This is a genomic window from Pantoea sp. Cy-639, from assembly GCF_011752525.1.
Lineage (GTDB): Bacteria > Pseudomonadota > Gammaproteobacteria > Pseudomonadales > Pseudomonadaceae > Aquipseudomonas.
Window position 1 is genome coordinate 1 of the sequence record NZ_VWXI01000024.1, and the last position, 48,478, is coordinate 48,478.

Genomic DNA, 48,478 nt, shown 5'->3' on the forward strand with positions numbered 1-48,478 from the left:
AAGCATTCGAGGCGATTGCCTGGTACCACTGCGACCACCTCGGCACGCCGATGGAACTCACCGATGAGCAAGGCAACATCGCTTGGGCCGGCCAGTACAAGGCGTGGGGCGAAGTCCGCGAGGAGCGCTCGGCATGGGCCAAACAGCAGGGCCTGAACAACCCGATTCGCTTCCAGGGTCAATACTACGATCACGAGACGGGGCTGCACTACAACCGCTATCGTTACTATGATCCAAGCGTCGGGCGGTTCGTGTCACATGATCCAATCGGTTTGCTTGGCGGGCTGAACCTACATCAATTTGCACCCAACCCTACTAGATGGGTTGACCCTCTTGGGCTGAAGAAGAAATCATGTCAAACCAAGAAGAACTCAACAGAACCAGCACTGCCGCCTAAAGTGATTGCATCTGAGAACGGAATGCGGCTTGAGCATTATGTGAGAAGTGGTGACCACGCTCCTGCTCACTTCCATTTGCGCGGCGGGGGCGGTGTAAATATTCAAGTTGGGCAAAATGGGAAGCCCATTAACCGCGACATTCAACTAACGGCTGCCCAGCAAGGATTTATTGATAGAAACAAACCTATTCTGAGGCGTAGCGTAGATAAAATTCAGCGCTGGAACAGGTACCAAAATTCACCTAATGACTGCTCGTGCTGCGACTAATCTGAACGCAAAGAAATCAAGGAACACATCATGAAAGAAGTTTGGGTTTTTAACGGGACAGAAGGGCGATTCCCATCTGCAGTGTTTTTGGAACTAGGTGATGCAGAGGAGTGGATAAAAAACAATGGCCTGAGCGGTGTGCTCACCAAATATCCTGTTGGTATTTCCGTGTACGACTGGGCAGTAGAAAACGGTCACTTTCGTATAAAAAATGAGAAAGAAAAATCTTCTACTTTCATACAGAAGTTTTCGTCCGCAGCTCAAGAGCACTTCCATTTCGAAAACGGTAGTTCAGAGTAACTACTAGGGAAACTCCGAGCAAGTTGCTCAGCCATCCGCGATAAACTAGGCGCTGACTCACCTGAGTCAGGTTTTCAGCTGTCAATGGCGTCGAAACCGGGCTTCAGCTCGGTTTCCCCTCGCTACAGACGCACCTCTCCTGCAGTGGTAAGTAATTGCCTACAGCGGGAGAGGTGCGCCCGTGAGGGCAGAAAACCAAGACTATGCCTTGGTTTTCCAATAATCAGCGGCTGAAAATCGGGGTTTCGGCATCTCCAAGCAGTCCATTTCCGGCTGGTGGGTAACTTGTCCGGAGAATCCTTAGGGAGCAGCACTCTCCTCTCGCCACCCGCCCCCCAGCGCCGCGATCAGCTGCACGCTGGCCAGCAACCGCCCCTGCAGCAAGGTCAGCACGCTGCGTTCGTTGCTCAGCGCAGTGGTCTGCACATTGACCACATCCAGGTAGCCGATCAACCCGGCCTTGTACTGGTTCTCGGTCAGGCGCAGCGATTCGCGCGCCGCCTCCAGCGCCTCCTGGCGCACCACCGCTTCATCGCCATACACCTTGAGCTGCGCCAGGTAGTTCTCCACCTCCTTGAAGCCGTCCAGCACGGTCTGCCGGTACTGCGCCACGGTCTGGTCGTACACCGCCACGGTCCGGTCCACCTCGGCGCTGCGCTTGCCGGCGTCGAACAGGTTCAGGGCCAGCTGCGGCCCCACCGACCAGTAGCGGTTGGGCAGCTCGATCCAGTTGCTGAAACTGCTGCTGGAATAGCCACCGCTCATGTTCAGCGTCAGGTCAGGAAAGTACGCCGCACGGGCCACGCCGATATTGGCGTTGGCGGCCATCACCTTGCGCTCGGCCGCGGCGATGTCGGGGCGGCGCTCCAGCAGTTGCGAAGGCAGCGCCATGGGCACCTGCGGCAACGCCGGGATGGCCTGGCTCTCGGCCAGGGAAAACGTTGCGGGGGCCTTGCCCATCAGCACGGCGATGGCGTTCTCGTACTGCGCCCGCTGCCAGGCCAGGTCGATCAGGTCGGCCTGGGTGCTCTTGAGCTGGGTGCGTGCCTGGGCCACTGCGTCAGGGCCGGAGACGCCGGCGCGGTACTGGTTCTCGTTCATCTTCAGCGAGCGCTCATAGGCCGCCACGGTGGCCTCGAGCAGGCGCTTCTGGGCATCGACCACGCGCAATTGCAGGTAGTTCTGCACCAGCTCCGACTGCTGGCTCAGACGGATCGCCGCCATGTCGGCGAGGCTGGCCTGGGTGCTGGCCTCATTGGCGTTCAGCGTCTCGCGCAGCTTGCCCCACAGGTCGATCTCCCAGCTCACGCCGAGCTGGGCGTTGTAGGTGTCACGGATGCCGCTGCTGTTGCTCGCCAGGCTCGAGCTGGAACTGCCGGTACCCTGCGCCGAGCGCTGCTTGCTGGTGGTCAGGTCCAGGCTCGGGAACAACGAGCCGCGGCTGCTGCGCACCAGGGCCTGGGCCTGGCGGTACTGGGCTTCGTATTGCGCGACGGTCTGGTTGCCGCGGTTGAGCTCCTCGACCAGGCTGTCGAGCTGCGCGTCGCCGTAGATTTCCCACCAGGCACCACGGGCGATGGCGTCCGCCGGCTGGGCCTGGGTCCAGCCCTCGGCCTGCTTGAACTGCGCCGGAGTGCTCAACTCCGGACGGTGATAGTCCGGGCTCAGGGTACAGGCGCTGAGCATCGCCACGCACAATCCGGCGCTGGCCAGGCGAGAGCCGCGCCCCCGGGTCAGCAACTGCAGGGCGCGGTGGAGTCGGGTCTGGGCAAAGTTCATAGCGGGGTATCCAGGGCAGCGTCGGTGCGCACGCCGCGCCAGCGGTTGAAGCGGTGGCGCAGGCGGTCGAGGTACAGGTAGACCACCGGAGTGGTGTACAGCGTGAGGATCTGGCTGAAGACCAGGCCACCGATGATGGTCAGGCCCAGCGGCTGGCGCATTTCCGCGCCCTCGGCGCGGCTGAGCAGCAGCGGCAGCGCGCCGAGGATCGCGGCCAGGGTGGTCATCAGGATCGGCCGCAGGCGCAGCAGGCAGGCGCGGCGGATCGATTCCTCGGGCGAGAGGCCCTCGTTGCGCTCCAGTTGCAGGGCCAGGTCGATCATCAGGATGGCGTTCTTCTTCACCACGCCGATCAGCAGGAACAACCCGAGCAGCGAGATCAGGCTGAACTGGCCGCCGGTCAGGTACAGCGCCAGCAAGGCGCCGACGCCGGCCGAGGGCAGCGTGGAAAGGATGGTCAGCGGATGGATGTAGCTCTCGTAGAGGATGCCCAGCACCAGGTACACCAGCACCAGGGCACCGAGGATCATCAACGGCTGGCCCTGGGTGGTCTTGCTGAAGGCATCGGCGGTACCGCCCAGGCGGGCGATCACCGATTCCGGCAGGCCCAGCTTGGCCACCGCGCGCTCCAGCGCGGCCATGGCCTGGTCGGGGCTGTAGCCCTCGGCGACATCGAAGGCGATGTCCTCGGAGGCAAACTGCCCTTCGTGGCTGACCCGGTCCTTGGCCAGGCTGTTCTCGTAGCGGGCGAAACTCGACAGCGGCACCCGCGCGCCATCGGCGGTGATCACCTGCACCTGTTCGAGGGTGCTGGGGTCCCAGGCGTACTTGGGGTTGATCTCCAGCACCACCTGGTACTGGTTGAGGCTGTCGTAGATGGTCGAGATCTGGCGCTGGCTGTAGGCGTTGTTGAGCACCGCGGTGACCATGTTCATGTCGATCCCCAGGCGCTTGGCCTGGTCACGATCGACCACCAGGGTCACCTGCTGGGTGCCGCCGCCGTCGCGAGCGTCGATGGCAGTCAGCTCAGGCAGCTTGCGCAGCTCGGCGGCGACCTTCGGGAACCATTCGCGCAGGGCCGCCAGGTCGCCGCTCTGCAAGGTGTACAGGTATTGCGAGGTAGTCTGGTCGCGGCCGCCGCCGCCCAACTGCAGGTCCTGGTCGGCCATCAGGTACAGGCGTCCGCCCGGTACCTTGGGCAGTTCCTTGCGCAGGCGATCGATGACCTTCTGCGCATCCTCCCGGCGCTCGCCGATCGGTTTCAGGCGCACCAGCACGAAGGCGTTGTTGGTGCCGCTGTTGCCACCGATGAAACCGGCCACGCTCTCCACCGCCGGGTCCGCCAGCAGGGCCCGGCGGTAGGTTTCCATCTTCGGCTGCATGACGCCGAACGACAGGCCATCGTCGCCGCGAATGAAGCCCTGCAGCTGGCCCGTGTCCTGCTGCGGCATCAGGGTCTTGGGCACCACCACGTACAGGACGACATTGAGCACGATGGTGGCCAGCAGGCTGAGCAGGGTCAGGCGCCGATGACGCAAGGCCCAGCCCAGGCTGCGGTCATAGCCGGCGACCATGCGCTGGTGCACGCGGTCGCTCCAGCGTTGCAGCCGGGTCTGCTGCTGCGGCCCGTGAACCTTCAGCCAGCGCGAGCAGAGCATCGGCGTGAGCGTCAGCGATACCACCAGCGAGACCAGGATCGCCGCCGCCAGGGTGATCGAGAACTCCTTGAACAGGCTGCGCACGATTCCGCCCATGAACAGGATCGAGACGAACACCGCCACCAGCGAGACGTTCATCGACAACAGGGTGAAACCGACCTCCTGCGCCCCCTTGTAGGCGGCCCGCAGCGGATTCTCGCCGTTCTCGATATGCCGCGAGATGTTCTCCAGCACCACGATGGCGTCGTCCACCACCAGGCCGGTGGCCAGGATCAGCGCCATCAGCGACAGGTTGTTCAGCGAGAACCCGCACAGGTACATGACCGCGAAGGTGCCCACCAGCGATACCGGTACGGCCAGGCTGGGGATCAGCGAGGCGCGCAGGTTGCCGAGGAACAGGTAGACCACCAGGATCACCAGCACCACGGCGATCAACAGGGTGTGCTCGGCCTCCTTGAGGGTGGCCTTGATCACTGGCGAGCGGTCCATCGCCACATTGAGCTGGACGCTGGCCGGCAGTAGCGACTGCAGGGCCGGCAGTTCGGCCTTGATCTGCTCGACGGTCTGGATGATGTTGGCGCCGGACTGGCGGTTGACCACCAGCAGCACCGCGCTCTGGTCATTGAAGAAGCCACTGTTGTAGCGGTTCTCCACGCCGTCGCTGACCTTGGCCACGTCCGACAGGCGCAGGATCGCGCCGTTCTGCTGGCGGATCACGATGGGCCTGTAGTCGGCGGCTTTCTCCAGCTGGTCGTTGGCGCGCACCTGCCAGTTGCGTTCGGCGTCCTCGACGAAGCCCATGGGCCGGCGCTGGTTGGCGTTGGCCACCGCGCTACGCACATCGTCCAGGGCCAGGCCGTACTGGTTGAGCAATTGCGGCTCCAGTTCGATGCGCACGGCCGGCAGCGAGCTGCCGCCGATCTGCACTTCCCCTACCCCGCTGACCTGGGACAGGCTCTGCGACAGGATGGTGTCGGCCAGGTCGTACAACTGGCCCTTGGACAGCACGTCGGAGGTCAGCGACAGCACCATGATCGGCGCCTGGGATGGGTTGATCTTCTTGTAGGTAGGCATGCTGCGCATGCCGCTGGGCAGCAGGTTGCGGGTGGCGTTGATCGCCGCCTGCACCTCGCGCGCGGCGCCGTCGATGTCGCGCCCCAGGTCGAAGCCGATGATCACCCGGGTCGAGCCCTGGTTGGAGCTGCTGGTCAGGGTGGTCACCCCGGCGATCGCCCCCAGCTTGCGCTCCAGTGGCGTGGCCACGGTGGAGGCCATGACCTCGGGGCTGGCCCCCGGCAGGTTGGCCGAGACCACGATCACCGGGAAATCCATCTGCGGCAGTGGCGAGACCGGCAACAGGCCGAAGCTCACCCCGCCCAGCAACATGATCGCCAGGCTCAGCAGCATGGTCGCCACTGGCCGGCGGATGAACGGTCCGGACAGGTTCATGCGTCGGCCTGCCGGGCTTCAGCCGCCGGCCGCCAGCGTCGCGCCAGGCGGTCGAAGTACAGGTAGATCACCGGCGTGGTGAACAGCGTCAGCACCTGGCTGACCAGCAGTCCGCCGACCATCACCAGGCCCAGCGGCTGACGCAGCTCGGCACCGGATCCGGTGGCCAGCATCAGCGGCACGGCACCGAACAGCGCCGCCAGGGTGGTCATCAGGATCGGCCGGAAACGCAGCAGCGCCGCCTGGTAGATCGCGTCGCGCGGGCTCATGCCCTGGTGGCGCTCGGCCTCGAGGGCGAAGTCGATCATCATGATCGCGTTCTTCTTGACGATGCCGATCAGCAGGATGATGCCGATGATCGCGATCATGCCCAAGTCGTTGCCGCTGAGCAGCAGCGCCAGCAAGGCCCCCACCGCCGCCGAGGGCAGCGTCGAGAGGATGGTCACCGGGTGGATGTAGCTCTCGTACAGCACGCCCAGCACGATGTACATGGTCACCACCGCGGCAAGGATCAGCAGCAAGGTGCTCGACAACGAGGCCTGGAACGCCTCGGCGGCGCCCTGGAAGCGGGTCTGCACGCCGATCGGCATGCCGATGTCCTGCTGCACCTGCTCGATCACCTTCACCGCCTCGCCCAGCGAGGCGCCGTGGCCCAGGTTGAACGACAGGGTCACCGCCGGGAACTGGCCCAGGTGCGAGATGGCCAGCTGAGCCTGGCGCTGCTCGATGCGCGCCAGCGCCGACAGGCGCACCTGGCCGCCGTCGGCGGCCTTGACGTGGATCGACTCGAGCCCCTGCGGACCGAGGCTGGCGGCAGCCTGGGCCTGCAGCACCACGCGGTACTGGCTGGCCTGGGTGTAGATGGTCGAGATCTGCCGCTGGCCAAAGGCGTCGTACAGCGCGTTGGTGATCTGCGAGACGTTGATGCCCAGGCGGCTGGCCATGTCGCGGTCGATCACCAGGTACACCTGCAGGCCCTTGTCCTGCAGGTCACTGGCCACATCCTGCAGCTCGGGACGCTGTTGCAGGGCATGGACCAGCTTGCCGGTCCATTCGCCGAGCATGTCGGCGTCGGGCGAACTGAGGCTGAACTGGTACTGGGTGCGACTGACCCGGTCCTCGATGCTCAGGTCCTGCACCGGCTGCATGAACAGACGGATTCCCACCAGGCGGTCGAGCTGCGGCTGCAGGCGCTCGATCACCTGCGCGGCGGTGACGTCGCGCTCGCCGTGGGGCTTGAGGTTGATCAGCAGGCGGCCGCTGTTGAGGGTGGCGTTGTCGCCATCCACGCCGATGTAGGACGACAGGCTCTGTACCGCCGGGTCCTGCAGGATGACCTCGGCCAGGGACTGCTGGCGCGTGCTCATGGCCGCGAACGAGGTGGCCTGCGGCGCTTCGGAGATGCCCTGGATCACGCCGGTGTCCTGCACCGGGAAGAAGCCCTTGGGCACGACCAGGTAGAGCAGCACGGTGAGCCCCAGGGTGGCCACGGCCACCAGCAGGGTCAGCGGCTGGTGCTTGAGCACCCAGGTCAGGGCGCTGCCGTAGTGACGGATCAGCCAGTCGATCCAGGCGCCGCTGGCGCGGTAGAAACGCCCCTGCTCCGCTTCCTCCGGCTCGCGCTTGAGCAGCCGCGCGCACATCATCGGCGTCAGCGTCAGCGACACCACCAGCGAAATCAGGATGGCCACCGCCAGGGTGATGGCGAACTCGCGGAACAGGCGACCGACCACATCGGCCATGAACAGCAGCGGGATCAGCACCGCGATCAGCGAGAAGGTCAGCGAGATCAGGGTGAAGCCGATCTGCCGGGCGCCCTTGAGCGCCGCCTGCAACGGCGTCTCGCCCTCCTCGATGTGTCGGGAGATGTTCTCCAGCATGACGATGGCGTCGTCGACCACGAAGCCGGTGGCGATGGTCAGGGCCATCAGCGTGAGGTTGTTGACCGAGAAGCCGGCCAGGTACATCACGCCGAAGGTACCGATCAGCGACAGCGGCACGGCGATCGACGGGATGATCGTGGCGCTGAAACGGCGCAGGAAGACGAAGGTGACCATCACCACCAGGGCGATGGCGAACAACAGCTCGTGCTGCACATCGCGCACCGCGGCACGGATGGTCTGGGTACGGTCGGTGAGCACGCTGACATCCAGGCCGGCCGGCAGGTTGTCGGTGATCGACGGCAGCAACTCCTTGATCCGGTCGACCACGTCGATGACGTTGGCCCCAGGCTGGCGCTGGATGTTCAGCAGCACCGCTTCGCTCTGGTTGGCCCAGGCGGCCAGGCGCTCGTTCTCGGCGCCGTCGACGATCTCGGCGACATCGCTCAGGCGCAACGGCGCGCCATTGTTGTACTTGAGGATGAGGTTGGCGTATTCGTCGGGCGAGCGCAGCTGGTCGTTGGCGTCGAGCATCGACACCCGGGTGGGGCCATCGAAGTTGCCCTTGGGCTGGTTGACGTTGGAGGCGCCGATCAAGGTGCGCACGTCATCCAGGTTCAGGCCGTTGGCAGCCAGGGCATCGACGTTGACCTTGATCCGCACCGCCTGGCGCTGGCCGCCGGCGATGCTGACCATGCCGACGCCGCTGATCTGGGCGATCTTCTGTGCCACCCGGGTGTCGACCAGGTCGTTGAGCTTGGGCAGCGGCAAGGTCTTCGACGAGATGGCCAAGGTCAGCACCGGAGTGTCGGCCGGGTTGACCTTGTTGTACACCGGTGGCGCCGGCAGGTCGCTGGGCAACAGGTTGCTGGCGGCATTGATCGCGGCCTGCACCTGCTGCTCGGCGACATCCATGTTCATGTCCAGACTGAAACGCAAGGTCAGCACCGAGGCACCGCCGGAGCTGGTCGAAGCCATCTGCTCGAGGCCCGGCATCTGGCCGAACTGGCGCTCCAGCGGCGCGGTGACCGCGCTGGTCATCACCTGTGGGCTGGCGCCGGGGTACAGGGTCATGACCCGGATGGTCGGATAGTCGACCTGGGGCAAGGCCGCCACCGGCAGCATCGTGTAGGCGATCAGGCCGGCCAGGACGATGGCCAGCATGCTCAGCGTGGTGGCGACCGGGCGCAGGATGAACAGGCGTGAAAGGTTCATGCGCCCGCCTTGCCGCTCGACTCACCGACCTGCGCCGAGCCCTTGGCGTCCTGCCCCTGCAGGTGCTGGCCCGGGGTGGTGGGCACTTGCGAGCTGTCTTCGACCACATCGACCTTGGTGCCCTCGCGCAGGCGGTCGGTGCCCTCGAGCACCAGGCGGTCGCCGGCGGCCAGGCCGTCGAGGATCACGCTGTGCTCGCCATCGCTGGATCCGACCTTGAGCTTGCGGATGCTGACCGTGCTGTCCTGGTTGACCACATAGGCGAACGTGCCGTCGTTGCCGAACTGGATCGCCGCGGCCGGGGCCAGCACCACCTGCTTGAGGGTGTCGGCGAGCAGGCGCACGTTGACGAACTGGTTGGGGAACAGGCTGCCGTCCTTGTTCTGGAACAGGCCCTTGAACTTGAGGGTGCCGGTGGTGGTGTCGATCTGGTTGTCGAGGCTGCCCAGCACGCCAGTGGCCTGCAGCGCCTGGTCGCCACGGTCCCAGGCCTCGACCGGCAGCGCCACGCCGCTGCGATAGCGTGCCAGCACGATATCGAGCTGGGTTTCCGGGAGGGTGAAGACGACATTGATCGGTTCGGTCTGGGTGATCACCACCAGCGCGGTGGTGTCGTTGGCCGCCACCAGGTTGCCCAGGTCGAGCTGGCGCAGGCCGACGCGGCCGCCGATGGGCGCGCGGATCTGGGTGAACTCGAGGTTAAGGCGGGCGTCGTTGACCTGTGCCTGGTTGGTCTTGACCAGGCCCAGGAACTGCCCCACCTGCGCCTCGGCGGTGTCGAGGGTCTGCTTGGCGATGCTGTCCTCGGCGTAGAGCCCCTTGTAGCGGGCCAGGTCGACCTGGGCGTTCTTCAGCTGCGCCTGGTTCTGCGCCAGGGTGCCTTCGGCCTGTTGCAGGGCGATCCGGTACGGGCGCGGGTCGATTTCGGCGAGCAGGTCACCGGCCTTGACCTGCTGGCCCTCCTTGAAGTTGATCTTGACCAGCTCGCCGGCGACTCGGCTGCGCACATTGACCGTGTTGGTCGCGGTGACGGTGCCCAAGGCCTTGTAGTAAAGCGGGAAGTCGCCGATGCGCACCGGTTCGACCCGCACCGGTACTGGGTCGGCGGAGGCGCCGAAACCCGGGCGCCCGCCCATGCCCATGCCCGCGCCGCGGCCCGGACGGCCACCGATCGCTTCCTTGTGGGTCGATGGCGCAGGCCACTGCCACCAGGCCAGGGCGGCCACCAGCAGCAGGACCAGCAGGCCGATCAGCCAGCGATGAAGAGAACGGGATTTGGAGGCTTGCATGGGTTGAACGAACCTTGTTCAGAGAAAGACGGCGTGCGGAGCGTGAACGATAAGCACTGGTATCGTTTTAGCAAAGGAGCTTTACCAGTGCTTTACCTTCGGCTGACAGGGGTAAAACGATGAACTTTAAATGAAAACGGCCTGGAATGGGTTCCAGGCCGTTTCCAGGTGTGACGCCATCGCCGGCAAGCCGGCGCTGGGCTTCACACAGGTGTTACTTCAGTACCGCCAGCGCCGCGTCGTAGTTCGGCTCGTTGGCGATCTCGGCGACCAGCTCGCTGTGCAGCACCTTGTCGTGCTCGTCCAACACCACCACGGCGCGCGCGGCCAGACCGGCCAGCGGGCCGTCGGCGATGGCTACGCCGTAGTGCTCCAGGAACTCGCGGCCACGCAGGGTGGACAGGTTCTTCACGTTATCCAGGCCTTCGGCGCCGCAGAAGCGCGCCTGGGCGAACGGCAGGTCGGCGGAAATGCACAGCACCACGGTGTTGGCCAGATCATTGGCCTGGGCGTTGAACTTGCGTACCGAAGTGGCGCAGGTCGGGGTGTCGACGCTTGGGAAGATGTTCAGCACCTTGCGCTTGCCGGCAAAGTCCTTGAGCGACTTGTCGGACAGGTCGCCAGCGACCAGGGAAAAGGCAGGAGCCGCGGCGCCGGCCTTCGGCAGTTCGCCCTTGACCTGAACCGGGTCGCCTTTGAGAGTCACTTGAGCCATGGCTGGATCCTTATGCGGGGTTTGAAAAGGACCCAGAGTTAAGCATGAAGCCGCGCGAGTGCCTATGGGTGAAGATGAAATTGTCCTACGTTCAGGCAATTCCTGTAGACAAACGCCCGGGTGACTCACGTCGACCCGGGCGTTTTTCTTACGCGATGGCGGCAGATCAGGCCAGCAGGCCGTACACCACCGAGGTCAGCGCCACCAGGCCGACCACCACCACGAACACGTTGGACAGTGCGCCACTGTACTTGCGCATCGACGGCACGCGACGGATCGCGTACATCGGCATCAGGAACAGCAGCACCGCGATGATCGGCCCGCCGAGGGACTCGATCATGCCGAGGATGCTCGGGTTGAGGGTGGCGACGATCCAGCACACCACCAGCATCAGTGCGGCGACCACGCGGTCCAGGGTCTTGGCGCCCGGGCGCAGGCCAGTCTTGACGATCATGCCCTTGAGGCCTTCGCTGGCGCCGATGTAGTGGCCCAGGAACGACTTGGCGATGGCGATGAAGGCGATCAGCGGCGCGGCGAAGGCGATGGCCGGCTGCTCGAAGTGGTTGGCCAGGTACGACAGGATCGACAGGTTCTGCGCCTTGGCCTCGGCCAACTGGGCGCTGTCCAGGGTGAGCACGCAACTGAACACGAAGAACAGCACCATGGCCACCATCAGCAGGTGGGCGCGGGCGAGGATCTGGCCGCTGCGCTGGTCGGCGTGCTCGCCGTAGCGGCGCTTCTGGTCGACGGCAAAGGCCGAGATGATCGGCGAATGGTTGAACGAGAACACCATCACCGGAATCGCCAGCCACACGGTGTGCAGGAAGGCCGAGCCGGACGGCACCTGGGTGGCGGTGTCGAGGATGCCGCCGGTCCAGTGCGGCACCAGGTACAGCGCCAGCAGCGCCAGAGCGACGATGAACGGATAGACCAGCAAGCTCATGACCTTGACCGTGGCCTGCTCGCCGCAGCGCACGATGCCCAGCAGGCCGAGGATCAGCACGAACGACAGGATCGCCCGTGGCGGCGGAGTCATGTGCAGCTGGTGCTCCATGAAGCTGCTGACCGTGTTGGTCAAGGCCACGCTATAGATGAGCAGGATGGGGAAGATGGCGAAGAAGTACAGCACGGTGATCAGCGCACCGGCGGTGATGCCGAAATGCTCCTCGACCACTTCGGTGATGTCGCCGCCCTTGCTGCCGGAGAGCACGAAACGGGTCAGCCCGCGGTGGGCGAAGTAGGTCATGGGGAAGGCCAGCGCCGCGAGGATCAGCAGCGGCCAGAAGCCGCCGAGGCCGGCGTTGATCGGCAGGAACAGGGTTCCGGCGCCGATGGCCGTGCCGAACAGGCCCAGCATCCAGGTGGTGTCTTGACGCGACCAACTGCCGAGGGTGGCGGGGGTCGATTCTGCAAAGCGCTGTTCAACGCTTGGGGCCTGCTCATTCATCCGGGTGAAGCTCCACTCGCAAGACTGCAACAGGCTGAGAATGGCGAACTAGACGTTTCGCCCAACTCAACCGGGGAAGAGGGGCGCGATTGTGCATGCAAAGGTTGCACTTGGGGAAGCCCCGCCCGAGGGACGGTTGCACTTGTCTGTACAAGAAAAGGTATTTATTGCCGTCAGAATGATCGCGGGGCAAGCCCGCCCCCACGCCAACCCGGTTTCAGGCGTGGGAACGGGCTTGCCCCGCGATCGACTCAAACCGGGCCTGGCAGCCTCAGCCTTTTTGCACCGCCGCGAATGCCTCGGCTACCTGGCGCAGGTTGGCCGGACGCAGCCCGGACATGCACATGCGGCCGCTGTCGATCAGGTACACGCCGAACTCGTCACGCAGACGACGCACCTGCTCGACGCTGAAGCCGGTGTAGCTGAACATGCCGCGCTGACGCAGGAAGAACTGGAAATCCTGGCCCGGCAGCAGCTCGCCGAGCAGGTCGACCAGGCCCTGACGCATCTCGAGGATACGCTTGCGCATCACCTCGACCTCCGCCGCCCACTGGGCATTGAGCGCGGCATCGCCGAGCACGCCGGCCACCAGCTGGGCGCCGAACGCGGGCGGGCTGGAGTAGTTGCGGCGCACGGTAGCCTTGAGCTGGCCGAGCACGCTGACGGCGGTGGCGGCATCATCACAGACCACCGACAGGCCCCCTACTCGCTCGCCGTACAGCGAGAAGATCTTCGAGAACGAGTTGCTGACCAGGCACGGCACGCCGGCACGGGCCATTTCGCGGATGGCGTAGGCATCTTCCACCAGGCCTTCACCGAAGCCCTGGTAGGCGATGTCGAGGAACGGGATCAACTGGCGCGCCTTGACCACCTCGACCACCTGCTGCCACTGCTTCTGGTCGAGGTCGGCGCCGGTGGGGTTGTGGCAGCACGGGTGCAGCAGGACGATGCTGTTGGCCGGTAGGGTCTGCAGGGTGGCGAGCATGCCGGCGAAATCGACGCCGCGGCTGTCCTGGTCGAAGTACGGGTAGCTGTGCACCTTAAAGCCCGCGCCTTCGAAAATCGCCCGGTGGTTATCCCAGGTCGGGTTGCTGACCCAGACTTCGGAGCCCGGGAAATAGCGTTTGAGGAAGTCGGCGCCGACTTTCAGCGCGCCCGAGCCGCCGACGGTCTGTACCGTCGCCACGCGCCCGGCGCTGACGGCCGGGTGGTCGGTGCCGAACAGCAGCGCCTGGATCGCCTGGCGGTAGGCGGCAAGGCCTTCCATCGGCAGGTACAGCGAGGCTTCGTGGGGCTGGCCGGCCAGGCGCTTTTCGATTTCGCCCACCGCCGCCAGTTGCGGCACCACGCCGGCTTCGTCGTAGTACAGGCCGATACTCAGGTTGACCTTCTCGGCGCGCGGGTCGGCCTTGAAGGTTTCCATCAGCGAGAGGATCGGGTCGCCGGCATAGGCATCGACATGTTTGAACACAGCGTGCAGCTCCTTGGTACGAGTGGGTCGCAAAAAAGATGGCCACGAGCATACCCCCTGCAAGCTCGGGTTACATCCCCTGCTCGGCAATCGTCGCGGGCAGCGGTGCAATGAGCCGAAGTCAACGCACTCAAGGGGTGGATGAGGCAGGCATCAGCCTGGTGCTGCAGTCGGGGTTGAGCGGTGTTGGGGGCTGGGCGCTTGACAGAAGTTTTTCGGCGCCTGTCAGACCGAGCGCCGCCCGCGCGGCGCATCGCGGGCTTTCGCCCGCTCCCACATTTGTTTCGGGCCAGTCTCTCCTGTGGCATTGCCTGGCCCGCCTTGTTGGCATGACGCGGTTTCAGCGTGGGCGCTGCTGGCGCTTCGCCTGACTTGAGACATGCACCCAGGCGGACAGCGGTACCTTCACAGGACTGCATCGCCCGAAACAGATGTGGGAGTGGGCGAGAGCCCGCGATGCGCCGCGCGGGCGGCGCTCGATCTCAAGAGCGCTACAACTCTCCCGGCGGACTCATGGCAGCCCTCACGCATCGCGGGCTCTCGCCCACTCCCACATTTGTTTCGGGCCAGTCTCTCCTGTGGCATTGCCTGGCCCGCCTTGTTGGCATGACGCGGTTTCAGCGTGGGCGCTGCTGGCGCTTCGCCTGGCTTGAGACATGCACCCAGGCGTACAGCGCTACCCTCACAGGACTGCATCGCCCGAAACAGATGTGGGAGTGGGCGAAGCCCGCGATGCGCCGCGCGGGCGGCGCTCGATCTCAAGAGCGCTACAACTCTCCCGGCGGACCCATGGCAGCCCTCACGCATCGCGGGCTTTCGCCCGCTCCCACATTTGTTTCGGGCCAGTCTCTCCTGTGGCATTGCCTGGCCCGCCTTGTTGGCATGACGCGGTTTCAGCGCGGGCGCTGCTGGCGCTTCGCCTGACTTGAGGCATGCGCCAAGGCGTACAGCGGTGCCCTTACAGGACTGCATCGCCCGAAACAGATGTGGGAGTGGGCGAAAGCCCGCGATGCGCCGCGCGGGCGGCGCTCGATCTCAAGAGCGCTACAACTCCCCCGGCGAACCCATGGCTGCCCTCATGCATCCCCCAACACCACAGTGGCCATGACCGAGCACCAACTCAACCCGCCAGTTCCCGCAACCCGGCCAGTTCCTGCTCGGTCAGCGCCACCCCGTCACGCCCGGCCACCTCCCGCTCGCGATACCGCCGCTCACCCGGCATCCGGGTCAACCCCACGGCCTGCATCTGCTCCACCAGCTCGCGGCTACGCTCGGCAAACCGCCCGCCCTCGGCCTGGCTCGGGTCAATGACGATGATCAACTGCCCGGTCCACGGCGTCTTCGCCCCCGGATGTCCTGACCAGTCGAACTCCCAGGAAAAATGCCCCCCCGTCAACGCCGCCGCCAACAACTCGACCATCATCGACAACGCTGAGCCCTTGTGCCCACCGAACGGCAGCAAGGCGCCGCCTTCGAGTATCGCCTTGGGATCGGTGGTCGGTTGCCCGGCAGCATCCACGCCCATGCCCTCGGCCAGGCGCTCGCCAGCCCGTGCGGCGATCTGCACGTCGCCATGGGCCATGGCGCTGGTGGCCATGTCGAAGACGATCGGGTCATGCCCGGCGCAGGGCGCGGCAAAGGCGATGGGGTTGGTGCCGAACAGCGGCTTGCGCGCGCCATGGGGCACCACGCAGGTCATGCTGTTGACCACGCTCAGGGCCACCAGGCCTTCGTTGGCAAACGGCTCGACGTCCGGCCACAACGCGGCGAAGTGGTGCGAGTTGTGGATCGCCAGCACGGCGATACCGGCGCTGCGCGCCTTGTCCACCACCAGGGCCCGGGCCGCCGCCAGGGCCGGCTGGGCGAAGCCGCCACGCGCGTCCACCCGTACATGGCCCGCCGCCACATCGGTCACCGCGGGCACCGCCTGGCCATCGACCCAGCCACTGGCCAGGGTCGAGACATAACCCGGGATACGGAACACACCATGGCTATGGGCGCCATCGCGCTGGGCACTGGCGCAGTTGTGGGCCAGCACGGCGGCAACCGCCGCGCTGCAGCCATGGCGCTGGAGGATCGCCTGCAACAACGCCTGCAGTTCGGCAAACGGCACGCGCACGGCAAGGCCGGGGGTAGGTGCGGACATCTGGAGCTCCTTTGTAGGTATTGGATTCGCTTCAGCGCAACGCCCAGACTTTCCCGTGAATGACAGCTATCTGTCAAATATTGACTTGATGACAGAAAACGGCCATTTTCTTCTCCACGCCAGAAATCAGCCGGAGCCGCACATGAGCCAATCGATCAAGCAACGCCTGGAGGCCAGCCTGCACAGCGCAGCCGCTTCCGGCCGCAAGATCGCCAGCTACATGCTCGCCAACCTCCACGAACTGCCGTTCCAGACCTCCGCGAGCATCGCCGCCAAGCTCGATGTCAGCGAATCCAGTGTCGGCCGTTTCTGCCGCGCACTCGGCTACGCCCACCTCAAGGCGCTCAAGCAGGACCTGCAGAGCGACCTCGGCGAAGGCCCTTGGCTGGTCGGCGACCGCCTGCAGGAGTTCCGCCAGGCCAGTGCCCCGTCCGACACCGACGGCTGCCTTGAGAAAGAGATCGCCGCCCTGGTGCGGGTGCACGAGTACAGCCGCGGCGAGGCCTGGCACCGGGTCGCCCGGCGCCTGGCCGACACCCCCCGGGTATTCATCGCCGGCTTCCAGACCGAACGTGGCATCGCCCTGTGCATGAGCCACCTGCTGCAGTACCTGCGCGACGGCGTGCAGCAGGTCGACGGCAGCGCCGGGCACTTCGGCGAGGTGCTGCTGGCACCGCCGCACGACTGCACCCTGGTGGTCTTCGAAGCCCGCCGCTATTCGCGTCATGCCTTGCAGCTGTGCCAGAAGGCGCGCGAGCGGGGCATCGCGGTGACCCTGGTCACCGACACCTTCTGCGACTGGGCCGATGCCAATGCCGACGAGGTGTTCCGCATCCCCACCGAGTTCAACCTGTTCTGGGAATCCACCGCGACGATGCTGTCGTGGGTCCACCTGATGGTCAACGAGGTCTGCAAGAAGCTCGGACCGGATGTTGAAAGACGCCTGGAAGCAACTGCCGCTCTCCATAACGAGTTCGTCGGCTACACCTCGTGGCCGATGGGCAAACAACAACAAGCAAGCGTGTAGGAACAGAGGTGCGAGATGAACAGAACCATGGCTGTGGTGGGTGCGTGCGCCCTGCTGCTGGCGGCTAGCGCCAGCGCCGAGACCCTGCGGTTTGCCACCGAGGGCGCCTATCCGCCCTTCAACTACGTCGATGCCGACAACACGTTGCACGGCTTCGACATCGACATCACCCATGCCCTGTGCGAACAGATGAAGGTCGAGTGCACCCTGGTCGCCCAGGACTGGGAAGGCATCATCCCGGCGCTGATGGCGCGCAAGTACGACGCCGTGGTGGCATCGATGATCGACACCCCCGAGCGCCGCCGCAAGATCGCCTTCACCGACCACTACTACCGCACCCCACTGACCGTGGCGGTGGCCCGCGACAGCAAGATCGACGACGCGCAGACCGACTTCAAGGGCTACACCGTCGGCGCGCAGTCCTCCTCGACCCAGGCGATCTACGCCGAGGATGTCTATGGCAAGGCCGGCGCCGAGGTGAAGCTGTACCCGACCATGGACGAGGCCAACGCCGACCTGGCCGCCGGGCGCCTGGACGGGGTGATCGCCGACAAGTTCCCGCTGCACGAATGGCTGAACAAGAACGGCCAGGACTGCTGCCGGATCCTCGGCGACGTCGAGGGCACCAAGGCCGACGCGGCGATTGCCGTGCGCAAGGACGACGAGGCCCTGCGTACCCGGCTGAACGCGGCGCTGGCGGCGATCGTCGCCAACGGCACGTACCAGAAGATCGCGAGCAAGTACTTCGCCTTCGACATCTACCAGTAATCGTGCCGGAGCGGGCTTGCCCCGCTCCCGTCGGGTCGCATGTATCCCGGGGGTTCCCCATGCTCGATCAACTCTCCCTGCTGTCCTTCGCCAGCGGCGGCTGGGGCCAGGCCCTGCTGGCCGGCGCGCTGGTCACCGTGTCGCTGGCCCTGGCCTGCCTGCCCATCGGCCTGCCGCTGGGGCTGCTGGTGGCCATGGCCGCCCGCTCGCGCAAACGCCTACCACGGGCCTGGGCGACCACCTTTTCCACGGTGTTCCGTGGCCTGCCCGAGTTGCTCACCCTGCTGATCATCTACTACGGCTGCCAGATCGCCGCGCAGAAGCTGCTCGCCGCGCTCGGCTACCCAGGCGAGGTGCTGATCAACACCTTCCTCGCCGCCATGCTGGCCTTCAGCCTGGTGTTCGCCGCGTTCTCCAGCGAAATCTGGCTGATGGCCTTCAAGACCCTGCCCAAGGGCCAGGTCGAGGCCTGCGCGGCCCTGGGCCTTGGGCCGCGCACGGCATTCTTCAAGGTGTTGCTGCCGCAACTGGCCCGTATCGCCCTGCCCGGCCTGTCGAACAACTGGCTGAGCCTGCTCAAGGACACCTCGCTGGTGTCGACCATCTCGCTGATCGACCTGATGCGCCAGACCAACCTGGCGGTCAGCGTGACCAAGGAACCGATGTTCTTCTACGGCGTCGCGTGCCTGGCCTACCTGCTGTTCTCGGCGCTTTCGGGCAGGGTCTTCGCCCTGCTCGAGCGGCGCAGCAACCGCCACCTGCAAGGAGCCCGCCCATGACGCTCGAGCAACTGCTGGCCTACGTGCTCGACCCTGACCTGCTGGAGCGCTACGGCGCGCGGTTCGTCGACGGCCTGCTGGTGACCGCCAAGCTGGTGGCGATCTCCTTCACCCTCGGCGCGCTGCTGGGCATGCTCCTGGCCCTGGCGCGGATGTCGCGCAGCCGCGTGCTGCAACGCCTGGCCGCCGGCTACGTGTATTTCTTCCGCGGCTCGCCGCTGCTGGCCCAACTGTTCCTGTTGTACTACGGGCTCGGCTCGCTCAAGGACCTGTGGCAGGACCTGGGGCTGTGGTGGTTCTTCCGCGAGGCCTGGTACTGCGCCCTGCTCGCCTTCACCCTGAACACCGCCGCCTACCAGGCGGAGATCTTCCGCGCCAGCCTGCTGGCCATCGCCCCCGGCCAGTACGAAGCCGCCCATGCCCTCAACCTCAAGCGCTCGACCACCTTCTTCAAGGTGATCCTGCCGCAGTCGCTGCTGGTGGCCATCGGCCCGCTGGGCAACGAGTTGATCATGATGATCAAGGCCAGCGCCATCGCCTCGCTGGTGACGATCTACGACCTGATGGGGGTGACCAAGCTGGCCTTCTCGCGCAGCTTCGACTTCCAGATCTACCTGTGGGCGGCAGTGCTCTACCTGCTGATCGTCGAGCTCGTGCGGCGCACCCTGAAACACCTGGAAGCCCGCCTGGGCCGCCACCTGAACTGATCGAAGGAACCGCTCCATGGATTGCCAGACCATCGTCCTGGGCGCCGGCATCGTCGGCGTCAGTACCGCATTGCACCTGCAGGCCCGCGGCCGCCAGGTGATCCTGATCGATCGCGACGAGCCGGGCAGCGGCACCAGCCACGGCAACGCCGGGCTGATCGAACGCTCCAGCGTGATCCCCTATGCCTTCCCGCGCCAGTTCGGCGCCCTGCTGCGCTACGGCCTGAACCGCCAGCCCGATGTGCGCTACAGCCTGCTGCACCTGCCCAAGGCCGCCCCGTGGCTGCTGCGCTACTGGCAGCAATCCGCGCCCGGGCGCCTGGCCAAGGCGGCGGCCGACATGCTGCCGCTGGTGCAGCGCAGCGTCGAGGAGCACGACGCGCTGATCGAGGCCGCCGGCCTGCAGGACCTGATACAGGCCAAGGGCTGGATCGAGGTGTACCGCGACAGCGTCCTGTTCGAACAGGCCAGGCAAGATGTACTGGCCCTGGCCCGCTACGGCCTGCACTACGAAATCCTCGATCGCGGCCAGTTGCAGGCCCGCGAGCAGCAGCTGGACGGCGGCGTGGTCGGTGGCATCCACTGGCTCGACCCGAAAACCGTGAAGGACCCGGGCGGCCTGACCCGTGGCTACGCCGCGCTGTTCGTCCGACGCGGCGGGCAGTTCCTCCACGGCGATGCCCGCAGCTTGCGTCAGGTCGACGGCCGCTGGCAGGTCGACAGCCAGCGCGGGGCGGTGACCGGCAACGAAGTGGTGGCCTGCCTCGGCCCACAGTCGGGCGAACTGTTCGAAGCGCTGGGCTACCGCTTCCCCCTGGGCATCAAGCGCGGCTACCACATGCACTACGCCACCCGCGACGGCGCCCGGCTGAGCCACTCGGTGTGCGACACCCAGGGCGGCTACGTACTGGCGCCGATGGCCCTCGGCGTGCGCCTGACCACTGGGATCGAGTTCGCCGCCAGCAATGCCGCCGCCAACGAGATCCAGTTGCGCCGCTGCGAGGCGCTGGCCCGCCAGCTGTTCCCGGCCCTCGGCGAGCGCCTGGACGACCGGCCCTGGCTCGGCCGGCGCCCCTGCCTGCCCGACATGCGCCCGGTGATCGGCCCGGCGCCACGCCATCGCAACCTGTGGTTCAACTTCGGCCACGCCCACCACGGCCTCACCCTGGGCCCGGTCAGCGGCCGCCTGCTGGCGGAGCTGCTCACCGGCCAGCGGCCCTTCACCGACCCGACGCCCTACAGCGCCACACGCTTCGACTGAACCTTGAGCGGGAGAACAACAATGATGTCCGCAGCTTCCAGTCTTGCCAGCCTTGTCGATCCACATACCGTCGCCGACACCCGCCCCGAGCTGATCCGCATCGAGGGCCTGAACAAGCACTACGGCGCCTTCCATGTGCTGCACGATATCCACCTGTCGGTGCGCGAAGGCGAACGCATCGTGCTCTGCGGGCCCTCGGGCTCGGGCAAGTCGACGCTGATCCGCTGCATCAACCGCCTGGAAATCGCCGAGCAAGGCAGCATCCAGGTGGCCGGCACCGACCTGGCCGGCAACAGCCGCCAGGCCGCCCAGGTGCGCAGCGAGATCGGCATGGTGTTCCAGCACTTCAACCTGTTCCCGCACATGAGCGTGCTCGACAACTGCCTGCTGGCGCCCACCAGCGTGCGCGGCCTGTCGCGCAAGGACGCCGAGGAGCGCGCGCGCATGTACCTGAGCAAGGTGGGCATCGAGAACCAGGCGCACAAGTACCCCGGCCAGCTCTCCGGTGGCCAGCAGCAGCGCGTGGCGATCGCCCGGGCACTGTGCATGAAACCGCGGATCATGCTGTTCGACGAACCGACCTCGGCCCTGGATCCGGAGATGGTCGCCGAAGTGCTGGACGTGCTGGTGCAACTGGCCGGCACCGGCATGACCATGCTCTGCGTCACCCACGAGATGGGCTTCGCCCGCCAGGTGGCCGAGCGGGTGCTGTTCCTCGAAGGCGGGCAGATCATCGAGGACAGCCCGCCACAGGTATTCTTCGGCCAGCCGCGCAGCGCACGGGCGCAGGCGTTCCTGAGACAGATCCTCCACTAGCGCACCGACAACCCACTGTTCAGTGCTGGCGTGGGAGCGGACTTGACCCGCAACAGGTGCCAGGGCTTGTATCCAGGGCGGCCTCTCACGAGGCTTTGCCCCTGGCCCCCCATGGAGCACCCGTGCGACAAAGCCACACCTAGCCATCATCATGCTACTATCGCCGCGCAACCCTGGACGCACCCCGTTTCGACAAGGAAAGCCGCGCGTGAACACTCCTGCGACCGTTCTGGTCAGCCCTAGCCCTGCCCGTCCCGCCCCCCAGCCTGGTGCAGCCCGATGATCGCCACCCTGCTGCGCCGCTCGGCCTATCCGTCACGCCACACCCTCTCGCCACTGCAACGCCTGGCCCAGGCCCTATGGGGTGGCGACCTGCCATTGACGCGCAACCAGGAGAAATGGCTGGCGCGCCTGATGCTGCTGCCGACCCTGGCCTACCTGGTGTTCGCCCTGGCCTACAGCGCGCGCCTGACCGATCTGGTCGGCAGCCTCACCTACCATGCCCCGCTGCAGCGCCTGGCCGAACACGGCCAATGGCTGAGCGCCGTGGCACTGGCCTTGCTGCTGCTCAGTTGCGTGCTGCGCAAGAGCATGCGCCTGGGCTGGGGCCTGGGTCGCACCCTGATGTGGATCGTGATCACTTGCGGCACGGGCCTGTATGTGGGCTACCACGCCCAACGCCTGCTGGTCGACAGCCAGGTCGAGCGCGCCAGCCCGGCGCAGCAGGCTCAGGCCGCCTTTGGCGTGCCGTTGCTCAACCGCCTGCTCGAACATGACCTGCGCCTGGAGGGCCAGGGCGCCACGCAGCAACAGCTGCAAAGCCCCGAAGGGCGCCTGCGGCTGATGGAACTGGCCCTGCGCCTGCCTGCCATCACACCGCTGCCTGTCATCGCCGGGCTCAGCCCGCAGGCGTTCTTCGAGCAACTCGCCGACCAGCAGCGTGGCGGCCTGCAACACAACTACGCCAACTACCGCCAGGCCACCGCCGCGCTGGAAGACAACTACCGCCAGTACCGTCGCGCCAGCCTGCAGTACTACGGCGCCACCAGCCGCCTGGCGATCCTCCAGCGCCAGGGCCAGGCCTGGAGCGACTACCAGCGCCTGCTGAGCAAGCGGGGCCGCAACTTCAATCCGTGGAACCTGCCGGAAAACGAGTGGCAACCGGTGCGCTATGTACTGCGCGAACAGATGAGCGTCCCGGTCAACGACCTCTGGCGCCCGGACGACCGTCCCGGCTTCAACCGCGCGGTATCCCGTCAGGTACGCCGCGAGGCGCGCAACCAGTATGCCGAACTGATCCAGCAACGGATCGGCGCCGGCTGGATCGAACCGGGCCTGGAGCGCCCGTCCTTCCTCGCCGTGCCCGGGGTACAGGGACTGTGGCGCCAGGCCCTGGGCCTGCCCGCCGGCATCACCTTGTACGCCTACCTGACCGAGGACGCCTTCGATCGCTCGGTCTACCAACCGGCACTGCAGCACGATGCCCGTGAGTTGATGAAGCAGCGGGTGGTCGCCCCGGACGACCTGTCGACCCTCGGCCGCGACAGCCACCGCGACCTGACCACCCCGGCCATGGCCCTGCTGCTGGCGACCCTCGGCCTGGCGATACACCTGTTCCGCGCCTTGTCGTACCTGGTACGCCTGGTGCAGCCAGTACCACTGTCCTTGTACCTGAAGTTGCTGCTGCTCTACATCGTGCTGCTCGGCAGCCTGCCCTGGCTGGCCGGCAAACCGAGCCTGCCAGGTGACGCCCTGCCCCGCGCGGGGAGCGACGAGCTGGGCCTGGCGGGCACCCTGGCGAGTGCCGCGATCGACTGGCTGGCACCGCTGCAGGGCCACCTGCAGCCGCTGGGCAACGGCATCCGCAACGGCTTGCTGTCCGGCTACGGCTTCGGCGTGTCCGACCCGCGCCAGCCCTGAGCCCAAGGCCCGCCCCGGACCGGGGCGGGCTCTCATCATTGCAGCGCTGCAATGAACCGACTGCGTCGTTAAATATTATTGACCAACACCCCCGCCAAACCCTTGCCGGCAAAGGCCCGGACACCGGCAAGCCCCCGAAAACCGGCGCCTGCGCCCCTCGCCGCTCGTTTGACATATCGAACGGCTCTGGCAAGCTATGAGACATGCCCCGACCGGCATCGCCTCCACGGCGAGCCGGCAGTGCTCGGGGCTACAGGCTGCACCCAGGGCTCCGGCCGTGCGCCTGCACAACAACGACAGGCATGACCTGTCCCAAGGTGACATATGTCCAACAGCAACATTGGCAACAAGCAACCTTCCCTGCGCAAGCCCGTCGTCCTGATGACCATGGGCAGCCAAGAGCGCAAAGGCCATGACTATCAGGTCATGACCCACAAGTACATTTCCCCGCTGGTCGAGTTCTCCGCTTGCGTCCCGGTCCTGGTGCCCACCTGCTGTGGCATCGACGACCTCGAGACCTACCTGGACATGGCCGACGGCGTCTACCTGACCGGTGCCGGCAGCAACATCGACCCGGCGCTGTACGGCCAGGAGAACCAGACCCCCGGCAAAGGCCAGGACCAGAACCGCGACCTGTTCGACATCCCGCTGGTCAAGGCGGCGATCAAGCGCGGTCTGCCGATCTTCGGCATCTGCCGTGGCATGCAGGAAATCAACGTGGCCCTGGGCGGCGACATCTACCAGAAGGTCTACGCCGAGCCTGGCTTCAACGACCACCGGGAAAACCCGGAAGATCCGGTCGAGGTGCAGTACGCCCAGGTGCATGGCGTGAAGATCAAGCCGGGCAGCTGGCTGCGCGACACCCTCGGCAGCGACGAAATCCGCGTCAACTCGCTGCATGGCCAGGGCCTGCGCAAGCTGGGCCAGGGCATCGAGCCGATCGCCCACGCCGAGGACGGCCTGGTCGAGGCGATCCACGCCCCGAGCCTGTCGCCCTTCCTGTTCGCGGTGCAGTGGCACCCTGAGTGGCAAGCCGCGAAGAACCCAGACTCGATCAAGATGTTCCAGGCCTTCGGCGACGCCTGCCGCGCCCAGGTCCGCAAGTCCCAGGGCAAGCGCCAGCAGGCCGCCTGACCCGCGCTTTGCTCTGCTTTGATCGCGGGGCGGTGCAACGCCGCCCCCGTTTCCTCGGTCACCCTCTGCTGGTCCCAGAACACTTCCCGTGGAAGCGGGCGGCGGCCTTGTGCCTGTCTCCGCGATCGTTTTTTCCCTCTCGGCGAACGCTCACTGCACCCGACGCTGCCGTGCGCTGGATGGCGCATGCCCCAGCACCCGGTGGTACAGGCTGGAAAACGCGCCCGGGCTGTCGTAGCCCAGGTCGACGGCAATCACCGTGACCCGCTCGCCCGCCGCGAGCCGTATGACGGCGCTCATCAGGCAGGCCTGCTGGCGCCATTGGCCGAACGACAGCCCGGTTTGCTGGCGAAATCGCCGGTTGAACGTGCGCAGGCTGCAATTGAGCCGTTCGGCCCACTGCTGCGGCAGGCTGTCGACCCGTGGCTGGGCCAGGAATGCCTGGCACAGCCCGGCCAGGCGCGGCTCGATCGGCATCGGGGCGAACAGCGGCAGGCGCTCGGCGCGCGCCAGCTCGTGCAGCAGCAGCCCCAGCAGCAGGCCATCGCGGCCCTGCTCGTCGTACAACGCCGGTACCTCGGCGCTGGCCAGCAGCAACTGGTGCAGCAGCGGCCCGACCAGCAGCGCTTCGCAAACGTCACCGACGCGCGGCAACGCCGTCGGCTCGATGTACAGGCTGCGGGTGCTGGCACCGCGCATGCGCACCTGGTGCGGCTTGCCCGGCGGGATCCATACGCCGCTGTAGGGCGGGATCACCCAGGCGCCGTCGTCGGTCTGCACCTCCATCAACCCGCTCATCGCATAGAGAAACTGCCCACGCCGGTGCACATGGCGCGCCAGCAGCGTGTCGGGCGGGTAGTCGGTGGCGATGGCCAGCACGGTGCGCGGGCTGGCATCGACCTGGGACAGCGGAATGTTGCGCATGACGGGAACCTTGGCCGAGATACGTCGATTATTGGCCAATCCACGCATGCCGGCCAGCCTGGCGAACGTTAGCCTGCACAGCCTGTCCACCTGCGAGGCACTGTCCATGCTCTATCCCCTGCTCGGCCTCTTCGGCCTGTGCGCTGGCGTCACCACCTTGCTGTTCGGCTTCGGTGGCGGGTTCTTCGCCGTGCCCTTGCTGTATGCATCATTGCTGGCCAGCCACGGCGCCGGCTCGGCACTGGCCGAACACGCCATGCAGGTGGCCGTTGCCACCTCGGCCATGGTGATGATCTTCAGCAGCGCCCTGGCCACCTGGCGCCACCAGCGCGCGGGCAGCCTGCGCTGGGACCTGGTGCGCCCGCTGGCACCAGCCATCGCCGCCGGCGCGCTGCTGGGGGCCTGGGCCGCGCTGCACGTCAACGGCCAGTGGCTGCGCTGGCTGTTCATCGGCTACCTGCTACTGAGCCTGCTCGATGCCTGGCTGCGCCCGGGGTTCGTGGCTGCCGGCGAACGCCCACTGAACGCCCTGGGTCGCGGCGCGGCGACCCTGGTCGGCCTGCCCATCGGAGCCCTGGCCGCGCTGCTGGGCGTCGGCGGCAGCGTGATGACCGTGCCGCTGCTGCGCCGCCGAGGCGCCAGCATGCGCACCGCCACCGCCATGGCCAACCCGCTGTCGCTGCCGATGGCCCTGGCGGCCACCCTGGTCTATGCCCTGCTGCCGGCGACCGACCTCGACCTGGGCCCTGGCCTGCTGGGCCTGGTCGACCTGCGCGCCGCCCTGGTGATGACGGTCGGCGCCTGGCTCGGCATGCACCTGGCCGCGCCGCTGCTCGGCCGCCTGCCCGACAGCGCCCACGCCCGGGCTTACCTGGCCCTGCTCGGCGGGGTATTGCTGGTGATGCTGCTGACCGGCAACTGATACTGGCGAATGGCCTGACCGGCGCTGTAATCTGCCGGTTTGCCCATTCATTCGCCAAGGAAGGATCCGCCATGAACACACTCGACCGCCTGTTGCTGGCCTGCGGCCTGCTCATCCCGCTGTGGCTGCTGCTGGGCGTGGGGCTGACCGCCGAGGCCTATCCGGGCTACAGCCACCTGCAGCAGGCCATGAGCCAGTTGGGCGCGGTGGGCGCGCCAACCCATGACTGGTCGGCGAAGGTCAACAACTTTCCCCTGGCCGTGCTGTTCGCCTTGTTCGCCTGGGGCCTGGCGCGCCGCTGGCGGCAGTCGAAGCTGGCCCGGCTGACGGCGCTGCTGGTGCTGCTGCACGGTATCGGCAGCCTCGGCACCGGCTGGTTCGCCTGCGACCAGGGCTGCGCACCGGCCGTCCCTTCGTTCTCCCAGCAGATGCACAACCTCAGCGGGCTGCTGATGTTCCTCTCGCTGACCCTGGCCAGCCTGTTGTGGATCGGCCTCGGCCGGCGCCTGGCACGCTCCGCCGGCCTGGCCTGGTGGTCGCTGCTGTGCACGCTGCTGGCAGTGGCCAGCGTGCTGCTGATGGCCCGCGCGAGCGAGTCTGGCGAACTGTTCGGCCTGTACCAACGCCTGAACTACGGCGTGGCCGTGCTGTGGGTCGCCAGCCTGGCCTGGTGTTCGTTGCGTCCGACCCGGCGCAACCCACTGCGCATGGCCATCGCCTGACGGCAAACTGCTGGCCCCCGGGACGCTGGAGCAAGGGCAAAATCCCGCTCCTCTTCAGATGCTTAGGACAGCAACATGCGAGTATTTCTAGCAACCGTGGCCGGCTGCCTGCTGGCCACCACGGCGTTCGCCGCCCAGGCCCGGGCACTGAGCCAGAATGACCGCCAGGTCTGCGGCTGGGGCGCGCAGATCGCCGCCGAAGCCCAGCAGGCCAAGCTGTCCGGGGTGACCCTGTACGCCACGCGCAAGAAGCTGCAGGCGCGCAAGTTCAGCAAGCCGTGGATGCGCATGACCGCCTTCGGCATCACCGAACAGACCTACAACAGCCGTTCGCGGCTCAAGCCTGCGGCGATCAAGCAGACCTACTACGAGCAGTGTGTGCAGCATGCGGTTGCAAAGCGATAAATCGTTATAAATCAACTAGTTGAAAACAAAAGATAAAGTTATTTGTTAGAAAATGACACACAAATAAACTCCTTTAATTTCAATGAATTATGAAGCATTTCTAATCTTCTTCATGAATTTGATTTCCAGACTTCGCTGCCTTGCAGGAGCCGGCCTTGCCGGCTCCTGCAAAGACGCGGCCCGCGTCAGTCACGGGCCAGCGCCTCGATCGGATCGAGCCGCGCCGCATTGCGGGCCGGCACGAAGCCGAACAGGATGCCGATCAGCGTCGAGCAGACGAACGCCGTGATCACCGAGCCCAGGGAAAACACCATTTCCCACTGTTTGACGAACAGCGCGAACAGGTAGCCGATCCCGTATGACAAACCGATCCCGATCACCCCACCGATCAGGCAGACCATCACCGCCTCCACCAGGAACTGCTGGCGGATGTCCGACTGACGCGCCCCCACCGCCATGCGGATACCAATCTCGCGGGTCCGCTCGGTGACCGACACCAGCATGATGTTCATCACCCCGATGCCTCCCACCACCAGCGAGATCACCGCGATCAGCGACAGCAGCAAGGTCAGCGAGCGACTGGTCTTCTGCACCGTCTGCATGATGCTGTCGAGGTTGTTGGTGAAGAAGTCCTTGGTGCCATGGCGCTGCAGCATCAGCTTGTTGACCTCCTCCTCGACCCGCTTGCTCGGCATGCCGTCCTTGATGCGCACGCTGATGCTGTCCAGGTGGCGCTGGCCAAGTACGCGCCCGGCCGCGGTCTCGTAAGGCATCCACACGTTCAGGGTGTTGCCGGCGACGAACAGGTTCTTGTTCTCGGCGGTCACGCCGATCACCGTGCACGGCAGCTTGCCGACCAGGATCACCTGCCCCAGCGGGTTGACCCCGGGGCCGAACAGACGCTTGCGGGTGTTGTGGTCGATCACCACCACCTGGGCCTGGCGCCGGGCGTCCTCGGCGCTGAACACGATGCCTGCGGCCAGGGGGATGTTGCGTACCTGGAAGTACTGCTCGCTGACACCGTTGAGCTGCACGTCGGCATCGATGTTGCGGTAGCGCACCAGCGAGCTCTGGCCGATCACCGGGGTGGCGCTGTCGACGTAGTACAGGTCGTTGAGCGCGGTGACATCGGCCGGTACCAGGGTCTCGATGGCCTTGGCCCGGCTGTCGCCGAAGCTGGTGCCGGAGTAGATGTCGATGGTGTTGCTGCCGATCGCCTGGATGTCCTTGAGCACATAGCCCTTGGCGCCCTCGCCGATGGCCGAGATCGATACCACCGAGGTGATGCCGATGATGATCCCGAGCATGGTCAGCAAGGTGCGCATGCGGTGCGAGATCAGCGCGATCCAGGCCATCTTGAAGGCCTCGCGGAACAACCCGAGGCTGGCCACCAGGCGCCGTGGCGCGGCATCCTCGGCCGGTGCCCGGGCAGGCTCCGGCGTCACCGCCTCGCGCGCCGTGCGCCGGTCGCTGACGATCTGCCCGTCGCTGACCTCGATGATCCGCTCGGCGTGGGCAGCGACCTTGGGATCGTGGGTCACCAGGATCACCGTGTGCCCGGCGCCGTGCAGCTCCAGCAGGATGTTCATCACCTCCTTGCCGCTGGCGGTGTCCAAGGCCCCGGTCGGTTCGTCGGCGAGGATCACCTCGCCACCGTTCATCAGCGCCCGGCAGATACTCACCCGCTGCTGCTGGCCACCGGACAGCTGGCTCGGCCGGTGCGCCAGGTGCCCGTCCAGGCCCAGGCGGGTCAGCAGCTCGCGGGCGCGGGCATGGCGCCCGGCCTGGGGCATGCCGGCATACACCGCCGGGATCTCGACATTGCGCAGGGCATCCAGGTGCGGCAGCAGGTGGTAGCGCTGGAAGATGAAGCCAAAGTGATCGCGACGCAGCGCCGCCAGGGCGTCATCGTCGAGGTCGCGGGTTTCCTGGCCACTGACCTGGTAGCTGCCGGCGCTGGCGTGGTCCAGGCAGCCGAGGATGTTCATCAGGGTCGACTTGCCCGAGCCCGAGGCACCGATGATCGCCACCAGTTCGCCGGCGCGGATCTGCAGATCGATACCCTTGAGCGCGAGAAACTCGCGATCGCCCGCCATGAAGCTGCGGGTCACCCCTTCCAGGCGCAGCAGTGGCTGGCCCTGGCGCGTCGGCGCCGCCTGCCGCGCCGGCAGTTCGACTGTCATGTTCATGCTCACGCCCCCGCCTCGCCCGTCACCGGCTCGCCGATCACCACCCGGTCGCCTTCGGCCAGGCCGTCCTTGACCTGCACCTTGACGTTGTTGTTGATCCCGGCCTGGACCTTGCGCACCTGGGCGAAGCCCTTGGCGTCGAGCACCCGCACCGGGAAGCTGCCGTCGGCCTCGCGCGGCCCCAGCGCCGCCACCGGCACGGTGAGCACGCCCTGGGCGGTGTCGAGGACGATGCGCACCTGGGCGGTCATCGAGATGCGCAGACGGTGCTCGGGGTTGGGCACTTCGAACAACGCGTTGTAGAACACCGCGCTGGCCTGCTTGCCGGCGCCGCCGGTCTTGTCGCTGCTCTCCAGGTAGTTCTGCGGCGCAGGCTCGGTGCCACGCAGCTTGGCGTAGTAGCGCTGGTCATCGCCGAGGATGGTGAAGTACACCTGCTGGCCGGGGCTGATGTGGATCACGTCGGCCTCGGATACCTGGGCCTTGATGGTCATGGTGTCGAGGTCGGCGAGCTTGAGGATCACCGGCGCCAGTTGGTTGGCGATCACCGTCTGCCCTTCCTGGGTGACGATGCCCACCACATGGCCGTCGATCGGCGCGACGATCCGGGTGTAGCCGAGGTTGACCCGGGCCGTGTCGATCTGCACCTGGGCGCTCTTGATCTGCGCGTCCAGCGAACGCAGGTTGGCCTGCTGCACCTCGAACTCGGACTCGGCGTTCTCGAAGTCCTGGCGCGAGATCGACTCGTCGGCCTGCAGTACGTCGTAGCGCTCGTAGACCCGCTTGGCCTGCTTGAGCTTGGCCTGGGTCGAACGGCGTTCGGCCTGCAGCTTCTCGGCATCGACCTCGGCCTGGCGCAAGGTGTTCTGCAGCACCAGCGGATCGATCTCGGCCAGCCACTGGCCTTCGCTGACCTTGTCGCCGAGCTTGACCTTCAACGAACGCAACTGGCCGGACACCTGGGCGCCGACATCCACCTGGCGGATGCCCTCCAGGGTGCCGGTGGCCAGTACGGCGTTCTCGATGTCGCCGCGCTCCACCGCGGCCGTGATGTACTGCGGCGGCTTGGCCGGCGCCTGCACCGCATACAGCACGATACCGGCGACCAGGGCCGCCGCGACGCCCAGGGTGATCTTGCGAAACTTCGTCTTTTCCATAAAACCGCTCTTCCACAATCCGATGAGGTCCCGTGGGCGCGGGGCTGGCCCGCGCCCACCACGGTGTTACTGCTTCACCCTGCCGTGGGACAGGGCCTGCCCGTCGTGCCACCAGGCCGCCAGGCTGAACACATCCGGCACCTTGAGGATGCTGAAATGGTTGCCTGGCCCCTGCCACACCTCCAGTTGCGGCATCAACTGCCGCCAGCCCGCGTCCATCGCCCCTTGCTCGCGCTGGTTGCCAGCGGCATCCAGGGTCGGATCCGCCACCAGCACCAGCCGCGCCAGGCCGGTGAAGCCCTGGGCTGGCCGGTACACCGTGCGCAGCGCCGTGGCGAAGGTCCGGGTCACCCCGGCCAACGCCTGGGGCGTGGAGCGCGCCGGCAGCAGGCCGACCCGCACCATCGCCCCGTGCAACTGCTGCAACTGCTGCTGATCGTGCGCCTCGGCGAAGGCCGCGGCATCGAGCCCCAGCGACTTGCCAGTGGACAGTTGCAGCGACTCGACCAGGCGCTGCAGCGCCTGGGTGAAGGTGTGCGGCTTGCCAAGGCTGCCCCCGTCAGCCGGGGCCTCGCTGTCGATCAGGGTCAGCGAACGCACATCGCGGCCCATGGCCTGCAGGCGCACCGCCATGGCATGGGCCACCCAACCACCGAAGGAGTGCCCGACCAGGTTCAACGGACCGTGCGGGTAGAACGCCTCGATGGCGCGCACCTGCTGCTCGGCGGCCGCCTCGACGCTGCAGAACGGCACCTCGCCAAGCGCCAGGCCGCGGGTCTGCAAGCCGTGCACCGGCCAGTCCGGTCCCAGCGCCTCGGCCAGGCCGATGAAGCTGGTGACGCTGTCGCCGGCGCCCGGCACGCAGAACACCGGCACATGCCCCGGCGTGCCGCTCTGGATCGCCAGCAACGGCTGGTGAGTCGGCAACGGCTGCGCCTGGATGCCGTCCAGGGCCTCGGCGATGGCCTGGCCCAGCACCGCCACATGCGGTTCCTGGACCATGCTCTGGTGGTCGCCCGGCACCTGCCGGCCATGCAGTACCTGCCCCGGCAAGGCCTCGGCCCAGCCCAGGGTCGGGCTGTCGCAGGCAATCGCGCCGGTGCGCTGCTCGGCCTGGAACAGGTGCAGTGGCACCGGCAACGGGGCCAGGTGGTAGTGGGCCAGGGCCCGGCCATGGGCGACATGGCGCTCGAAGAAATGCTGCAGCTGCGCGTCGCCGGTCTGTACCAGGCCCGGCACCAGCAACTGTCGCTCGCGGCAATGGGCCAACAGCGCCGCGAACGGCAAGCTGCCCGCCTGCAGTGCCTGGACCTCGGCCAGTTGCCCAGCCCCCGCCTCGCCCAGGCCCTGCCAATGCACCTGGCAGTGCAGCAGCAACTGCGCCTCGGCCAGGCGCGGCCCTTGCCAGCGTGCCTTGCCCTGGTCACTCAGGCGCGGCACGTAGGTGTCGATCAGGCCGACGAAGGCCACCGGCTCGTCCACCCCCAGCAGTTGCGCCGCCACCTCGTAGGCCAGCACCCCGCCGAACGACCAGCCGGCCAGGCGGTACGGGCCGTGCGGCTGCACCGCGCGGATCCGCGCCACCAACCGTGCCGCCAGGCACTCCAGGGTGTTCAGTTGCGCCTGGCCAAGCGGCACGCCCGGCAGCCCGTAGATCGGGAAGTCCCCCGGGATCTGCCGACCCAGCACCGGGAAGTACAGGTCCAGGCCACTGAACTCGTGGATCAGGAACAACGGCGGCTGGCTGCCGCCGGCACGCACGGTGACCAGGCTGTCGTCCACCTCCGGCGCCTCGCGGCCGGCCAGCAGCGCGGCCAGGGCAGCGATGCTGGGGTACTGGAACAGCTCGGCCAGGGTGCAGCGCAGGCCAGCCTGTTCCATCTCGCCGACCAGGCGGATGGCCAGCAGCGAATGCCCGCCCAGCTCGAAGAAGCTGTCGTGGCGCCCGACCCGCTCGACCTCCAGCACCTGCGCCCAGCGCTCGGCCAGGGCCTGCTCGATGGCGCCCTGCGGCGCCTCGAAAGCCGCCACGGCGAGGTCCTGCGGCCCGGGGAGCGGCAAGGCCTTGCGGTCGACCTTGCCGTTGTTGTTCAGCGGCAAGGCTTCGAGGGCGACGAACGCGGCCGGCAGCATGTACTCCGGCAGACGCTCGCGCAGCAAGGCGCGCAGCGCCGTGCCATCGAGCGCCGGGTCGTGGCGGGTGAACCAGGCCACCAGGCGCAGTGGCCCCTGCTCCAGGCGCAAGGCCATGACCACGGCCTCGTCCAGCCCCGGGCACTGCAGCAGTTGCTGCTCGATCTCGCCCAGTTCGATGCGGAAACCGCGGATCTTCACCTGGTCGTCGCTGCGCCCCAGGCACTCGAGCTGGCCATCGGCGCGCCAGCGCACCAGGTCACCGGTGCGATACAGGCGCGCGCCGGGGCGTGGGTCGAACGGGTCGTCGAGGAAGCGTTCGGCGGTCAGTTGCGCACGGTTGAGGTAACCCAGCGCGACGCCATCGCCGCCGATATACAGCTCGCCGACCACGCCCTCGGGCAGCAGGCGCCCCTGACTGTCGAGCACATAGGCGCTGGTGTTGCCAATCGGCCGGCCGATCGGCACATGCTCGCAATCGGCCCCCAGCACCCGGATCTCGCTGGTGGTGGCGAAAGTGGTGGTCTCGGTCGGTCCGTAGCAGTGCACCAGGCGCAAGGTCGGTGCCTGGGCCAGCAAGGCGCGGAAAGCCCCCGGATCACCCCGTTCGCCGCCGCACAACAGGATGCGCAAGCCGCCCAGCGCCTCGGGGATCAAGTGTACGTACTGGTTGAACAGCGCGGTGGTGACGAACAGCACGCTGGCGCCGCCATCGTGCAGCGCTGCGCCGAAGCGCGCCGGCTCGACCAGGGTCTGGTGGTCGATCACCAGCACCTGGCCGCCGTTGAGCAGCGCACCCCAGACGTCCATGGTGGCGGCATCGAACGCCGGGTTGGAGACGAACGCGAAGCGGTCCTGGGCGTTGAAGTCGGCATAGCCGTTGTTCAGCACCAGGCGGGTGATGCCGCGGTGCGCCACGCGTACGCCCTTGGGCGTGCCGGTGGAGCCAGAGGTGTACATCACGTAGGCCGGCGCATCGGCGGCCTGGGCCAGCGCCGGGTCATGCCCTGGCTGGTCGTCGAGTGCCAGGCAGTCCAGGTCGATGCGCCGCACGCCACAGTCGCCGGGCATGCCGCCGAGGGTCAGCAGCGCCACGGCCTGGCAGTCCTGGACCATGAACGCCTGGCGCTCGGCCGGAGCGTTGACATCCAGCGGCACGTACACCGCCGCGCACTTGAGCACCGCCAACTGCGCCACCAGCAACGCCAGCGAACGCGGCAGCAGGATCGCCACATGCTCGCCCGGGCGCAGGCCCTCGGCCAGCAGCCAGTGGGCCAGGCGGTTGGCCTGCTCGTTGAGCTCGCCGTAGGTCAGCTGGCGCTCGTCGTGCGTCGCCGCCAGGGCCAGCGGATGGCGTGCCACGCGCTGCTCGAACAGCCGCGCCACCGGCAAGGCGCGCGGGTAGTCGCGCTGGGTCCTGTTGTAGCCGACCAGCAGGCGCTGGCGTTCGTCGGCCGGGACCACGCCGATCTGCTCCAGGCCTTGTTCCGATACACCCTGCAAGGCTTGCAGCAGGCCCGCCAGGGCCTGCTCGAAGTAGCCGCACAGACGCCGTGCGTCGATGCCCGGGGCGCACTGGGCGGTCAGGCTGAACGCCTCGCCGAGGTCATCGACGCTCAGGGCCAGCGGGTAGTTGCTGCGCTCCCTGGCCTGCAGCAACTGGATGCCGGCCCAGGCCTGCCCGGCCTCGGCATCCGCCTGCACGGCGCTGGCGCTGTGACGGTAGTTGAGCAAGGCGCTGAACAGCGGCGCCCCCGGTGGCAGTGCACTGCAACGCTGGGCCAGGGCCAGCTGGGCATGTTCGTGCACCAGCAGGCCGGTGAGCCGGCGATGGGTGTCCAGCAGTGCCTCGCGCACCGGCAGGCGACCGACGTCCAGACGCAGCGGCAAGGTATTGATGAACACCCCCAGCGCCCGTTCGCCGCCCTCGCCGCCCTGCAGGCGACCGAGCAGCACGGTGCCGAACACCACACTGTCGCGGCCCGACAGTTGCCCCAGCACCAGGCCCCAGGCCAGGTGCATCAGGCTGGCCGCACCGACGCCGAGCTGGCGGGCCTGCTCACGCGCCTGGCGCGACAGCTCGGCCGGCAGCCAGTGCTGGGCCTCGTCCACGGCGTCCAGGTGCGGGTGCGGGTCGGCGCCATAGGGCAGCGTCGGCTCGTCGATATCCCCCAGTTGCTCGCGGAAGTACGCCTCGTGCTCGGCCTCGCCGGCACCCTGCTGCAGGCGGGCGATGTAGTTGCGGTACGGCACCGGCGCCGGCAGGCGCTGCGCCTGTCCGAGCAGGCAGGCCTGCAACTCGGCGCGCAGCACATCCTGGGCGACATGGTCCATGACCAGGTGATGGAACAGCAAGGTGGCGGTCAGGCCGCCACCCTCGCGGTCCTGGCTGTACACCAGGCGCAGCAGCGGCGCGCGGGTCAAGTCGATGCGCAGCGCCAGCGCTTGGCCGGCGGCGACTTCCTGCACCGGCAGCGGTGCCTGCCGCCATACCACCTGCTGCGGTTGCGCCAGGCCCTCCCAGTACAGAGCGCTGCGCAGGATGTCATGGCGCGCGATCACCTGGTCCAGGGCCTGCTGCAATGCCGCCAGGCGCGAACGGTCGGCCACCGCGAAGCGTGCCTGCAGCAGGTACGGATCGTCGCCTTCGCTGGCCAGATGATGGTAGAGGATGCCTGCCTGCAACGGCCCCAGTGGGTAGATGTCCTGCACATTGGCCACGCCCCCGGGCACCTGGCCGACGATACGGTCGATGGCCGGCTGGTCCAGCTGCGCCAACGGCAGCAGCGCCGGGGTGATGTGCCGGCAGCCAGGCTCGATGCGGTTGGCCGGTACCTGCGGGCCCGCATCCTGGCCCAGGGTCGCGGCCAGCGCGGCCAGGGTCGGCTCGGCGAACAGCACGCGGATATCGGCCTCCAGGCCCTCGGCACGCAGCCGCGCGACCAGGGTCACGGCCAGCAACGAATGGCCGCCCAGCTCGAAGAAGTGGTCGTCGCGGCCGACCCGGGGCACGTTCAGCAGCTCGGCCCAGAGCGCCGCCAGGCGCGTCTCGGCCTCACCCACCGGCGCCACGTAGACGCGGCTGAGCACCGACTCGGCGTCCGGTTCGGGCAGGGCCTGGCGATCGAGCTTGCCATTGGCGGTCAGTGGCAGCGCCGCCAGCGCCACATAGGCCGACGGCACCATGTAGTCCGGCAGACGGGCCAGGGCATGCTTGCGCAAGGCCTCGATCCCCGGCGCGGGCTGGCCATCGCCCAGGCAGTACCAGGCCACCAGGCGCTCGCCGCGCAGCAGCACGGCAACCTCGCGCAACGCCGGGTGGGCGGCCAGGCAGGCCTCGATCTCGCCCAACTCGATGCGCAGACCGTGCAGCTTGACCTGGAAATCGTTGCGGCCAAGGAACTCCAGCTCGCCATCGGCACGCCGGCGCACCAGGTCGCCACTGCGGTACAGGCGCTCGCCGACCACGAACGGGCTGTCGCCGAAACGTTCGGCCTCCAGCTCCGGCAGGCCGAGGTAGCCCCGGGCCACGCCGACGCCACCGATGTACAGCTCGCCGGCCACGCCGCGTGGCACCGGCAGGCCCTGGTCGTCGAGCACGTACAGGCGGGTATTGGCGATCGGCCGGCCGATCGGCGGCGCACCCTGCGGCAGCGGCTGGCCGGGTTCCAGGGTCCACACGCTACAGTCGACAGTGGTCTCGGTGGGCCCGTAGACGTTGTGCAGGCGCACCTTCGGCAGGCGCTCGCGCACCTGGCGCAGCAGCGCCAGGCTCAGCTCGCCGCCCCCGCAGACGATATCGGTGAGGCTGTCGCAGCGGGCGCTGGCGTCCAGGGCGAGGAACTGCTGCAGCAGCGCCGGCACGAACTGCACCACGGCCACCCGCTGGCGCTGGATGGCCTCGGCCAGGTAGGCCGGGTCGCGCTGGCCGTCCGGGCGTGCCAGCACCAGGCGCATGCCCGCGCACAGCGGCCAGAACAGCTCCCATACCGAGGCGTCGAAGCTGATCGGGGTCTTGTGCAGCAGCGCGCCAGCGGCGCTCGGGGCGATCAGCCGCGAGCTCCAGTGCACCAGGTTGCACAGGCTGCGGTGCTCGACCATCACCCCTTTCGGCGTGCCGGTGGAGCCGGAGGTGTAGATCACATAGGCCAGATGACGGGCACCCAGGCCACCGACCTGAGGATTGCTCGCCGGTTGCTCGGCCCAGGTCGGCTGGTCCAGGTCCAGGCGCGGCAACAGGCTGGCGGCGAAGCGCCCACGGCTGCCACCGTCTACCAGCAAGGCCTGCGGCGCGCTGTCCGCGAGCATGTAGGCCAGACGTTCGTCCGGATAGCCCGGATCGAGCGGCACATAGGCGCCTCCAGCCTTGAGCACGGCCAGCAGCCCGACCAGCAACTGCGGGCCACGGGCCAGGCACACGGCGACCCGACTGTCCGGACGCACACCCTGGGCGATCAGGCGATGGGCCAGGCGGTTGGCCGCCTCGTTCAGTTGCCGGTAGCTCAGTTGAGCGTCCTCGGCCTGTACCGCGATGGCCTCGGGCGAGCGCTCGACCTGGGCCTCGAACAGCGCCTGCAACGGTTGTTGCAGGCCACCGACCAGCTCGCTGGCGTTGCAGGTGACCAGTTCCTGGCGCCGCTCGGCGGCGCCGAGCAGTTCGACCCGCGCCGGCACTGTATCGTCGCTGCCGGCGAAGGCCCACAGCAGTTGCTCCAGGTAACCGACATGGCGCTCGAGGGTGGCCTGGTCGAACAGCGCGGTGGCGTATTCCAGCGCACCCGCGAAGCCCTCGGCGGTCTCGCCCAGGCTCAGGGTCAGGTCGAACTTGGCGATTGCCTGGGGCGCCTCCAGCGGCGCCAGGCGCAGCGCCCCCAGCGCTGGCTCGACGGCCTGCCCGGCGGCGCCGTTCCAGGCCAGCGACACCTGGTACAGCGGGGTGTGAGCCAGGCTGCGCGGCGGGCGCAACAACTCGACCACCTGCTCGAACGGGATGTCCTGGTGATCCTGGGCCTGGCTCACGCAGGCCTTGACCCGCGCCAGCAGCGTGGTCACGTCAGGGCAGCCGGCAGTGTCGATGCGCAGGGCCAGGGAGTTGACGAACAAACCGATCAACCCTTCCACCTCGGCATGCCGACGGTTGGCCACCGGCGTGCCGATGACCACCTCGGCCTGACCGGACAGCCGCGCCAGCAGCACTGCCCAGGCGGCGCCGAAAAGCATGAACGGGGTGATCGCGTGGCGCTGGCAGAGCGCCTTGAGCTCGGCGCTCAGGCGCCGGTCGAGACGTACCTCGACCCGGGCCCCGGCATAGTCCTGGCGCGCCGGACGCGGCCGGTCGCTGGGCAGGCTGAGCAGCAGCGGCGCGCCACTGAGGGCCTGCTGCCAGTAGCCGAGCTGGCGCTGCAGCTCGTCGCCATCGAGCCAGCGGCGCTGCCAGATGGCGTAGTCGCCATACTGGATCGCCAGTGGCGCCAGCGGGTCCTCGGCGCCGGCGGCGAAGGCCGGGTACAGCACGCCCAGCTCACGGGTGAACAGCTCCATCGACCAGCCATCGGCGACGATGTGGTGCAAGGTCAGCAGCAGCACATGCTGCTCCTCGCCCAGGCACAGCAGGCGCGCACGGATCGGCAACTGGTGGGCCAGGTCGAACGGCAGCATCGCCTCCTCGCGCTGCAGCGCCGGCAATTGCTGGGCCTGGCCGCGCAGGTCGTGCCAGCTCAGGCTGAAGCCGCCATTGCCCGGTGCCACCCGCACCCGTGCCTCGGCGCCTTCCTGGGCGAAGTGGCTGCGCAGGCTGGCATGGCGCTCGACGATGCGCACCAGCGCGCGCTCCAGTGCCTGGCGGTCCAGCGGTCCTTCAAGCCCCAGGCTCAAGGGAATGTGATAGGCGGCACTGGCATCGTCCATCTGCGCCAGGAACCACAGGCGCTGCTGGGCGAACGACAGCGGCTGCGACTGGCCGTGGGAGGCTGTCTCGATCAGTGGCGGCACGCGACGACCGGCGCCATCCAGGGCCGCGGCCACCGCCAGCAGGCGGTCGTCGGCGAACAGCTGGCCGAGCGACAGCTCCAGGCCCAGGCGCTGGCGCAATTGGCCAACCATGCGCATGGCCAGCAGCGAATGGCCGCCCAGTTCGAAGAAACGGTCGTGCCGACCCACCTGCCCGACCTGCAACAGCTCGCACCAGAGCGCGGCCAGCGCGGTCTCCCGCTCGCCCTCGGCCGGCGCGTAGGCATCGGCGCCCAACGCGTCGCGCGCCGGGGCCGGCAGCGCGCGGCGGTCGACCTTGCCGTTGGCGGTCAGCGGCCAGGCATCCAGGCGCACCAGCGCCGCCGGCACCATGTAGGCCGGCAGGCACTGCAGCAGGCTGGCGCGCAGCTCGGCCACCGTGGCGATCTCGCCGGAGCCACTGAACCAGGCGATCAGCCGGGGCTGGCCGGGCACCTCCTCGCGGGCCAGCACCAGCGCTTCGTCGATGCCGGGCAAGCGCAGCAGTTGCGCCTCGATTTCGCCCAGTTCGATGCGCAGGCCGCGCACCTTGACCTGGTCGTCGTTGCGCCCCAGGTACTCCAGGGTGCCGTCGGCGTTCCAGCGGGCCAGGTCGCCGGTACGGTACAGCCGCGCGCCCGGCTGCTCGCCGAACGGGTCGGCGATGAAACGTTCGGCGCTGAGTGACTCGCGGTTCAGATAACCGCGGGCCACCCCGGCGCCACCCACGTACAGCTCGCCGACCGCACCCAGCGGCACCAGTTGACGTGCCTCGTCGAGCAGGTAGATGCGGGTGTTGGCGATCGGCCGGCCGATGTCCAGCGCGCCCCCCGGCAGCACCAGGCCGGAGGTGGCGACCACCGTGGCCTCGGTCGGCCCATAGTTGTTGACCACGACGAAGCCCGGGTCGCTGTTGAACTGGCGCAGACGGTCGCCGCCGATCAGCAGGGTGCGCAAGGTCGGGTGGCGCAGCCCCTGGGCGAAGGCGTACTCGGCCACCGGGGTGGGCAGGAAGGCGACCTTCAGCGGCTGCTCCAGCCACCAGGCCAGCAGTGCGTCGAGCTGCTCGTTGCCCAGTTCGGCGGGCGGCAGGTGCAGCACCGCGCCGCCGCACAGCGCCGGCCAGACTTCCCAGGCCATGGCGTCGAAGCCGAAGCCGGCGACGCTGGCGGTGTGCGCCCCTGCGCCCAGTTCGAAGGCGGCGCAGTGCCAGTGCACCAGGTTGGCCAGGGTGCGGTGCTCGACCATCACCCCCTTGGGCTGGCCGGTGGAGCCGGAGGTGTAGATCACATAGGCCAGGTGCGCGGGGCTCAGCCCGGCGACCTCGGGATTGTCGTCGCGCGCCGGCCAGTCTGGCCGGTCGAGGGCCAGCAGCGGCGCGGCCAGGCCCTTCAGGCGCTCGAACAAAGCCTGCTCGGCCAGTACCGCCACCGGCATGCTGTCCTCCAGCAGGTAGCGCAGGCGCTCGTCCGGGTGCGCCGGGTCCACCGGCACATAGCTGGCGCCGGCCTTGAGCACCGCCAGCAGCGCCACCAGGGTGTCCAGGCCACGTCGGGCGACCACCGCCACACGGTCGTCAGGGCGTACGCCCAGGCCGATCAGGTGATGGGCCAGGGCATTGGCCTGGCGGTTGAGCTCGCCGTAGCTCAGGCGTCGTTCGCCGGCCAGCGCGGCCGTTGCCTCTGGCGCCCGGGCGGCCTGGGCCTCGACCAGGGCATGCACGGTATGCCCGTCGGGCAATGCCCGGGCGGTGGCGTTCAGGCCGTGCAACAGGCGTCGCCGCTCGTCCTCGCCGATCAGTGCGATCTCGGCCAGCGGCTGCTGGTCGTTGGCCACCATGGCCTGCAGCATCGCGGTGAAGTAACCCGCGAAACGCGCCACGCTGGCTTCATCGAACAGTGCGGTGGCGTATTCCAGGCTGCCGGCCAGCGCCTCGCCCTGCTCGCCCAGGCTCAGCGACAGGTCGAACTTGGCCACCTGGTTGGTCTGCGCCACGGCTTGCAGTTGCAGCCCCTCCAACTGCAAGGCGGCGCCCGCGCCGGCCTGCCAGTTGACGGTGGTCTGGAACAACGGGGTGTGGGCCAGGCTGCGCGCCGGGCGGACGATCTCCACCACCTGCTCGAACGGCAGGTCCTGATGGGCCTGGGCCTGCAGCAGCCGCGTCTTGACCTGGGCCAGCAGGGCCTCTGGGGTGGCCGCGGCGGCGGTGTCGACGCGCAGCGCCAGGGTGTTGACGAACAGCCCCACCAACGGCTCGAGCTCGGCGCTGCCGCGCCCGGCCACCGGGCAGCCGATGACCACCTCGGCCTGCCCGGACAGACGTGCCAGGGTCGCCGCCCAGGCGCTGGTCAGCAGCATGTACAGGGTGGCCTGGTGACGCTGGGCCAAGGCGCGCAGGCCGGCGCCGAGGCGCTCGTCCAGGTGCAGCGCCAGGCTGGCGCCACTGAAGTCCTGGCGTGCCGGGCGCGGGTGGTCGGTGGGCAGCGCGAGCAAGGTCGGCGCGCCGTCCAGGGCCTGGCGCCAGTAGTCGGCCTGGCGCTGCAACTGCTCGCCGGCCAGCCAGCGGCGCTGCCACACGGCATAGTCGCCGTACTGGATCGCCAGCGCCGGCAGCGGGTCCGGCTGCCCGGCGCGCAGGGCCGGGTACAGCGCACCGAGCTCGCGGGTGAGCACGCCGAGGGACCAGCCGTCGGCGACGATATGGTGCAAGGTGAGGACCAGCACATGCTGCTGGTCGCCCAGGGTCAGCAGGCTGGCGCGCAGCGGCGCGCCGTCCTGCAGGTCGAACGCGGCCTGCGCTTCGGCCAGCAGGCGGGCGGCCAGTGCCTCGGGCGCCAGGGTTTCGCGGCGCAGCCAGCCGGCCACCGGTGTCTCGGCGATCACCACTTCGGCACTGTCGGCGCAGGGCACGAACCGGCTGCGCAGGGTTTCGTGGCGCTCGACGATGCGCAGCAGGGCACGCTCCAGCGCGTCGATATCCAGCGCGCCACACAGGCCCAGGGCCAGCGGCACGTTGTAGGCCTGGTTGCCGCCTTCGAGCTGGGCCAGGAACCACAAGCGCTGCTGGGCGAACGACAGCGGCAGCGGCTGGGCCCGGTCGGCCGCCACGATCGCCGGCAGCGCACTGCGCCCGGCGCCGGCCAGCACCTGGGCCACCGCGCTCAGCTCGGCGTTGGCGAACAGCTCGGCCAGGGCCAGCTCGACACCCAGGCGCAGGCGCACCTGGGACACCATGCGCATGGCCAGCAACGAATGGCCGCCCAGGGCGAAGAAATGATCGTGGCGCCCTACCCGCTCCACCTGCAGCAGTTCGGCCCACAGCTGGGCCAGGGCATTTTCCAGCGCCCCCTCGGGGGCCACGTAGGCCTGCTCGAACAGCGCCGCACGGTCCGGTGCCGGCAGCGCCCGACGATCGAGCTTGCCGTTGGCGGTCAGCGGCAGCGTCTGCAACACGACGAACGCCACCGGCACCATGTATTCGGGCAGGTGCGCCAGCAGTTGCCCGCGCAGTTGCTCGGGCGACGGCGCCTCGACACCCGGCTGCGGCGTGAAGTAGGCCACCAGCCTGGCCTGGCCGGGCTGGTCCTCGCGGGCCAGCACCACCGCCTCGTTGATCCCCGGCAGGCCGTTCAGGCGGCTCTCGATCTCGCCCAGCTCGATGCGCACGCCACGGATCTTCACCTGGTCATCATTGCGGCCCAGGTAGTCCAGGCGACCATCGGCCAGCCAGCGCACCAGGTCGCCGGTGCGATACATGCGCGCACCCGGCGTGGCCGCGAACGGATCGTCGAGGAAGCGCTCGGCGGTCAGCTGCGGCCGGTTCAGGTAGCCACGGGCGACCCCGGCGCCGCCGACGTACAGCTCGCCAGCCGCGCCCAGCGGCACCGGCTGGCGCTCGGCGTCGAGCACGTACAGCCGGGCATTGTCCACCGGCCGGCCGATATGCAGCTCGCCACCGGCCTCGACCACCCCGGAACTGGCCACCACTGTGGTTTCGGTGGGGCCGTAGTTGTTGACCACGGCGAAGGTCTGGCTGCGGTTGAACTGGCGCAGTCGGTCGCCGCCGATCAGCAGGGTACGCAGGGTCGGGTGTTCGAGCTGATGGCTGAAGGCATACTCGGCCACCGGCGTGGGCAGGAAGCTGACGTCCAGGGGTTGTGCGCGCCACCAGGCCAGCATGGCATCGAGGTCTTCGTGGCCCTCGCCCGGCGGGGCCAGGTGCAGGGTGGCACCGACGCACAGGGCCGGCCAGACCTCCCAGGCCATGGCGTCGAAACCGAAGCCGGCCAGGCTCGAAGTGTGCCGGCCCTGAACCAGGTCGAAGGCGCGGCAATGCCAGTCCACCAGGTTGTTCAGGGTGCGGTGCTCGACCATCACCCCCTTGGGCTGCCCGGTGGAGCCGGAGGTGTAGATCACGTAGGCCAGGTGCCCGGCGTGCAGCCCCGGTACCTGCGGGTCGTCGTCGCGGGCGGGCCAGTCGGGCCGGTCGAGCAGCAGCACCGGTACCTCGCACGGGCCGACCCGGCCCCGCAGGGCCTCCAGGGTCAGTACCGCCACCGGGCCGCTGTCGTCCAGCAGGTAGCGCACGCGCTCGTCGGGGTGCGCGGGGTCCACCGGCACATAGCCGGCACCGGCCTTGAGCACCGCCAGCAGGCCGACCAGGGTGTCCAGGCCACGGCGGGCCAGCACCGCCACGCGGTCGTCCGGGCGCACGCCGAGGCCGATCAGGTGATGGGCCAGGGCGTTGGCGCGGCGGTTCAATCCGGCGTAGTCCAGGGACTGCCCGGCACAGGTGGCGGCGATGGCCTGGGGCTGAGCCTGGGCCCACTGTTCGATCCGTTGCCCCAGGGTGGTCTCGGCCACCGCGCCGCCCGGGGTCTGGTTGAAGGCCTGCAGCAGTTCGTCACGCTCGGCGGCGGGCAGCATCGGCAGCCCGCGCACTTCGCCGGCAGCGCCTTCGAGCAGGCTGCGCAGGGTCTGCTCGAGGTAGGCGCAGACCCTGCGCGCCGGGACCTGCGGACTGGCCAGCAGGGTCAGGTGGAAACCTTCGCCAAGGTCGTCGACGCTCAGGGTCAGCGGGTAGTTGGTGGCCTCGCCGGCCTCGACGATCTCGATCCCGGCCCAACCGGCTCGGCGTACCTGTTCCGAGCCCGTGGCCGCGCTATGGCGGTAGTTGAGCAAGGCGTTGAACAGCGGCGTCGGCGCCGCCACGCCGCTGCAGCGCTGGGCCAGGGCCAGCGGCGCGTGCTCGTGGCGCATCAGCGTGCTCAGGCGCTGGTGGGTGGCCTTGATCGCCGTCGCCAGATCGGCGCCGGCCAGTTCCACGCACAGCGGCAGGGTATTGATGAAGATGCCCAGTGCCCGGTCAGTGGCCTCGGCGCCCAGCAGGCGGCCCATCAGCACGGTGCCGAACACCACCCGGTCACGCCCGGTCAGGCCACCCAGCACCCGTGCCCAGGCCAGGTGGAACAGGCTCGCCACGCTCACCCCCTGGGTCCGCGCCAGGCCGCGCAGGTCACGGCACAGTTGCGGGTCGAGGGCCTGGCTGTGCTCGTTCAGCGCCGCGCCATCGCCCTGCACGTCGCTCAGGCCATAGGCCAGGGTCGGCTCGTCGACGCCACCGAGCATGTCGCGGAAGAACGCCTCGTGGGCGGCCTCGCCAACCCCGAGCAGGGCCTGGGCCACATGGTTGCGGAACGGCACCGGACGGCCCAGCTGCGCGCCTTCGCCCAGCAGGAACGCCAGCATCTCGTGGCGCACCACTTCCAGGGCGCTGTGGTCCATGGCCACATGGTGGAACTGCAAGGTGGCCGCGACTCGCCCGTCCGCCTGCGCTGCCTGGCATTGCAGGCGGATCAGCGGGGCCTGGGTCAGGTCGAAGACACTGCTCGGCGCCTGGCCGGCAGGCAACTGGGTGACCTGCAGCTCGGCGTGGCGCCAGACCACCTGTACCGGCGTCTCGACGTCTTTCCAGTGCACCGAGGTGCGCAGGATGTCATGGCGTTCGACCACCCCGCGCAAGGCCTGGGCGAAGGCGGCCACGCGACTGGCGTCAGCGAACAGGAAGCGCGCCTGCATCACGTAGGGATCGTGCTCGCCGGCGCTGGCGTGGTGGAACAGCATGCCCTGCTGCAGCGGCACCAGCGGGTAGATGTCCTGGACGTTGGCGGCGCCACCGGGGATCGCCGCGACCAGTCGATCGACGCTGGCCTGGTCGAGCTCGACCAGGCTGAGCATGGCCGCCTCGATGTGCTGGCAACCTGCCGGGATGCGGTTCTCCGGCACCTCCACCGCGCCCTGGCGGGCGGCCACGTACTCGCCACGTTCGAGCATCGCCAGCAAGGCCGGCTTGTGCGCGCGCAACTGCGCCACCAGGCTGGCGTCGGTCAGCGCCTGGCGATTGCCCTGCACCGCCAGCTGGCCATCCTTGAGGGCCAGCTGGACATTGTTGGCGGCCAGGGTCGCCAGTAGTTCGTTGATGCTCACAGGACGATCTCCATTCTGTCTGTGATGGCGGCATAGCCGGCCAGCGTCGGTTGCTCGAACAGGGTGCGCACGTCGGCTTCCAGGCCGGCTTCGCGCAACCGCGAGGTAAGGGTCACGGCCAGCAGCGAATGGCCGCCGAGCTCGAAGAAGTTGTCATGTCGCCCGACCCGCTCCACCCCCAGCAACTCGGCCCAGATGCCCGCCAGCAGCGTCTCGGTCGGGCCTTCGGGGGCCTGGTACGCGCGGCTCGGCAGCGCGCTCAGGTCCGGCGCCGGCAGGGCCTGGCGATCGGGCTTGCCATTGGGGGTCAGCGGCAAGGCGTCGAGGTGGATGAACAGCGCCGGCACCATGTACTCCGGCACCTGCTCCAGCAGTGCCTCGCGCAGTCGCTCGGCCGCCAGTGCCGCGCCGCTGTAGTAGGCCACCAGGCGTGGGCCGGCCGGCGCGGCGTCGTGCACCAGCACCAGCGCCTCGCGCACACCCTCCACGGCAAGCAGGCCGGCCTCGATCTCGCCCGGCTCGATACGCAGGCCACGCAGCTTGATCTGGTGGTCGGTGCGGCCCAGGAACTCGAGCACGCCATCGGCGCGCTGGCGCACCAGGTCGCCACTGCGATACAGGCGCTCGCCCGCCACGAACGGGCTGGCGATGAAGCGCTCGGCCTGTTGTTCCGGCAAGCCCAGGTAGCCTCGCGCCACCCCGGCGCCGCCGATGTGCAACTGGCCGGCGACGCCCAGCGGCGCGGGTTGGTCGTGGGCGTCGAGCACGTACAGGGTGGTGTTGTCGATGGGACGGCCGATCGGCAGCGCGCCCCGGGGCAGCGGGTCGTGCGGCTGCAAGGTCCAGGCGCTGCAGTCCACCGTGGTTTCGGTGGGCCCGTAGACGTTGTGCAGGCGCGCCTGCGGCAGGCGCTCGCGCACCTGGCGGGCCAACGCCGCGGTCAGCTCGCCGCCACCACAGACGATATCGGTCAGGCTGGTGCAGTGGGCGCTGCCCGGCACTTCGAGGAACTGCTGCAGCAAGGCGGGCACGAACTGCACCACGCCGACCTGCTCGCGCTCGATCAGCTCGACCAGGTACTGCGGGTCGCGCTGCCCGTCCGGGCGTGCCAGCACCAGGCGCAGACCGCTGCACAGCGGCCAGAACAGCTCCCACACCGAGGCATCGAAGCTGACCGGGGTCTTGTGCAGCAAGGCGCCGCTGGCCGGGAACAGCCCCGCGCTCCAGCGCACCAGGTTGACCACGTTGCGGTGCTCGACCATCACGCCTTTCGGCTGGCCGGTGGAGCCGGAGGTGTAGATCACATAGGCCAGGTGCGCCGACGTCAGCCCTGGCACCTGCGGGTTGCCGTCCGGGTGGGTGGAGCCCTGCGCCAGGTCGAGATCGACCAGTGCCGCCTGACGCTCGCCCACCAGGGCGCGGGTGCCCGCCTGGACCAGCACGGCCCGTGGCTGGCTGTCGTCGAGCATGTGACGGATACGCCCCGCCGGGTAGTCCGGATCGACCGGCACATAGGCGCCGCCCGCCTTGAGAATGGCCAGCAGGCCGACCACCAGCGACAACCCGCGCTCGACGCAGATCGCCACGCGGTCATCGGGCTTGACCCCCAGCTCGAGCAGCTGGTGGGCCAGGCGGTTGGCCTGGGCGTTGAGCTGGGCATAGCTCAGCTCGCCCTGCTCGCCGGCAACCGCCGGCGCATCCGGCGTACGCGCCGCCTGGGCCTCGATCAGGCCGTGCAGGGTCTGCCCCAGGTCATGGGCAACGTGGCTGCGGTTGAAGCCCTCCAGCACCTGGCGACGCTCTTCGGTCGACAGCACCGGCAGCGCCAGCAACGCCCGCTCGGGCTGCTGCTCGAGGGCCTCGGCGATGCCCTCGAGCACCTGCAGCAGTTGCCCGCAGATCCGTGCGGCGCCCACCTCGGCCGGCGCCAGGGCGACCAGGCGGAAGCCCTCGCCGATATCGTCCACGCTCAGGCTCAACGGGTAGTTGCTGCGCTCGTGGCTCTCCAGGGTGTCGATGCCCTGCAGCGCCTGACGCTGGGCCTCGCTGGCCTGGCTGCCATGACGGTAGTTGAGCATGGCGCTGAACAGCGGCGCCGGCGCGGCCACGCCGCTGCAACGCTGGGCCAGGGCCAGCGAGGCATGCTCGTGGGCCAGCAGCGCGCTGAGCCGCTGCTGGGTGGCGCGCGCGGCGTCACCCAGGCTCAAGCCGGCCAGGTCCAGGCGCAGCGGCAAGGTGTTGATGAACATGCCCAAGGCCTGTTCGGCACCTTCGCCGCCCTCCAGACGGCCCAGCAGCACGGTGCCGAACACCACGCTGTCGCGCCCGCTGGCGGCGGCCAGCAGGCGTGCGTAGGCCAGGTGGAACAGGCTCGCCACGCTGATCCCCAACTGCCGCGCCTGGCGACGCAGGCGCCCGGCCAGGGCCTCGTCGAGCCACCACTGCGCCTCTTCGATATGCTGGCCATCGACCTGCACGTCGCCCAGGCCGAACGGCAGGGTCGGCTCGTCGATGTCGCCCAGTTGCGCGCTGAAGAACGCCTCGTGCTCGGCCTGGCTCACGCCCAGGCGCGCCTGGGCCACGTAGTTGCGGTACGGCGCGCCCGGCTCGGCCGGTACCGGCAGGCCTTGCAGGTAGCCCACCAGTTCCTGGCCGACCACGTCCAGGGCGGTGTGGTCGAGGACGATATGGTGGAACTGCAACGCCGCCAGCAAGCCTGGGCCCTGGGGGTCATGCCAGTGGTACAGGCGCACCAGCGGCGCCTGTGTCAGGGCCAGGGCATGGGGCACCTCGGACGCATCGGCGACTTCGAACACCGCCAGCGGCGCCTGCCGCCAGACCACCTGCACCGCCTGCGGCAGGCCGTCCCACAGTACCGAGGTACGCAGCACGTCATGCCTGCCGATGACCTTGCCCAGGGCGTCGATGAAGGCGTGCAGACGCCCGCGATCGGCGAAGGCCATGCGCGAGGCGAGCACATAGGGGTCATGCTCGGGCGCGCTGAGGTGGTGGTAGAGAATGCCTTCCTGTAGTGGTGCCAGCGGGTAGATGTCCTGCACGTTGGCGGCGCCGCCCGGCACCGTGGCGACGATGCGTTCGATGCTTTCCTGGTCCAGTTCCACCAGT

26 protein-coding genes are annotated in these 48,478 nt (G+C 68.1%); 13 read left to right on the forward strand and 13 right to left on the reverse strand.

Going from position 1 to position 48,478, the window contains the following annotated elements; translation table 11 throughout:
* Together F3J43_RS23885 and F3J43_RS22220 are read left to right on the forward strand one after the other, a co-directional pair.
* Nucleotides 1–665: RHS repeat domain-containing protein (locus F3J43_RS23885; protein ID WP_205298038.1), on the forward strand; the 665-nt coding region annotated here is incomplete at its 5' end.
* 30 nt (nt 666–695) lie between these two features.
* Complete coding sequence (locus F3J43_RS22220) at nt 696–965, forward strand: DUF7710 domain-containing protein (protein ID WP_166892202.1); 270 nt, start codon at nt 696–698, stop codon at nt 963–965.
* A gap of 300 nt (nt 966–1,265) precedes the next feature.
* Here F3J43_RS22220 and F3J43_RS22225 read toward each other — a convergent pair whose 3' ends face one another.
* From F3J43_RS22225 to F3J43_RS22260, 8 genes are all read right to left on the reverse strand, one after another.
* Nucleotides 1,266–2,744, reverse strand: a complete 1,479-nt coding sequence (locus tag F3J43_RS22225) for an efflux transporter outer membrane subunit (protein ID WP_166892205.1) — start codon at nt 2,742–2,744, stop codon at nt 1,266–1,268.
* Nucleotides 2,741–5,851: a multidrug efflux RND transporter permease subunit gene (locus tag F3J43_RS22230; protein ID WP_166892208.1), complete on the reverse strand. Its 3,111-nt coding sequence runs from the start codon at nt 5,849–5,851 to the stop codon at nt 2,741–2,743. The genes F3J43_RS22225 and F3J43_RS22230 overlap by 4 nt, the downstream gene beginning before the upstream one ends.
* Complete coding sequence (locus tag F3J43_RS22235; protein ID WP_166892211.1) at nt 5,848–8,946, reverse strand: MdtB/MuxB family multidrug efflux RND transporter permease subunit; 3,099 nt, start codon at nt 8,944–8,946, stop codon at nt 5,848–5,850. Before F3J43_RS22235 ends, F3J43_RS22230 begins: the two co-directional genes overlap by 4 nt.
* Nucleotides 8,943–10,235, reverse strand: a complete 1,293-nt coding sequence (locus tag F3J43_RS22240) for an MdtA/MuxA family multidrug efflux RND transporter periplasmic adaptor subunit (RefSeq protein ID WP_166892214.1) — start codon at nt 10,233–10,235, stop codon at nt 8,943–8,945. The genes F3J43_RS22235 and F3J43_RS22240 overlap by 4 nt, the downstream gene beginning before the upstream one ends.
* Before the next feature lie 214 nt (nt 10,236–10,449).
* The gene (tpx, locus tag F3J43_RS22245) at nt 10,450–10,950 is read right to left on the reverse strand and encodes a thiol peroxidase (protein WP_166892217.1); all 501 of its coding nucleotides are present in this window, start codon (nt 10,948–10,950) and stop codon (nt 10,450–10,452) included.
* Nucleotides 10,951–11,116: 166 nt separating this feature from the next.
* A complete protein-coding gene (locus F3J43_RS22250; protein WP_166892220.1) occupies nt 11,117–12,397 on the reverse strand; it encodes a serine/threonine transporter in 1,281 nt (426 codons plus the stop codon).
* 271 nt (nt 12,398–12,668) lie between these two features.
* Nucleotides 12,669–13,868, reverse strand: a complete 1,200-nt coding sequence (locus F3J43_RS22255; protein WP_166892223.1) for an amino acid aminotransferase — start codon at nt 13,866–13,868, stop codon at nt 12,669–12,671.
* Between the two features lie 1,120 nt (nt 13,869–14,988).
* Nucleotides 14,989–16,014, reverse strand: a complete 1,026-nt coding sequence (locus F3J43_RS22260; protein ID WP_166892226.1) for an Ldh family oxidoreductase — start codon at nt 16,012–16,014, stop codon at nt 14,989–14,991.
* Nucleotides 16,015–16,156: 142 nt separating this feature from the next.
* Between F3J43_RS22260 and F3J43_RS22265 the strand changes: the two genes are divergently transcribed.
* From F3J43_RS22265 to F3J43_RS22300, 8 genes are all read left to right on the forward strand, one after another.
* Nucleotides 16,157–17,041, forward strand: coding sequence for a MurR/RpiR family transcriptional regulator (locus F3J43_RS22265; protein ID WP_166892229.1), 885 nt, complete (start codon nt 16,157–16,159; stop codon nt 17,039–17,041).
* Nucleotides 17,042–17,056: 15 nt separating this feature from the next.
* On the forward strand, nt 17,057–17,809 hold the full coding sequence (locus F3J43_RS22270; RefSeq protein WP_166892232.1) for a transporter substrate-binding domain-containing protein: 753 nt from the start codon (nt 17,057–17,059) through the stop codon (nt 17,807–17,809).
* A gap of 59 nt (nt 17,810–17,868) precedes the next feature.
* Nucleotides 17,869–18,588, forward strand: a complete 720-nt coding sequence (locus F3J43_RS22275; protein WP_166892235.1) for an ABC transporter permease — start codon at nt 17,869–17,871, stop codon at nt 18,586–18,588.
* Nucleotides 18,585–19,295: an ABC transporter permease gene (locus tag F3J43_RS22280; protein WP_166892238.1), complete on the forward strand. Its 711-nt coding sequence runs from the start codon at nt 18,585–18,587 to the stop codon at nt 19,293–19,295. Before F3J43_RS22275 ends, F3J43_RS22280 begins: the two co-directional genes overlap by 4 nt.
* 16 nt (nt 19,296–19,311) lie before the next feature.
* Nucleotides 19,312–20,556 (forward strand): FAD-dependent oxidoreductase, encoded by a 1,245-nt coding sequence (locus F3J43_RS22285; protein WP_166892241.1) that lies wholly within the window; start codon nt 19,312–19,314, stop codon nt 20,554–20,556.
* Between the two features lie 24 nt (nt 20,557–20,580).
* Complete coding sequence (locus tag F3J43_RS22290; protein WP_286184948.1) at nt 20,581–21,372, forward strand: amino acid ABC transporter ATP-binding protein; 792 nt, start codon at nt 20,581–20,583, stop codon at nt 21,370–21,372.
* Nucleotides 21,373–21,651: 279 nt separating this feature from the next.
* The gene (locus tag F3J43_RS22295) at nt 21,652–23,292 is read left to right on the forward strand and encodes a hypothetical protein (protein ID WP_166892244.1); all 1,641 of its coding nucleotides are present in this window, start codon (nt 21,652–21,654) and stop codon (nt 23,290–23,292) included.
* A 324-nt stretch (nt 23,293–23,616) separates the two neighbouring features.
* On the forward strand, nt 23,617–24,426 hold the full coding sequence (locus F3J43_RS22300; RefSeq protein WP_166892246.1) for a gamma-glutamyl-gamma-aminobutyrate hydrolase family protein: 810 nt from the start codon (nt 23,617–23,619) through the stop codon (nt 24,424–24,426).
* Nucleotides 24,427–24,576: 150 nt separating this feature from the next.
* On the opposite strand, the gene F3J43_RS22305 is transcribed toward F3J43_RS22300, so the two are convergent.
* Nucleotides 24,577–25,350 carry an AraC family transcriptional regulator gene (locus F3J43_RS22305; protein ID WP_166892249.1) on the reverse strand — a complete coding sequence of 258 codons (774 nt, stop codon included), beginning with the start codon at nt 25,348–25,350 and terminating at the stop codon, nt 24,577–24,579.
* On the opposite strand from F3J43_RS22305, the gene F3J43_RS22310 reads away from it, so the two are divergent.
* From F3J43_RS22310 to F3J43_RS22320, 3 genes are all read left to right on the forward strand, one after another.
* The gene (locus F3J43_RS22310; protein ID WP_286184949.1) at nt 25,349–26,272 is read left to right on the forward strand and encodes a sulfite exporter TauE/SafE family protein; all 924 of its coding nucleotides are present in this window, start codon (nt 25,349–25,351) and stop codon (nt 26,270–26,272) included. The two genes, F3J43_RS22305 and F3J43_RS22310, sit on opposite strands and share 2 nt — an antisense overlap.
* 71 nt (nt 26,273–26,343) lie before the next feature.
* Entirely contained in the window at nt 26,344–26,994 is a 651-nt protein-coding gene (locus F3J43_RS22315) for a DUF998 domain-containing protein (RefSeq protein ID WP_166892252.1), read from the forward strand.
* Between the two features lie 75 nt (nt 26,995–27,069).
* Complete coding sequence (locus tag F3J43_RS22320; RefSeq protein ID WP_166892255.1) at nt 27,070–27,399, forward strand: hypothetical protein; 330 nt, start codon at nt 27,070–27,072, stop codon at nt 27,397–27,399.
* Between the two features lie 185 nt (nt 27,400–27,584).
* Here F3J43_RS22320 and F3J43_RS22325 read toward each other — a convergent pair whose 3' ends face one another.
* The 4 genes from F3J43_RS22325 to F3J43_RS22340 form a co-directional block, all read right to left on the reverse strand.
* Entirely contained in the window at nt 27,585–29,582 is a 1,998-nt protein-coding gene (locus F3J43_RS22325) for a MacB family efflux pump subunit (RefSeq protein WP_205298040.1), read from the reverse strand.
* An 8-nt stretch (nt 29,583–29,590) separates the two neighbouring features.
* Nucleotides 29,591–30,745, reverse strand: a complete 1,155-nt coding sequence (gene macA, locus F3J43_RS22330) for a macrolide transporter subunit MacA (protein ID WP_166892261.1) — start codon at nt 30,743–30,745, stop codon at nt 29,591–29,593.
* A 66-nt stretch (nt 30,746–30,811) separates the two neighbouring features.
* Entirely contained in the window at nt 30,812–45,352 is a 14,541-nt protein-coding gene (locus F3J43_RS22335) for a non-ribosomal peptide synthetase (RefSeq protein WP_166892265.1), read from the reverse strand.
* On the reverse strand, nt 45,349–48,478 hold a 3,130-nt coding region (locus F3J43_RS22340), incomplete at its 5' end, for a non-ribosomal peptide synthetase (protein WP_166892268.1). The genes F3J43_RS22335 and F3J43_RS22340, both read right to left, overlap by 4 nt.

Bases quoted from the DNA above. Each gene is read 5' to 3' on its own strand.
- F3J43_RS22230 (WP_166892208.1), bottom strand. From the start codon at position 5,851: ATGAACCTGTCCGGACCGTTCATCCGCCGGCCAGTGGCGACCATGCTG.
- F3J43_RS22325 (WP_205298040.1), bottom strand. From the start codon at position 29,582: ATGACAGTCGAACTGCCGGCGCGGCAGGCGGCGCCGACGCGCCAGGGC.
- F3J43_RS22240 (WP_166892214.1), bottom strand. From the start codon at position 10,235: ATGCAAGCCTCCAAATCCCGTTCTCTTCATCGCTGGCTGATCGGCCTG.
- F3J43_RS22220 (WP_166892202.1), top strand. From the start codon at position 696: ATGAAAGAAGTTTGGGTTTTTAACGGGACAGAAGGGCGATTCCCATCT.
- F3J43_RS22290 (WP_286184948.1), top strand. From the start codon at position 20,581: ATGTCCGCAGCTTCCAGTCTTGCCAGCCTTGTCGATCCACATACCGTC.
- F3J43_RS22295 (WP_166892244.1), top strand. From the start codon at position 21,652: ATGATCGCCACCCTGCTGCGCCGCTCGGCCTATCCGTCACGCCACACC.
- F3J43_RS22320 (WP_166892255.1), top strand. From the start codon at position 27,070: ATGCGAGTATTTCTAGCAACCGTGGCCGGCTGCCTGCTGGCCACCACG.
- tpx (WP_166892217.1), bottom strand. From the start codon at position 10,950: ATGGCTCAAGTGACTCTCAAAGGCGACCCGGTTCAGGTCAAGGGCGAA.
- F3J43_RS22265 (WP_166892229.1), top strand. From the start codon at position 16,157: ATGAGCCAATCGATCAAGCAACGCCTGGAGGCCAGCCTGCACAGCGCA.
- F3J43_RS22305 (WP_166892249.1), bottom strand. From the start codon at position 25,350: ATGCGCAACATTCCGCTGTCCCAGGTCGATGCCAGCCCGCGCACCGTG.
- F3J43_RS22275 (WP_166892235.1), top strand. From the start codon at position 17,869: ATGCTCGATCAACTCTCCCTGCTGTCCTTCGCCAGCGGCGGCTGGGGC.
- F3J43_RS22260 (WP_166892226.1), bottom strand. From the start codon at position 16,014: ATGTCCGCACCTACCCCCGGCCTTGCCGTGCGCGTGCCGTTTGCCGAA.
- F3J43_RS22235 (WP_166892211.1), bottom strand. From the start codon at position 8,946: ATGAACCTTTCACGCCTGTTCATCCTGCGCCCGGTCGCCACCACGCTG.
- F3J43_RS22310 (WP_286184949.1), top strand. From the start codon at position 25,349: ATGACGGGAACCTTGGCCGAGATACGTCGATTATTGGCCAATCCACGC.
- F3J43_RS22280 (WP_166892238.1), top strand. From the start codon at position 18,585: ATGACGCTCGAGCAACTGCTGGCCTACGTGCTCGACCCTGACCTGCTG.
- F3J43_RS22250 (WP_166892220.1), bottom strand. From the start codon at position 12,397: ATGAATGAGCAGGCCCCAAGCGTTGAACAGCGCTTTGCAGAATCGACC.
- F3J43_RS22315 (WP_166892252.1), top strand. From the start codon at position 26,344: ATGAACACACTCGACCGCCTGTTGCTGGCCTGCGGCCTGCTCATCCCG.
- F3J43_RS22225 (WP_166892205.1), bottom strand. From the start codon at position 2,744: ATGAACTTTGCCCAGACCCGACTCCACCGCGCCCTGCAGTTGCTGACC.
- macA (WP_166892261.1), bottom strand. From the start codon at position 30,745: ATGGAAAAGACGAAGTTTCGCAAGATCACCCTGGGCGTCGCGGCGGCC.
- F3J43_RS22300 (WP_166892246.1), top strand. From the start codon at position 23,617: ATGTCCAACAGCAACATTGGCAACAAGCAACCTTCCCTGCGCAAGCCC.
- F3J43_RS22270 (WP_166892232.1), top strand. From the start codon at position 17,057: ATGAACAGAACCATGGCTGTGGTGGGTGCGTGCGCCCTGCTGCTGGCG.
- F3J43_RS22285 (WP_166892241.1), top strand. From the start codon at position 19,312: ATGGATTGCCAGACCATCGTCCTGGGCGCCGGCATCGTCGGCGTCAGT.